The organism is Aeromonas sp. A35_P, assembly GCF_002259925.1.
GTDB classification, from domain to species: domain Bacteria; phylum Pseudomonadota; class Gammaproteobacteria; order Enterobacterales; family Aeromonadaceae; genus Aeromonas; species Aeromonas dhakensis.
In genome coordinates this window covers 1-56,945 of record NZ_NEVB01000242.1, presented here as the reverse complement: position 1 = coordinate 56,945, position 56,945 = coordinate 1, and the positions used below count along the sequence as shown (strand labels likewise).

The 56,945-nt window shown below is 62.1% G+C and carries 49 protein-coding genes, 1 tRNA gene and 1 pseudogene (1 of these 51 running past the window's edge); 23 read left to right on the top strand and 28 right to left on the bottom strand.

Going from position 1 to position 56,945, the window contains the following annotated elements:
• The 6 genes from yegD to CAK78_RS19855 form a co-directional block, all read right to left on the bottom strand.
• Positions 1–1,071, bottom strand: partial view of a molecular chaperone gene (yegD, locus tag CAK78_RS19880; protein WP_094698426.1) — the 5' portion only. 291 nt of this gene lie to the left of the window's left edge; the window shows 1,071 of its 1,362 coding nt (coding positions 1–1,071); the start codon lies at positions 1,069–1,071; the stop codon falls past the left edge of the window.
• Between the two features lie 106 nt (positions 1,072–1,177).
• Positions 1,178–2,167, bottom strand: a complete 990-nt coding sequence (locus CAK78_RS19875) for a 2-hydroxyacid dehydrogenase (RefSeq protein ID WP_010635765.1) — start codon at positions 2,165–2,167, stop codon at positions 1,178–1,180.
• Between the two features lie 77 nt (positions 2,168–2,244).
• A complete protein-coding gene (locus CAK78_RS19870; protein WP_094698425.1) occupies positions 2,245–2,724 on the bottom strand; it encodes a CreA family protein in 480 nt (159 codons plus the stop codon).
• A gap of 21 nt (positions 2,725–2,745) precedes the next feature.
• Positions 2,746–3,192, bottom strand: a complete 447-nt coding sequence (locus CAK78_RS19865; protein ID WP_094698423.1) for an Mpo1 family 2-hydroxy fatty acid dioxygenase — start codon at positions 3,190–3,192, stop codon at positions 2,746–2,748.
• Positions 3,193–3,245: 53 nt separating this feature from the next.
• Positions 3,246–4,103, bottom strand: coding sequence for a hypothetical protein (locus CAK78_RS19860; RefSeq protein ID WP_094698422.1), 858 nt, complete (start codon positions 4,101–4,103; stop codon positions 3,246–3,248).
• A gap of 172 nt (positions 4,104–4,275) precedes the next feature.
• A complete protein-coding gene (locus CAK78_RS19855; protein WP_010635769.1) occupies positions 4,276–4,662 on the bottom strand; it encodes a TraR/DksA family transcriptional regulator in 387 nt (128 codons plus the stop codon).
• 468 nt (positions 4,663–5,130) lie between these two features.
• On the opposite strand from CAK78_RS19855, the gene CAK78_RS19850 reads away from it, so the two are divergent.
• The 9 genes from CAK78_RS19850 (at position 5,131) to CAK78_RS19810 (ending at position 14,350) form a co-directional block, all read left to right on the top strand.
• Complete coding sequence (locus tag CAK78_RS19850) at positions 5,131–6,462, top strand: glutamine synthetase family protein (RefSeq protein WP_005306624.1); 1,332 nt, start codon at positions 5,131–5,133, stop codon at positions 6,460–6,462.
• Positions 6,463–6,637: 175 nt separating this feature from the next.
• Positions 6,638–7,999: an aspartate aminotransferase family protein gene (locus CAK78_RS19845; protein ID WP_094698421.1), complete on the top strand. Its 1,362-nt coding sequence runs from the start codon at positions 6,638–6,640 to the stop codon at positions 7,997–7,999.
• Between the two features lie 54 nt (positions 8,000–8,053).
• Entirely contained in the window at positions 8,054–9,151 is a 1,098-nt protein-coding gene (locus CAK78_RS19840; RefSeq protein ID WP_094698420.1) for a polyamine ABC transporter substrate-binding protein, read from the top strand.
• 81 nt (positions 9,152–9,232) lie between these two features.
• On the top strand, positions 9,233–10,324 hold the full coding sequence (locus tag CAK78_RS19835) for a polyamine ABC transporter substrate-binding protein (RefSeq protein WP_094698419.1): 1,092 nt from the start codon (positions 9,233–9,235) through the stop codon (positions 10,322–10,324).
• A 93-nt stretch (positions 10,325–10,417) separates the two neighbouring features.
• Positions 10,418–11,572, top strand: coding sequence for a polyamine ABC transporter ATP-binding protein (gene potA / locus CAK78_RS19830; protein WP_005306611.1), 1,155 nt, complete (start codon positions 10,418–10,420; stop codon positions 11,570–11,572).
• Positions 11,569–12,474 (top strand): ABC transporter permease subunit, encoded by a 906-nt coding sequence (locus CAK78_RS19825; protein WP_176452867.1) that lies wholly within the window; start codon positions 11,569–11,571, stop codon positions 12,472–12,474. Before potA ends, CAK78_RS19825 begins: the two co-directional genes overlap by 4 nt.
• The gene (locus CAK78_RS19820) at positions 12,471–13,316 is read left to right on the top strand and encodes an ABC transporter permease subunit (RefSeq protein ID WP_010635772.1); all 846 of its coding nucleotides are present in this window, start codon (positions 12,471–12,473) and stop codon (positions 13,314–13,316) included. Before CAK78_RS19825 ends, CAK78_RS19820 begins: the two co-directional genes overlap by 4 nt.
• A gap of 49 nt (positions 13,317–13,365) precedes the next feature.
• A complete protein-coding gene (locus CAK78_RS19815; RefSeq protein ID WP_094698417.1) occupies positions 13,366–14,118 on the top strand; it encodes an MOSC domain-containing protein in 753 nt (250 codons plus the stop codon).
• Positions 14,119–14,273: 155 nt separating this feature from the next.
• Positions 14,274–14,350, top strand: a tRNA-Pro gene (locus tag CAK78_RS19810).
• A 345-nt stretch (positions 14,351–14,695) separates the two neighbouring features.
• Here the strand turns inward: CAK78_RS19810 and CAK78_RS19805 are convergent.
• Entirely contained in the window at positions 14,696–15,223 is a 528-nt protein-coding gene (locus CAK78_RS19805; protein ID WP_005306599.1) for an AbiTii domain-containing protein, read from the bottom strand.
• 124 nt (positions 15,224–15,347) lie between these two features.
• A complete protein-coding gene (locus CAK78_RS19800; RefSeq protein ID WP_029306122.1) occupies positions 15,348–15,812 on the bottom strand; it encodes a thioesterase family protein in 465 nt (154 codons plus the stop codon).
• A 133-nt stretch (positions 15,813–15,945) separates the two neighbouring features.
• On the opposite strand from CAK78_RS19800, the gene recQ reads away from it, so the two are divergent.
• Positions 15,946–17,781 (top strand): ATP-dependent DNA helicase RecQ, encoded by a 1,836-nt coding sequence (gene recQ, locus CAK78_RS19795; protein WP_017784196.1) that lies wholly within the window; start codon positions 15,946–15,948, stop codon positions 17,779–17,781.
• 65 nt (positions 17,782–17,846) lie between these two features.
• On the opposite strand, the gene CAK78_RS19790 is transcribed toward recQ, so the two are convergent.
• Positions 17,847–18,146, bottom strand: coding sequence for a c-type cytochrome (locus CAK78_RS19790; RefSeq protein WP_094698416.1), 300 nt, complete (start codon positions 18,144–18,146; stop codon positions 17,847–17,849).
• A gap of 103 nt (positions 18,147–18,249) precedes the next feature.
• On the opposite strand from CAK78_RS19790, the gene CAK78_RS19785 reads away from it, so the two are divergent.
• From CAK78_RS19785 to CAK78_RS19775, 3 genes and pseudogenes are all read left to right on the top strand, one after another.
• A complete protein-coding gene (locus tag CAK78_RS19785) occupies positions 18,250–19,677 on the top strand; it encodes a protein adenylyltransferase SelO (RefSeq protein ID WP_094698415.1) in 1,428 nt (475 codons plus the stop codon).
• Between the two features lie 10 nt (positions 19,678–19,687).
• Positions 19,688–19,976 (top strand): annotated as a pseudogene (locus CAK78_RS19780) (DUF3630 family protein).
• A 126-nt stretch (positions 19,977–20,102) separates the two neighbouring features.
• Complete coding sequence (locus tag CAK78_RS19775) at positions 20,103–20,777, top strand: 7-cyano-7-deazaguanine/7-aminomethyl-7-deazaguanine transporter (protein WP_010635778.1); 675 nt, start codon at positions 20,103–20,105, stop codon at positions 20,775–20,777.
• A gap of 269 nt (positions 20,778–21,046) precedes the next feature.
• On the opposite strand, the gene rraA is transcribed toward CAK78_RS19775, so the two are convergent.
• Positions 21,047–21,532 carry a ribonuclease E activity regulator RraA gene (gene rraA, locus CAK78_RS19770; protein WP_005306574.1) on the bottom strand — a complete coding sequence of 162 codons (486 nt, stop codon included), beginning with the start codon at positions 21,530–21,532 and terminating at the stop codon, positions 21,047–21,049.
• 145 nt (positions 21,533–21,677) lie between these two features.
• On the opposite strand from rraA, the gene CAK78_RS19765 reads away from it, so the two are divergent.
• On the top strand, positions 21,678–23,531 hold the full coding sequence (locus CAK78_RS19765) for a methyl-accepting chemotaxis protein (protein ID WP_094698414.1): 1,854 nt from the start codon (positions 21,678–21,680) through the stop codon (positions 23,529–23,531).
• A 57-nt stretch (positions 23,532–23,588) separates the two neighbouring features.
• On the opposite strand, the gene mgtE is transcribed toward CAK78_RS19765, so the two are convergent.
• From mgtE to argS, 9 genes are all read right to left on the bottom strand, one after another.
• Positions 23,589–25,013: a magnesium transporter gene (mgtE, locus tag CAK78_RS19760; protein WP_176452866.1), complete on the bottom strand. Its 1,425-nt coding sequence runs from the start codon at positions 25,011–25,013 to the stop codon at positions 23,589–23,591.
• A 132-nt stretch (positions 25,014–25,145) separates the two neighbouring features.
• A complete protein-coding gene (gene cysG / locus CAK78_RS19755; protein WP_094698412.1) occupies positions 25,146–26,552 on the bottom strand; it encodes a siroheme synthase CysG in 1,407 nt (468 codons plus the stop codon).
• 12 nt (positions 26,553–26,564) lie between these two features.
• Positions 26,565–27,377, bottom strand: a complete 813-nt coding sequence (nirC, locus tag CAK78_RS19750; protein WP_094698410.1) for a nitrite transporter NirC — start codon at positions 27,375–27,377, stop codon at positions 26,565–26,567.
• A gap of 134 nt (positions 27,378–27,511) precedes the next feature.
• Positions 27,512–27,829, bottom strand: coding sequence for a nitrite reductase small subunit NirD (nirD, locus tag CAK78_RS19745; RefSeq protein ID WP_094698408.1), 318 nt, complete (start codon positions 27,827–27,829; stop codon positions 27,512–27,514).
• 201 nt (positions 27,830–28,030) lie between these two features.
• Positions 28,031–30,577: a nitrite reductase large subunit NirB gene (gene nirB, locus CAK78_RS19740; protein WP_176452865.1), complete on the bottom strand. Its 2,547-nt coding sequence runs from the start codon at positions 30,575–30,577 to the stop codon at positions 28,031–28,033.
• 506 nt (positions 30,578–31,083) lie between these two features.
• A complete protein-coding gene (hslU, locus tag CAK78_RS19735) occupies positions 31,084–32,412 on the bottom strand; it encodes an HslU--HslV peptidase ATPase subunit (RefSeq protein ID WP_094698406.1) in 1,329 nt (442 codons plus the stop codon).
• A 92-nt stretch (positions 32,413–32,504) separates the two neighbouring features.
• Positions 32,505–33,038, bottom strand: coding sequence for an ATP-dependent protease subunit HslV (gene hslV, locus CAK78_RS19730; protein ID WP_005306539.1), 534 nt, complete (start codon positions 33,036–33,038; stop codon positions 32,505–32,507).
• A gap of 186 nt (positions 33,039–33,224) precedes the next feature.
• Positions 33,225–34,064: an SPOR domain-containing protein gene (locus CAK78_RS19720; protein ID WP_094698404.1), complete on the bottom strand. Its 840-nt coding sequence runs from the start codon at positions 34,062–34,064 to the stop codon at positions 33,225–33,227.
• Between the two features lie 3 nt (positions 34,065–34,067).
• On the bottom strand, positions 34,068–35,813 hold the full coding sequence (gene argS, locus CAK78_RS19715; protein WP_043170599.1) for an arginine--tRNA ligase: 1,746 nt from the start codon (positions 35,811–35,813) through the stop codon (positions 34,068–34,070).
• A gap of 313 nt (positions 35,814–36,126) precedes the next feature.
• Between argS and CAK78_RS19710 the strand changes: the two genes are divergently transcribed.
• From CAK78_RS19710 to CAK78_RS19700, 3 genes are all read left to right on the top strand, one after another.
• A complete protein-coding gene (locus tag CAK78_RS19710) occupies positions 36,127–36,693 on the top strand; it encodes an LON peptidase substrate-binding domain-containing protein (RefSeq protein ID WP_176452864.1) in 567 nt (188 codons plus the stop codon).
• A gap of 133 nt (positions 36,694–36,826) precedes the next feature.
• Positions 36,827–37,396: a sigma-70 family RNA polymerase sigma factor gene (locus CAK78_RS19705; protein WP_176452863.1), complete on the top strand. Its 570-nt coding sequence runs from the start codon at positions 36,827–36,829 to the stop codon at positions 37,394–37,396.
• The gene (locus CAK78_RS19700; protein WP_094698401.1) at positions 37,389–38,054 is read left to right on the top strand and encodes a ChrR family anti-sigma-E factor; all 666 of its coding nucleotides are present in this window, start codon (positions 37,389–37,391) and stop codon (positions 38,052–38,054) included. Before CAK78_RS19705 ends, CAK78_RS19700 begins: the two co-directional genes overlap by 8 nt.
• A 60-nt stretch (positions 38,055–38,114) precedes the next feature.
• On the opposite strand, the gene bacA is transcribed toward CAK78_RS19700, so the two are convergent.
• The 6 genes from bacA to galE form a co-directional block, all read right to left on the bottom strand.
• Complete coding sequence (bacA, locus tag CAK78_RS19695) at positions 38,115–38,930, bottom strand: undecaprenyl-diphosphate phosphatase (protein WP_094698399.1); 816 nt, start codon at positions 38,928–38,930, stop codon at positions 38,115–38,117.
• 192 nt (positions 38,931–39,122) lie between these two features.
• Positions 39,123–40,133, bottom strand: a complete 1,011-nt coding sequence (locus CAK78_RS19690) for an aldo/keto reductase (protein ID WP_094698397.1) — start codon at positions 40,131–40,133, stop codon at positions 39,123–39,125.
• Between the two features lie 98 nt (positions 40,134–40,231).
• The gene (gene galM / locus CAK78_RS19685; RefSeq protein WP_176452862.1) at positions 40,232–41,224 is read right to left on the bottom strand and encodes a galactose-1-epimerase; all 993 of its coding nucleotides are present in this window, start codon (positions 41,222–41,224) and stop codon (positions 40,232–40,234) included.
• 64 nt (positions 41,225–41,288) lie between these two features.
• Positions 41,289–42,437 carry a galactokinase gene (galK, locus tag CAK78_RS19680; protein WP_094698394.1) on the bottom strand — a complete coding sequence of 383 codons (1,149 nt, stop codon included), beginning with the start codon at positions 42,435–42,437 and terminating at the stop codon, positions 41,289–41,291.
• Positions 42,434–43,480: a UDP-glucose--hexose-1-phosphate uridylyltransferase gene (locus CAK78_RS19675; protein ID WP_094698434.1), complete on the bottom strand. Its 1,047-nt coding sequence runs from the start codon at positions 43,478–43,480 to the stop codon at positions 42,434–42,436. Before CAK78_RS19675 ends, galK begins: the two co-directional genes overlap by 4 nt.
• Before the next feature lie 108 nt (positions 43,481–43,588).
• Positions 43,589–44,602, bottom strand: coding sequence for a UDP-glucose 4-epimerase GalE (galE, locus tag CAK78_RS19670; RefSeq protein WP_094698393.1), 1,014 nt, complete (start codon positions 44,600–44,602; stop codon positions 43,589–43,591).
• A gap of 205 nt (positions 44,603–44,807) precedes the next feature.
• On the opposite strand from galE, the gene CAK78_RS19665 reads away from it, so the two are divergent.
• The 6 genes from CAK78_RS19665 to CAK78_RS19640 all read left to right on the top strand — a co-directional run bounded on the left by CAK78_RS19665 (position 44,808) and on the right by CAK78_RS19640 (position 54,714).
• Positions 44,808–45,812 (top strand): substrate-binding domain-containing protein, encoded by a 1,005-nt coding sequence (locus CAK78_RS19665; RefSeq protein ID WP_094698391.1) that lies wholly within the window; start codon positions 44,808–44,810, stop codon positions 45,810–45,812.
• A 218-nt stretch (positions 45,813–46,030) separates the two neighbouring features.
• Positions 46,031–49,108 carry a beta-galactosidase gene (locus CAK78_RS19660; protein WP_094698390.1) on the top strand — a complete coding sequence of 1,026 codons (3,078 nt, stop codon included), beginning with the start codon at positions 46,031–46,033 and terminating at the stop codon, positions 49,106–49,108.
• 234 nt (positions 49,109–49,342) lie between these two features.
• A complete protein-coding gene (mglB, locus tag CAK78_RS19655; protein ID WP_094698389.1) occupies positions 49,343–50,329 on the top strand; it encodes a galactose/glucose ABC transporter substrate-binding protein MglB in 987 nt (328 codons plus the stop codon).
• A gap of 52 nt (positions 50,330–50,381) precedes the next feature.
• The gene (gene mglA / locus CAK78_RS19650) at positions 50,382–51,902 is read left to right on the top strand and encodes a galactose/methyl galactoside ABC transporter ATP-binding protein MglA (protein ID WP_094698433.1); all 1,521 of its coding nucleotides are present in this window, start codon (positions 50,382–50,384) and stop codon (positions 51,900–51,902) included.
• 16 nt (positions 51,903–51,918) lie between these two features.
• A complete protein-coding gene (mglC, locus tag CAK78_RS19645) occupies positions 51,919–52,929 on the top strand; it encodes a galactose/methyl galactoside ABC transporter permease MglC (protein WP_094698387.1) in 1,011 nt (336 codons plus the stop codon).
• A 51-nt stretch (positions 52,930–52,980) separates the two neighbouring features.
• Positions 52,981–54,714 (top strand): methyl-accepting chemotaxis protein, encoded by a 1,734-nt coding sequence (locus CAK78_RS19640; protein WP_094698386.1) that lies wholly within the window; start codon positions 52,981–52,983, stop codon positions 54,712–54,714.
• A 602-nt stretch (positions 54,715–55,316) separates the two neighbouring features.
• Here the strand turns inward: CAK78_RS19640 and CAK78_RS19635 are convergent.
• From CAK78_RS19635 to CAK78_RS19625, 3 genes are all read right to left on the bottom strand, one after another.
• On the bottom strand, positions 55,317–55,685 hold the full coding sequence (locus tag CAK78_RS19635; RefSeq protein ID WP_094698385.1) for a CopG family transcriptional regulator: 369 nt from the start codon (positions 55,683–55,685) through the stop codon (positions 55,317–55,319).
• Position 55,686: 1 nt separating this feature from the next.
• Positions 55,687–56,334, bottom strand: a complete 648-nt coding sequence (locus CAK78_RS19630; protein WP_005306480.1) for an AAA family ATPase — start codon at positions 56,332–56,334, stop codon at positions 55,687–55,689.
• A gap of 98 nt (positions 56,335–56,432) precedes the next feature.
• Positions 56,433–56,609 (bottom strand): hypothetical protein, encoded by a 177-nt coding sequence (locus CAK78_RS19625; RefSeq protein ID WP_005306477.1) that lies wholly within the window; start codon positions 56,607–56,609, stop codon positions 56,433–56,435.
• Between the last annotated feature and the right edge of the window lie 336 nt (positions 56,610–56,945).

Sequence of the window (56,945 nt, the reverse complement as noted above, 5' to 3'; positions counted from 1 at the left end):
CTGGGCCGACTCCTCCTGGGAGAGGGCGATCTTGCCCTGCTCGGCGCGCCACACCAGCTGGTGGCTCAGCTTGTGGGCGCGCAGACTGGCGAGGCGCCCCAGCTTGCTGCCGGGTAGGCTGTCGAGCTGCAGATCCTGCAGCTGGCGGCCCGTCTCCAGGCTGTAGAAACGGCTCTGGGCGCTGACGTCGTTGATGGCGGCAGCATCCCAGAACAGCGGGTGGGGCAGCGGCTTGCCGGTCTTGAGGGTCTCGTGCATGCCGAGCAGCGGCATCATGCCCTCCACCGTCAGCCGGATGTCGAAGTCGTTGCCGCCGATGCGCTGACCACTGTGGCCGAGCAGATCGCCGCTGCGATCGAGCTGGGCACGATGGCTCGGGCCCATCCGCAGCACCGAACAGTCGGTGGTACCGCCGCCGATGTCCACCACCAGCACCACTGCATCCTCGTTGAGGCGGGCCTCGAATTCGAAGCCAGCCGCCACCGGTTCATAGAGAAACTCCACCTGCTCGAACCCGGCGAGGCGCGCCGCCTCGCTAAGGATGGCGATGGCCTGACGGTTGCTCTCTTCCCCCGCCAACCCCTGGAAGTTGACCGGGCGGCCAACCACGGCCCGGCGAATAGGCGCGCCGAGCTGCTGCTCCGCCTCGCGCCGCACGTGCAGCATCATGGCACAGACGATGTCTTCGAACAGGGCGATCTGCGGTGCCTTGAGGCCGTAGGCGCCGAGGAAGGATTTGGGCGACTTGATGTAGTAGCCGTCGTCCGGCTCTTCCAGATAGCGCTCCAGCGCCGCGGCGCCGAAGCTGAGCTCGTCGATCAGCCCCTCTTCGCGCATCTGGCGGCGTACCGCCTGGGCCCGGGTCACCACGGGGCCGCGCAGCTTGAGGTACTCGCTCTGCTGGGCGGGCGCCAGCCCTTCGGCCAGCAGGCCGGCGATGGCATCCCGGTGGGGAGCGTGCAGGGTGGAGGGAAGATAGTGGGCACCGCTCAGGTTCAGCAGCCGGGGGCTGCCTTGTTCCATCACGGCGACGGCACAGTTGGAGGTACCGTAATCAAATCCGATAAACATGGGCAGCCAGACTCCTGAGCAAAAAAGGGCTGGTAGCCTACCCGAAGGCGCCGGGTCTCACAACCCGGCGCACGGCAATGAACCGCTGAGGGGCAGGGGAGGCCCCTTATTCCACTTCGTTGTCAGAGCGGCCCTGACTGTCGATGGCGCGGATGTTGCTGAGGGTGGTGTCGGCGATGGCGTGCAGCGCCTCCCGGGTCAGGAAGGCCTGGTGACCGGTGAACAGCACGTTGTGGCAGGCCGATAGGCGGCGGAACACGTCATCGGTGATCACCTCGTTGGACTTGTCGGCGAAGAAGAGATCCTCCTCCTCCTCGTAGACGTCCAGCCCCAGCGCGCCGATACGGGCGGTCTTGAGCGCCTCGATGGCGGCGTTGGAGTCGAGCAGGCCGCCCCGGCTGGTGTTGATGATCATCACCCCGTCCTTCATCTTGGCGAACGCCTCCTTGTTCAGCAGGTGGTAGTTCTCCTTGAACAGCGGGCAGTGCAGGCTGATGACGTCGGACTGGCGGAACAGGGTATCGAGATCCACGTACTCGGCGCCGAGATCGATGGCCGCCTGGTTCGGATAGGGATCGCTCACCAGCAGGCGCATGCCGAAGCCCTTGAGGATGCGCAGGGTGGCGATGCCGATCTTGCCGGTGCCTATGATGCCGGCGGTGCGGCCGTGCATGTTGAAGCCGACCAGCCCCTCCAGCGAGAAGTTGGCGTCACGGGTGCGCTGATAGGCTTTGTGGATGCGGCGGTTGAGGGTCATCATCAGGCCCACCGCATGCTCGGCGACCGCTTCCGGGGAGTAGGCGGGCACTCGCACCACCTTCAGCCCCAGCTCCTTGGCGGCGGCCAGATCCACGTTGTTGTAGCCGGCACAGCGCAGGGCGATCACCTTGGTGCCGTTGGCCGCCAGCTCGGTCAACACCTCGCGGTCGGCATCGTCGTTGACGAACAGGCACACCACGGGGAAGCCGTGGGCCAGCCGGGCAGTCTTGGCCTCCAGCCGCACGTCGAAGAACTCAAGTTCATAACCGTACTGGCTGTTGGCCTGATTGAAGTGCTCTTTGTCGTAGCTCTTGGTACTGAAAACGGCGACTCTCATGGTGCGCTCTCCGCAGATTATGATGTGGTTAAATTACAACAAATATGGGTCGTCATCACGGGATAAATGGTGGGGATTCAGCCCCACGGCATGATAGGCACGGCGCTGACCGCACTCTTGTAAGAACCATCCACCAGCTTGGTGCTGTAAGTCAGATAGACCAGCGCATTGCGCTTCTGATCGTAAAAGCGCACCACCTTCTGCTCCTTGAATACCAGCGAGGTGCTGACATCGAACACCTCTTCCCCCGCCTTCAGCCTGGCGGGCAGGGTAATGGGGCCGATCTGGTGGCACGAGAGGGAGGCGTGGGAGGGGTCTTCCGCCAGCCCGAGCCCGCCCTTGACGCCGCCGGTCTTGGGGCGCGCCAGATAGCAGGCGACGCCGTCGATGCGCGGGTCGTCGAACGCCTCCACCAGGATCTTGTGGTTGGGGCCAAACAGCTTGAAGGCGGTGCTCACCTCGCCGACGGGGTCGGCCTTGTCGGCCAGCGCCGGGCCGGCAATCAATGCGCCCAGCAGCAGCGGCAGGGCGCGAGCAAGGGTGTGACGGTATCTCATGGTCTCTCCTGTTGGCTTCCCTCAGTAGGGAATGCCCAAACGACGATAGAGGCTGGCCAGCACCCAGGCGGGGCCGATCAGCAGAAATTGCAGGTCGGCAAGGAAGGAGGGGCGCTTGCCCTCGATCTTGTGGCCGACGAACTGGGCTATCCAGAGCAGCACGAACCCGGCCAGCGCCGGCCACAGCAGCGGGCCCTGCCAGGCGTGGCAGGCGGCCAGCCCCAGCGCGGTCAGCACCGCCATCCCCACGAACAGCACAAACGACAGCCGCAGGTAGAAGGCCAGCACCGGAATGGCGACCAGCGCAGCCCAGTTGAGAGACGGTGGCAGCGGCCCGGCCGGCAGGCACCAGAGCAGGGCCAGGGCGCAGAGATAGATGCCGGGTACCGCCAGCTTGTGGATTGCCACATTGACCGGGTGTTGGTGGCTCTGGCCGTACAGTTCAAACCACTCCTCGATTCCCTTCATGGCACCTCCCTGGCGCGCTGTGTGTGCCACCTCGGTGTGAGGTGGCCGATTCGTCACCCCTGTGGGGGATACTCCCAATATTGGGCCGGAATGCTCTTGAGCAAGGGGGTCATGTCGGGATTGGGTAGGGCGATGGTGACCCGCTGGTCGAGCTTGGCACTGGCCAGCGCCTCGCGGATCTTGGGGTTCTCCCGGAAGAACTTCATGAAGCTGCCGTCGGCATAGGCCCGCTCAAGCCCGGTCTGAATCGCCTCGGCCAGTTTCGGCGCCTCGGGACTGACGAAAAAGAACTCGGCGAAGGGGTAGCGGATCAGCAGATGCTGATCGATGACCAGGTTGGGGTATTGCGCCACCAGCTCGCTGCGCTCGGCGAAGATCTCCACCAGGTTGCGCGGGAAGACGTCCAGTTTGTCGCCGTCGTTGATGAGGCGAAACAGGTTGCTGTAGCGCCCCGAGTAGGTGGGGATACCGGCATTTTCAAGGATCTTGTTGTCGGCCCAGCCCACCCCTTGCGCCGCCTTCAGCCGCTTGAGATCGGCCAGCGAGTTGATCTGGTCGAATTTTTCCTGGGCATCGGCGTGGATGAAGGAGAGCCGCAGCCCTTCCAGACCGCGAAACAACGGGATCGGCACGGCGATGAGGGAGGACTCGAGGGCGCTGGAAGTCCCCATCCAGAACACATTGATGGTTTTGCCCTTGCTGAGCTGCTGCTGCAGGCTGTACTGGTTGAGGTTGAGTTCGACCTGCTGGATGCGGAACGGCTGGTCGGCATGGGTGAGGGCCAGTTCCAGCAGCTTGAGCTGATACTCTTTGTCGAGGTCGTTGATCGGTCGGCTGGGCACCTTGACCGTGAGGGTCTGTGCTTGTGCCAGCAACGGCAGACACAAGCACAGTTTGAGGAACCATTTCACTCTCTGCTCTCCTGTAGATTCCGGGGCTTGCCCGGAGTCTAACAGAACTTGTCACTCTGTCGCTGCGTAGCCGTGATCCGCCAGAGTGAGCAGCCTGGTGTCCTCATTTATCACCTGAATGCTCATCCTGCCGGCAACGCTCACCGCACGACAGTGAGCAGGCAGCGAGGCATCAGGCAACACGACGATACACGTGGGTATCGTTGAACTCCTTGGTGCTCTGGCATTCGACGCAGAAGCGGGACTCGGGACGAGCCTGCAGCCGCTTGAGGGAGATCTCGTCACCGCAGGATTCGCAGTAACCGAAATCCCCTTCGCTGATGCGCTTGAGCGCACCACGCAGTTTGCGCAGATGCAGCTTGTCATGCTCGATGCGGTTCAGCTCCAGACGGCGGGCTTCCTCGATGCTGGCACGGTCAATTTCATCAGCCATCTCGTTGGTATCGGTGGCGATGGCCTGGCTGGCCTGGGAGTTGAGGCGATCTTCGAGTTCGAGGATCTGGCGCTCGATCTGTCCCTTGTAAAAGGCCAGTTGGTCTTCAGTCATGAAATCACACATACGATTTACTACCAGTCAGTTTACTAACCCAATTATCCCTGTTTATGGGGGCTGTCTGCCTGCAGACCAAGCCCTGTGTCCTGTATTTGCACCAAATCCATGCAGGAGAGTGCAAATCAGGGCGGGCCTTGTACCAAAAAAATGCAGGCATGCAAAGCAAAGAGGACAAGGATTGTGCGCCCTTGCAAAAAAATGGCCCGATTCCGACAGGGTCTGACTGAGAACATAAGGGGGTAACACGCCTCGTTGGCACCGGCTTTGCAGTGAGTCGTTACCATGACAGGGTGTTTAGTATTTGTCCCCGCCATGGTCATTATATGCGCCGTTATTTATAGTTTTTTAAACACCAGCGCTTGACATTGCCCCTGATGGCGGGCTTTTATGGTGGTGTCGATTACAATTTGATAACAAGGGTGTTCCATATATTAGACACCCTTGCCAATGGCAACCGTAGAGTCGGGGTTTAACATGGACAGTATCAAGGGCTGGATGGAGAGCAATCGCATCACGGAAGTGGAGTGCCTGTTTCCGGATTTCACCGGCAATGCCCGAGGCAAGATCATTCCAGCTAACAAATTTCTGCGCGAAGGGGGTATGCGCCTGCCCGAGGTCATCTTCACCCAGACGGTGACCGGCGAGTATCCGGATGACGACAGCATGATCGACCCGCTGGAGCGGGACATGCAGCTCTATCCCGATCCCAACACCATTCGTTTCGTCCCCTGGGCGCTGGAGCCCACCGCCCAGGTGATCCACGACTGTTTCGACATCAATGGCAAGCTGATCGACATAGCGCCGCGCTCCGTGCTGCGTCGGGTCCTGTCATTTTACGAGAAGCAGGGCTGGAAGCCGGTGGTGGCCCCCGAGCTGGAGTTCTACCTGGTCAAGCGCAACGAAGACCCCGACTATCCGCTGGTGCCGCCCACCGGCCGCAACGGTCGCCCGGAGACGGCCCGCCAGTCGTTCAGCATCGACGCGGTGAACGAATTCGACCCCATCTTCGAGGACATGTACGACTACTGCGAGGCGCAGGAGCTGGAGGTGGATACCCTGATCCACGAGTCCGGCGCCGCCCAGATGGAGATCAACTTCCTGCACGGGGATGCCATCGATCTGGCCGACCAGGTGTTCCTGTTCAAGCGCACCATGCGCGAGGCGGCCCACCGTCACGGGATTTACGCCACCTTCATGGCCAAGCCGATGAGCGACGAGCCCGGCTCCGCCATGCACATTCACCAGAGCCTGGAAGATGAGAACGGTCGCAACCTGTTCGGAGCCGAGAACGGCGGCAACTCCGAGCTGTTCATGCACTTCATCGCCGGCCTGCAGAAATACACCCCGGCGGTGACCGCGCTGCTGGCCCCCAACGTCAACTCCTACCGCCGCCTCACCTTCGGCGAGAGCGCGCCGCGCAACGTCCAGTGGGGGGTGGAGAACCGCACCTGCGGGCTGCGGGTACCCTTCTCCGAGGCCAGCGCCCGCCGGGTGGAGAACCGCTTCGCCGGCGCCGACGCCAACCCCTATCTGGCGCTGGCCGCCACCCTGGCCTGCGGCTACCTCGGCATGATGGAGAAGCTGGAGCCGCTGCCGGAGATGAAGTCGAGCGCCTACGAGCTGCCCTACAGCCTGCCCCGCTCGCTGGAGGAGGCGCTGAGCCACCTGGAGCAGTGCGATCCCATCAAGGAGATGCTGGGTGAGCGCTTTACCCGCGCCTTCGTGGCGGTGAAGCGCAAGGAGTATGAAACCTATTTCGGGGTGATCAGCCGCTGGGAACGGGAGTTCCTGCTGCTGAACGTGTGACCCGGGTGCGCGCCTGACGCGCATCGGCTTGCCGGGAGCGTCCGAGGGCGTTTCCGCTCATATCGACAATGCCGGGGCCAAGGTCAGGCTCTCCCACGCATGAGTGGGGGAGTCCCTCTCCCTCATCCGTTGACGAACAAACATCGCTTACATCGAAGGAACCGAGGAGCAAGCAATGCAGCACACCACCCGTGAGTGGCAGCAACTGGAAGCCAGCCATCATCTGCATCCGTTTACCGATTTTCAGGCGCTGAACAAGAAAGGCAGTCGCATCATCACCCGTGCCGAGGGGGTCTATCTGGAAGACTCCGAAGGCAAGCGTATTCTGGACGGCATGGCCGGCCTGTGGTGCGTCAACCTGGGTTACGGTCGCCAGGAGCTGGTGGACGCCGCCACCCGCCAGATGCAGCAACTGCCCTACTACAACCTCTTCTTCCAGACCAGCCACCCACCTGCCGCCGAGCTGGCGACCCTGCTGGCCGAGGTGACGCCCTCCCACCTCAACCACGTCTTCTTCACCGGCTCGGGTTCCGAGTGCAACGATACCGTGCTGCGCATGGTGCGCCACTACTGGGCCAGCAAGGGGCAGCCGGACAAGCAGGTGATCATCAGCCGCCACAATGCCTACCACAGCTCCACCGTGGCCGGGGCGAGCCTGGGCGGCATGAAGGGGATGCACGCCCAGGGCGGGCTGCCGATCCCCGGCATAGTGCACATCGATCAGCCCTATCACTTCGGGGAAGGGCAGGGGATGAGCGCCCACGAATTCGGCCTGGCCCGTGCTCGCCAGCTGGAGGAGAAGATTCTGGAGTTGGGGGTGGACAAGGTGGCCGCCTTCATCGGCGAGCCGATCCAGGGCGCCGGTGGCGTCATCATTCCGCCCGACAGCTACTGGCCCGAGATCCAGCGCATCTGCGACAAGTACGGCATCCTGCTCATCGCCGACGAGGTGATCTGCGGCTTTGGCCGCACCGGTCACTGGTTTGCCAGCGAGGGTTTTGGCATCAAACCGGACCTCATGTGTCTGGCCAAGGGGATCACCTCCGGCTATCTGCCGATGGGGGCCGTGATGGTGGGGGACAGGGTCGCCAAGGTGCTGGTGGAAGAGGGGGGCGAATTCAACCACGGCTTCACCTACTCCGGCCATCCGGTGGCCTGCGCCGTGGCCATTGCCAACATTACGCTTATGCAAAACGAAAGCATAGTTAAGCGAGTTCATGATAGTATCGGCCCCTATTTGCAGCGCCGCTGGGCTGAGCTGGCGGACCATCCGCTGGTGGGGGAAACCCGCGGCAAAGGCCTGGTGGCCGCGCTGGAAATAGTGCAGGACAAGCAGACCAACAGCCGCTTTCCGGCTGAGCTGCAGGCCGGTATGACCTGTCGGGAGTTCTGCTTTAACAATGGCTTGGTGATGAGGGCGGTCGGCGATACCATGATCATATCGCCCCCCTTGGTGATCACCGAGGAACAGGTGGATGAATTGGTCAATCTGGCCAGGCTCAGTCTGGATCTGACGGCGGCAAAGCTGCGGGGATAGGCGGGCGCCGGGCAGGTTGGCTTACGCATACAATTTGCTTAGGAGACAAGGACGATGTCTTTCAAAACGGGAATGATTGCAGCCTCGGTGGCGCTGGTCATGATGAGCGGCGCGGCGATGGCCGAAGACAAGGTGTTGCACGTCTACAACTGGAGCGACTACATCGCGCCTAACACCCTGGAAGACTTCCAGAAAGAGACGGGCATCAAGGTGGTCTACGACGTGTTCGACAGCAACGAGGTGCTGGAAGCCAAGTTGCTGGCGGGCAGTTCGGGCTATGACATCGTGGTGCCGTCCAACCCCTTCCTGGCCAAGCAGATCAAGGCGGGCGTGTTCCAGAAACTGGACAAGTCCAAGCTCTCCAACTGGCAAAACCTGGATACCTCGTTGCTCAAGGCGCTCGAACCGAGCGACCCGGGCAACCAGTACTCCATTCCTTACCTGTGGGGCACCATCGGTTATGCCTACAACCCGGAGAAGGTGAAAGCCGTGCTGGGTGACAAGGCGCCGGTGGACTCCTGGGACCTGGTGTTCAAACCGGAAAACATGGCCAAGTTGAAGGAGTGCGGTGTCTCCTTCCTCGACTCGCCGACCGAGATGCTGCCGGCCGCCCTGCAATACCTGGGCTTCAAGCCGGACAGCCAGAAGCCGGACGAGCTGAAGAAGGCGGAGGAGCTGTTCCTCTCCATCCGTCCCTACACCGCCTACTTCCACTCCTCCAAGTACATTTCGGATCTGGCCAACGGCAACCTGTGCGTGGCGGTCGGTTACTCCGGTGACTTGCAGCAGTCCAAGTCCCGAGCGATCGAGGCCAAGAACGGCGTCAACCTGACCTACGTGATCCCGAAAGAGGGGGCAGGCAGCTTCTTCGACATGCTGGCCATTCCGGCCGATGCCAAGAACGTTGAAGAAGCCCATGTATTCCTGAACTATCTGATGAAGCCCGAGGTGATCGCCCAGATCTCCGACGCCGTCAGCTACCCAAGTGGTAACAAGGCCTCCGTACCTCTGGTGTCCGAGAGGATCCGCAACGATCCGGGCATCTACCCGAGCGACGAGACCCTCAAGAAGATCTACACCTTCCCGGATCTACCGGCCAAGGTGCAGCGTCTGATGACTCGCAGCTGGACCAAGATCAAATCCGGTAAGTAATGCCATATCGGCCCTCCGGTTCGCCGGAGGGCAACTCGCCGGAGTGTGAGGGGTTCAGGTTCTCTAACCCAAAATTCGAGGATGGATTCTGTGTATAGCAAACTGTTGACCGCAACCCTGTTGCTGGGAGCCTCTTCCTTGCTCCAGGCCGCTCCGACCGTACACATCTATAACTGGTCCGACTATATCGGTGCAGATACGCTGCCTTCTTTCCAGAAGGTGACCGGGATTCTGCCTGTCTATGATGTGTTTGACTCCAATGAAACCTTGGAAGGGAAGCTGCTCACCGGCAATACCGGTTATGACGTGGTGGTACCCTCCAACAACTTCCTCGGCAAGCAGATCAAGGCGGGCGCCTTCCAAAAGCTGGACCGCAGCCTGTTGCCAAACTGGAACAATCTGGATCCCATGTTGCTCAAGCAGCTGGAGATCAACGATCCCGGCAACCAGTATGCTGTGCCCTACCTGTGGGGGACAAACGGCATCGGCTACAACGTCGAGAAGGTCAAGGCAGCGCTGGGAGTAGACCATATTGACTCCTGGGCCACTATCTTCGAGCCAGAAAATATCCAGAAGCTCGCCAAATGCGGCGTCGCCCTGCTCGATTCAGGGGATGAGATGCTGCCTTTGGCGGCCCTCTACCTGGGGCTCGATCCCAACAGCAAGGATCCCGATACCTTCAAGAAGGCCGAGGCCCGTTTGATGGAGATCCGTCCCTATGTCACCTATTTTCACTCCTCCAAGTACATCGGTGATCTGGCCAACGGCAATATCTGCGTGGCGGTCGGCTATTCGGGCGATGTAATGCAGGCCGCCGCCCGTGCTGAAGAGGCGGGCAAGGGGATCCAGATTGCCTACTCAGTCCCGAAGGAGGGCAGCAACCTCTGGTTTGACATGATGGCCGTTCCGGTGGACTCCAAGCATGTCAAGGAGGCTCACGCCTATATCAACTATCTGCTCGATCCCCAGGTGATCGCCGGGGTCAGCAAATACGTGGGGTACGCCAATCCCAATACCAAGGCGGTCTCCTATATGGATGAGAAGATGCTCACTGATCAGGGCATCTACCCCAGCAAAGAGGTGCTTGGCCGGCTCTATATTGCCGCCGAGCGCACACCCAAGATCCAGCGACAGTTCACCCGTAGCTGGACCCGGGTCAAGACCGGGAAATAAGAACAGCAGGGCAGGGCCGGAAGGCCCAGCCCTTCGTCTCAGTAGCCAGGACACGGCCGTGAGGGGCAGTGTGCATTGTTTGGGAGTTTGGTGATGGCAATAGCCTCCAGTGCCTACAAGAAAGCCCTTGAGGGCAGCCAGCAGCGTAAAGAAGTGCTGGTCAAGATAGACAGGGTAAGCAAGCAGTTCGATGAAACGCTGGCGGTCGACAACGTGTCTCTCAACATCCACAAGGGCGAGATCTTCGCCCTGCTGGGGGGATCCGGCTCCGGCAAGTCGACCCTGCTGCGGATGCTGGCGGGATTCGAGCGTCCTACCGAGGGACGGCTGTTTCTCGATGGCGTCGACATCACCGACATGCCGCCCTATGAACGCCCCATCAACATGATGTTCCAGTCCTACGCCCTGTTCCCCCACATGACGGTGGCCCAGAACATCGCGTTCGGGCTCAAGCAGGACAACCTGCCCAAGGCGGAGATCGACGCCAGAGTAGAGGAGATGCTCAAGCTGGTGCAGATGACCCAGTACGCCCGTCGCAAGCCCCATCAGCTTTCCGGTGGCCAGCGTCAGCGGGTGGCGCTGGCGCGCTCGCTGGCCAAGCGGCCCAAGCTGCTGTTGCTGGATGAACCCATGGGGGCGCTCGACAAGAAGCTGCGTTCCCAGATGCAGCTGGAGCTGGTCGAGATCATCGAACGGGTCGGGGTTACCTGCGTCATGGTGACCCACGATCAGGAAGAGGCCATGACCATGGCCGAGCGGATCGCCATCATGCACCTCGGCTGCATCGAGCAGATTGGCAGCCCGATGGATATCTACGAAACCCCGGCCAGCCGGCTGGTGTGCGAGTTCATTGGCAACGTCAACCTGTTTGACGGCCTGCTGGTGGAGGATGAGCAGGACCACGCCACCATCGCCTGCGCCGATCTGGAGCAGCCCATCTACGTGGGCCACGGCATCAGCTCCCGCGCCGAGAACAAGAAGGTGACCTATGCCCTGCGGCCGGAAAAACTGCTGATGAGCCTGCAAAAGCCGGTGGAGATCGAGCACCCGGACTTCAACTGGACCAAGGGCGAGGTCTACGACATCGCCTATCTGGGCGGTCACTCGGTTTATTACATCCAGTTGCCCTCGGGCAAAATCGTTCAGGCTTTCATCGCCAACGCCGAACGCCACGGCAAGCGGCCGACCTGGGATGACCAGGTGTTCCTCTATTGGGAAGATGACAGCGGCGTGGTGCTGCAATCATGATGGCATTGAAACAACTGAAGTCGTTGGGAGGACGGCAGCTGGTGATCGGCATCCCGTTCTTCTGGTTGTTCCTGTTCTTCCTGCTGCCCTTCATCATCGTCGTGAAGATCAGCTTCGCCGAAGCGGATGTGGCGATCCCGCCCTACACCGACGTGGTGAGCTGGGCAGATGATCAGCTCACCATACTGCTCAACATGGGCAACTACCTGTTGTTGCGGGAAGATGAGCTCTACATCGCGGCCTACCTCGGCTCCCTCAAGATGGCCCTGGTCAGCACCATTCTCTGCCTGCTGATCGGCTATCCCATGGCCTACTCCATCGCGCGGGCCAACAAGGAGACCCAGACCGTACTGCTGCTGCTCATCATGATGCCGACCTGGACCGCGATCCTGATCCGGGTCTACGCCTGGATGGGCATTCTCAGCAACAACGGCCTGCTCAACAGCCTGTTGATGGGCATCGGCCTCATCGACGAGCCACTGCAGATCCTCAACACCAACCTGGCGGTCTACATCGGCATCGTTTACTCCTACCTGCCGTTCATGGTGCTGCCGCTCTACGCCAACCTGGTCAAGCATGACCAGAGCCTGCTGGAGGCGGCCTCCGACCTCGGCGCCCGCAACCTGACCCGGTTCTGGCGGATCACGGTACCGCTCTCCAAGAACGGCATCATCGCCGGCTGCATGCTGGTGTTCATTCCGGTGGTGGGCGAGTTCGTCATTCCGGAGCTGCTGGGCGGCCCCGAGACCCTGATGATAGGTAAGGTGCTGTGGCAGGAGTTCTTCAACAACCGCGACTGGCCGGTGGCCTCCGCGCTGGCGGTGGTGATGTTGGCTGTGCTGATCATCCCCATTATCCTGTTCAACCGTAACCAGGCCAAAGAGCTGGAGGGCAAGGCATGATGAGACGTTTCGGTTTTGCCAAGCTGATGCTGTGGCTGGGGCTGCTGTTCATCTACCTGCCCATGATCATCATGGTGATCTACTCCTTCAACGCCTCCAAGCTGGTGACGGTATGGGGAGGCTGGTCGCTCAAGTGGTACTTCGGCCTGCTCGACAACAAGCAGTTGATCAGCTCCGTGCTGCGTTCGCTGGAGATCGCCTTCTACACCGCCATTTCGGCGGTGGCGCTGGGGACGGTGGCGGCCTTCGTGCTGACCCGGATCCCGCACTTCCGCGGTCGGACCCTGTTCGGCGGCATGGTGACGGCGCCGCTGGTGATGCCCGAGGTGATCACCGGTCTCTCCTTGCTGCTGCTGTTCGTGGCCATGGCCCAGCTGGTGGGCTGGCCTGCCGAGCGGGGCATGGTGACCATCTGGATAGCGCACACCACCTTCTGTACCGCCTATGTGGCGATCGTGGTGTCGGCGCGGCTGCGGGAGCTGGATCTCTCCATCGAGGAGGCGGCCATGGATCTGGGGGCCAAGCCCTGGAAGGTGTTCTTCCTGATCACCATCCCAATGATCGCCCCCTCGCTGGCGGCGGGCGGCATGATGTCGTTTGCCCTGTCGCTGGACGACCTGGTGCTGGCGAGCTTCGTCTCCGGCCCTGGCTCGACCACGCTGCCGATGGAGGTCTTCTCAGCGGTGCGGCTCGGGGTGAAACCCGAGATCAACGCGGTGGCCAGCCTGATCCTGCTGTCGGTGTCGCTGTTCACCTTCGGCAGCTGGTATCTGATGGCCAAGGCGGAGAAACGCCGCCGTGCCGAGATCGCCATGACCACCCAGATGCAGGCAGTCGCCTGACCCCTCACATGATAAGATCCGCATTCTCTCGTCAATCCGGAGGATGAGAATGCGGATCTCCATCTTTAGCGGCCAGGGTGCCGAACTGGTTCCCGGCCTTGTCAGTGCCATCCACAAACACGCCACCACCATACCGCTCTGGTGCGGTGCCAATGGTCTGGCTGGCGACGAACAGTGCGACCAGCGCCACCATGGCGGCCCGGATCGGGCGCTGCACTACTATCCCGCCGATCACTACCCCTGGTGGCACAACTGGCAGATGGCGCTGGGCTTGCCGGCCCCGCGTACCCCATGGCAGCCCGCCGCCTTCGGCGAGAACCTCTCCGGGGTCGGGTTGACCGAGGCGCAGACCTGCATCGGCGAGAACCTCTCCGGGGTCGGGTTGACCGAGGCGCAGACCTGCATCGGCGATGTCTATCGACTCGGCGAGGCGCTGATCCAGATAAGCCAGCCCAGATCACCCTGTTTCAAGCTCAACCAGCGTTTCGGTTATGGCCAGATGTCGCAGGTGATGCAGCTCAGTGGCCGCTGCGGCTGGTTGCTGCGGGTGCTGGAGGAGGGGATGGTGATGCCGCAGGAGCGACTGGAGCTGGTGGACAGACCCTACCCTGAGCTCACGGTGAAGCGTACCGCCGATATCCTGTTCAATCAGCTACGCAACGAGGCGGACCTGCTGTTGCTGCTGGAAAATCCGGCCCTCTCGCCCAACTGGCGCAAGCATGCGGCCGACTGGCTGGAGCACGGCACGATTGCGGATTGGCAACGCCGGTTGTTGGGGCCTGAGTCGCTTCGCCTGCCCTGAGGCAGAGTTAGCAAAATGTCACCGTCCGGCTGCATTTCGGTAAAACGGCGGGGAGAGTGCTGAATAGTTGAGCGAACAGCACTTTTTTTCCTTTTTAATGCAAAAAAGGCTTGTGTCGGGTCGGGGCTTTCGGTAAATTCCCGTCCCGCAGACATCGGTGTGTAGCGCAGCTTGGTAGCGCACTTCGTTCGGGACGAAGGGGTCGGAGGTTCGAATCCTCTCACACCGACCACCTTAGAAAAGGCCGCTCAATAGAGCGGCCTTTTCGCATTTGGCGTTCGCCTCAGCAGAGGCTGGCTCTAACTCTGGCAGTCGTTCGATGGTATGCGATACTTTCCTGTCTCGCTGTCTCGCTGTCTCGCTGTCTCGCTGTCTCGCTGTCTCGCTGTCTCGCTGTCTCGCTGTCTCGCTGTCTCATTTGTTGGGTTGTTCCGCGTCAGACAACCAGACAATAAAAGGGCCACCGCTCGGTGGCCCAGGGTGGAGTCTGATCCTGACTCCGGCACTCTAGATTGTGGCAATCTCTCGTTGGGTTTGGGTTCTGTCTATGGTGCCCTCCTTGCGCGCCAGGCGCCTGTTAGATATGCCAGTGCTGATGCCGCAATGCCTTGAAGCTGTGTTGAGGTTGCAAGGCCGCGTGCTTGGGGTACTCACTAATGAAATGTTCTATTCCCTCCATCAGTTGTTCGCGTAATGAAGACACGGGCTCATGCCAGGCTTGCAGGCACAGATGGCCAGGGATCAGCTGCTCCTGATAATCTTCCAGCAGCTGTTCCGGCCAGGGCTCAATACCGGAATTGCGTTGCAGCAAATAGTGGGCGGCGGGTTCACGGGCATAGATGAACTGAATCTGGGCCAGATCGCGTTGGCTTAGCGTTTGACTGTTGATATGACAGGTCAGGTATTTTCCCGTCTTCAGATCCAAGAAGTGACCGCGTTGCCGACAGGCTATGATGCGATACCAGGGCAGGGGCGAACAGAGAGAGTATCCCTCAAGCTCCTGTTCCAGCCAGTGGCGACACTCGGGTGTCTGCACCTCGTCGAGCATGGACTCGAGCTGCCTCAACAAGGCTCTGGATGGTTTGGTGGCCAGTTTCGCACTCATCGCCTGCAATCCTCCCTCTGCACACAATCCCGACTTTCAGTATGAACCTCGTGACGGCAGAGGGGGTAAGGTTTCTAATGATTAAAATCAGATTAGCAGCACTGTTTTTATGCAATAGGCTGGCTCAGCCCACCAGGTAGGTGCCGGTACCGAAGGCGATATGAGTCCCCTCTTCGTTGTGCAGTTCCATGCGGGCGACGGCGACCTTGCTGCCGGCCCGGATGATGTGGGCAGTGGCGATGAACTCGTTGCCGCGACCGGGACGAAGATAGTCCACCCGCAGATCGATGGTGCCGAGGCGGGAGAAGCGCTCCTTGAGGTAGCTGGGGGAGAAGTCTTCCAGCTCGTCGATGCAGGAGGCTGCGACTATCATGCCGCCGGCCACGTCGAGCAGGCTGGCGGTGACGCCACCGTGCAGGATGTTGTGGAAGGGATTGCCGATGAGCTTCTCCTCCATCTTGATGCGCAGCTCCACCTTGTCGAAGTCGTAGTGGGTGACCTGCATGCCGATCAGCTTGTTGAAGGGCATCCTCTCGGCGAACAGGTTGGCAATGCCACTGAGCGCCATCTTCTTGAGCATCTGTTTCATTCCTTGAGTCCAATCCCTGTCGGCATAGCCGAGTAAAAACTCCAGCCAGTCTGCAACACTTCCTTAACAGTCGCAATGGCAGGTTTATTGTGGGCGGCGGCTGCTTTAGAATGGCGACCCCAAAGGAGAGCCCATGACCGTCATTGCCGAAACCCTGCCTGACCCTCAGCCAGAGAACCCCCTTGCCCTGTTGCAGGCGGTGTTCGGCTATCAGCAGTTTCGGCCGGGTCAGCTCGAAATCATCGAGCAGATAGTGGCGGGGCGCGATGCGCTGGTGCTCAAACCCACCGGCGGCGGCAAGTCGCTCTGCTACCAGATCCCGGCGCTGCTGCGTCCCGGGCTCGGGGTAGTGGTCTCTCCCCTCATCTCGCTGATGAAGGATCAGGTGGACAGCCTGCGCGCCAACGGCGTGGCGGCGGTCTATATCAACTCGGCCCTGAGCCGGGAGGAGATGATCCAGAACTTTGCCGCCATGCGGCGCGGCGAGATAAAAATCGTCTACGTCTCTCCCGAACGCTTGCTGCAGCATGAATTCATGGACCGGCTGGCGGAGCTGCCGCTCGGCCTGTTCGCCATCGACGAGGCGCACTGCGTCTCCCAGTGGGGGCACGATTTTCGGCCGGAGTATGCGGCACTGGGCCGGCTCAAGCAGTGGTTCCCCCAGGTGCCCGTGGTAGCGCTCACCGCTACCGCCGACGAGGCGACCCGCAGCGACATGCTGCACCGGCTGGAATTGCAGGATCCCTTTATCCACACTGCCAGCTTCGACCGGCCCAATATCCGCTACAGCCTGGTGGAGAAGTTCAAGGCGGCCGAACAGCTGCTGCGCTACGTGCAGAGCCAGAAGGGCAACTGCGGCATCGTCTACTGCTCCAGCCGCAACCGGGTGGAGGAGGTGGCCGAGCGGCTCTCCCGCCACGGCTGCAAGGCGGCCCCCTATCATGCCGGCCTGCCCCTCGAGCTGCGCCAGCAGACCCAGGAGGCCTTCCTCAAAGATGACATCGAGATAGTGGTGGCGACGGTGGCGTTCGGCATGGGCATCGACAAGCCCAACGTGCGCTTCGTGGTGCACTACGACATCCCGAAGAACATCGAATCCTACTATCAGGAGACCGGTCGGGCTGGGCGCGACGGCACCCCGGCCGAGGCGCTGCTGCTCTACGATCCCGCCGACATCGGGCGGGTGCGCCGGCTGCTCGACAACATCGAAAACCCCCAGCAGCTGCAGGTGGAGCAGTACAAGCTCAACGTGATGGCGGCCTTCGCCGAGGCGCAGACCTGCCGCCGTCAGGTGCTGCTCAACTACTTCGGCGAGTACAACGACAAGCCGTGCGGCAACTGCGATATCTGTCTGGATCCGCCCCAAAGCTATGACGGCACCGAAGATGCCCAGAAGGCGCTCTCCTGCGTCTGGCGGGTGGGGCAGAACTTCGGGGTAGGTTATGTGGTGGAGGTGCTGCGAGGTTCGCTCAATCAGCGCATCAAGGATCATGGCCACGACAAGCTGTCGACCTACGGCATCGGCAAGGATCAGAGCCACGAGTACTGGATGAGCGTGATCCGCCAGCTGATCCACAAGGGGTTGCTGACCCAGAACATCACCCGCAACCTGGTGCTGCAGCTGACCGAGGCGGCCCGCCCCGTGCTGCGCGGCGAGGTAAAGCTGGAATTGGCGGTGCCCCGCCTGCAGCCCATCTCCAGTCGCAAGGAGAAGCGCAACGGCCTGCTCGACAACGCCAATTACGACAAGCGGCTGTTCAAGGAGCTGCGGGCGCTGCGCAAGCAGATCGCCGAGGATGAAGAGGTGCCGCCCTACGTGGTGTTCAACGATGCGACCCTGGTGGAGATGGCGCAGCTCATGCCGATGACGGAAGATGAGATGCTGGCGATCAACGGCGTCGGTCACCGCAAGCTGGAACGCTTCGGCGAAGCCTTTATGGATCTGATCATCGACTACTGCCGCCGGTAAAAGGTTGGCGAAGTTGCACCGGGCGGGAGCGTCGCCAACGGGCGCCCGTCTACCGGGCGCGCCGGTTATTTCAGGCTGGCGTAATAGGCTGCCAGGTTCTCCATGTCCGCCTCACTGAGCGGCGCCATGAAGGGCACCATCAAAGGCTCCTTGCGGCTGCCATCCTTGAAAGCCTTCAGCTGTTTCACCAGATAGGCGGCGTTTTGTCCCGCCAGATGGGGATAGTTGGGGACAAGGGCCCTGCCTTCGGCACCATGACAGGCGGCGCATACGGCGGCCTTGGCCTTGCCAGCCTCGACATCGGCCGCCTGGGCCGGCCCCCACAACAACAGCAACAGGGGCAGGGCGCCCAACCATCTTTGCATCTTCTTCTCCTTGAAATGAAATAGCGCATCGCCCGTTAGCCACTGCTGGCCGACGGCGGTATAAAGAGTGACACGAGCATACGCAGGGACGAACCGCGCCACCATGAAGCTGATCAACACTTTTGCCACCGAACTGCCCTGGGCCTGTGAGCCCGTCGCCCCCCAACCACTGCATGCCCCCGGCCTGCTGCACCTCAACCGTGCGCTGCTCGGCGAGCTGGGGCTGGGGGCGGTGAGCGAGGCCGACTGGCTGGCCTGCTGTGGTCATGGCCAGCCTTTGCCCGGCATGCAGCCGGTGGCCCAGGTCTATGCGGGCCATCAGTTCGGCGGCTACAGCCCGCGTCTCGGTGATGGCCGTGCCCTGTTGCTGGGGGAGCAGCTGGCGCCGGATGGCCAACGCTGGGACCTGCACCTGAAAGGGGCGGGCAAGACCCCCTTCTCCCGCTTCGGCGATGGCCGTGCCGTGCTCCGCTCCAGCATTCGCGAGTATCTGGCCTCCGAGGCGATGCATGCCCTCGGCATCCCCACCACCCGGGCGCTGGTGTTGGTAGGCAGCCAAGAGCCGGTTTACCGCGAACAGGTGGAGACGGGCGCGACCGTGCTGCGCACTGCCCCGAGTCATCTGCGCTTCGGCCACGTCGAGTATTTCGCCTGGAGCGGGCTGGGGGAGCGGATCCCGATCCTTATCGACTATCTGCTCCGCCACCATTTCCCCGAGCTGGCCGATGGTGCCGAGCTGTTTGCCGAAGTGGTGCACCGCACCGCGCGGCTCATCGCCAAGTGGCAGGCGGCAGGCTTCTGCCACGGGGTGATGAACACCGACAACATGTCGCTGCTCGGGCTGACCCTGGATTACGGTCCCTACGGCTTCATCGATGCCTATGTGCCGGACTTTGTCTGCAACCACTCGGATCCGGGCGGTCGCTATGCGCTGGATCAGCAGCCAGCTGTCGGTTACTGGAATTTGCAAAAGCTGGCGCAGGCGCTGGCCGGCCACGTCGATGGGGACGCGCTGGCTGCGGCCCTGGCCCAGTACGAACACCAGTTGATGCTGCACTACTCCGAGCTGATGCGCGCCAAACTGGGGCTGGCGGTGTGGGAAGAGGAGGACCCGGCACTGTTTCGCGAGCTGTTCAGGCTGCTGGCGGCGCACAAGGTGGATTACCACCTGTTCCTGCGTCGTCTCGGTGAGGTGACGCGAGAGGGAGCGTGGCCCGCCAGCCTGCTGGTCCTGCTGCCGGATCCTGCCGCCTGGCAAGGGTGGCTCGAGGCCTATCGGGCACGCCTCGTTCGGGAGGGGAGCGAGGATGCAGTGCGCAAGGGGCAGATGGATGCAGTCAATCCCAAGTATGTGCTGCGCAACGCGCTGGCCCAGCAGGTGATCGAGGCTGCCGAGCGAGGAGACATGGTGCCGTTCGAGCGGCTGTTTGCGGCCCTGCAGCACCCCTATGATGAGCAACCCGAATACGAGGCTCTCGCTACTCCGCAGCCGGCATGGTATTGCGGTGGCGAGCTCTCTTGCAGCAGTTGAGGAGCCGCAGATGAACTGGCGTATCGCGCAGATAGACAGGGAGGCCGGGGTGGTGATGCTGGTGCACCCTGCGCTCGACTGGGACAGCTTTCCGGCCCTGGCCAACGCCCTGTTGCAGGAGTGGGAGCTGGTGGCGATCGAGCGGGAATGTGGCGCCGATCGTCACAGCTGGCTGCTGGAGTTTGAGGGGGAGCCGCATTCGGCTCGAGTACGAACACTACAGCGGCTGCTGGCTGGCGGCGGAGCAGCCGGCCGATGCCGAGGTGTTGCTCTGGCTGGCCCGCCAGCATCAGGGCTGAGCAGGCGCCTCAACCCACAGCATAAAGATTGAACTATCAATTTGGGGGCGTATAATCTCGCCCCTCAATTATCGCCAATGGTGGCGGTATGGGTTCCCTAACCCCATTAACCAAAAAGGTCACAATATGAATCTGACCCCTGCTCAGCACCAGACGGCGCTGGTGCGCCTCTCGTTGTTCCACATCCTGATCATTGCCAGCAGCAACTACCTGGTGCAGCTGCCGATCACAATCTTCGGCTTCCATACCACCTGGGGTGCCTTCAGCTTCCCGTTCATCTTTCTGGCCACCGATCTGACGGTGCGGATCTTCGGTGCCGGTCTGGCGCGCAAGATCATCCAGACCGTGATGTTGCCGGCGCTGGCCATCTCCTATGCGCTGTCGGTGCTGTTCTTCGAGGGCAGCTTCCAGGGCGTTGGCAATCTGGCCGAGTTCAACCTGTTCGTGGCACGTATCGCCCTGGCCAGCTTTATGGCCTATCTGGTGGGCCAGTTCATGGATGTGGTGGTGTTCAACCGGCTGCGGCTGCTGAAAGCATGGTGGGTGGCACCGGCGGCCTCCACCCTGTTCGGCAATCTGGTGGATACCATCACCTTCTTCACCATCGCCTTCTGGCGCAGCACGGACCCCTTCATGGCCGAGCACTGGGTCGAGATCGCAACCGTGGACTATGTGTTCAAGCTGCTGATAAGCCTGGGATTGTTTGTGCCGCTCTACGGCGTGCTGCTGCGTTATCTCAGCCGCAAGCTGGTGGGCGAGGCCGGTTTGAGCGGCCTGCAAACGGCCACACGGCAAGCCTGACGACATTGACCACCCCTCGGGGTGGTCAATTTTTTTGCATTTATGGCAAATAAGGGTTGTTTAGTTAAATGAGAATGATTATTGTTACCTTGTTTTCCGGGAAAGACTTCATTCGTTCCAACGTGATGGACTTCTTGTGAAGGCACGACATTGCTCACATTGCTTCCAGTTAAGGGGCCAGTTTTTACTGGCCCTCTTTTTTGTCCGCGTCCGGCAGCACGCGGGCATAAAAAATGGGAGCCTTGGCTCCCATTTTCACTCTGCTCTGCTTACTCGATGTCGAGCGCATCGGGGGAGAGGATCACCCCTGTGGTATCGGCGTAGAGGTGGTCGTCCGGCAAGAAGGTGACGCCGCCGAAGTTGACCGGCAGATCGGTCTCGCCTACGTCCTTGCTGTCGGCCCCCACCGGGATGGCCGCCAGTGCCTGAATGCCGATATCCAGATCTTCCAGAATGTCGACCTCGCGCACGCAGCCGTAGCAGACGATCCCTTCCCACTCGTTCTCCGCCGCCGTGGTGGCGATCTCGCTGTCGATCAGGGCGCGGCGCATGGAACCGCCGCCATCGATCAGCAGTACCCGACCAACGCCGTTCTCTTTGACGAGTTCACGGATCAGGCCGTTCGATTCGAAGCATTTGACTGTGGTGATGACGCCGCCGAAGGAGGCGCGGCCGCCGAAGGAGCAGAGCATGGGTTCGAGCACATCCACCATGTCCTGATAGATGTCGCACAGTTCTGAAGTGTTGTATTCCATTGTGTCAAATCCACCGCTGGAAACAGGTGGGATCCAGTATAAGGAGTGGGACCGGCATTTCAATGAATATTCCTTGAACAACAACGGGGATAACGTTTTCTGCATAAGCTCAATGCATGCCCACCATGTTTGTAAGAGGTTCACCGTGCTCATCCGTCATAAATTGATCCTGAATACCGCGCTGGTCGCCGTGGCCATGCTGGTATTGAGCAGCCTGTTTTTCTACTCCAACCAGGTGAGTCGCCATCTGACCGAGGCCCAGCGCAATGTGGACAGCCTGGAGATCGCCATGCTCAACCTGCGACGAGCGGAGAAGGACTTCCTGATCCGCAAGGAGCTTGCCTTCGTTACCCGTTTCAATGAAGTGCTGGCTGACTTTCATCGGCTCAACCAGACCCTGAGCCAGGATGACAACCTGAGTGCCGTGCAGGGTGAGCTGACCCGGCTGGATCAGCAGATGGAGGCCTATGGCAAGGCTTTCAACGAGCTGGTGGCCCAGCAGCAGAAGATCGGGCTGGGGCCGGAGGATGGGCTCTACGGTCGTCTGCGGACGGCGGTGCACGAGGTGGAGGAGGGGCTCAAGCAGCTGGATGAGCAGGGATTGCTCATCACCATGCTGCAGCTGCGGCGGGCGGAGAAAGACTTCATGCTGCGCTCCGACATTCAGTATCTGGAGCGTTTCCAGACCCTGCACAAGGATTTCCAGCAGCGGCTCGCAACCTTGCCGGAGGCTGAACGCGACAAGCTGGAGCAGGCCAGCGAGCAGTACAAGCAGGACTTCATCGCCCTGGTGCAGGGAATGCAGGTGCTGGGGTTGAACGAGGAGGAGGGGCTGCGCAGCCAGATGCGGGAGCTGGTGCACCAGACCGAGCAGGGGTTCGCCGCGGTCGACCAGCACATCGCCGACGAGCTGGTACGGCAGATCTCGCGGCTCAATACCCTGATGCTGGTCTGTGGTGGCGTCATCATAGTGCTGATGGGGATCATGAGCATGCTGCTGGGCCGCAGCATCGATCGCCCCATCTCGCGGGTGAACGACACCGTCAACCGCATCCGGCAGGATAACGACCTGCGCCTCAAGATCGAGCTGCAGGGGGCGGATGAGATGGCGCAGCTGGCGAGCAACCTGGACGTCATGCTGGGAGGTTTTCGCCACCTTATTGGCGACGTGAAGCAGAGCGTGCACACCCTGACCGAGGCGGCGGATCACCTCTCAGGCAACGTGCGCCGCACCAGCGAGGGGGCGGCTCGCCAGCTGCAGGAGACCGACATGGTGGCGACCGCCTCCACTGAAATGGGCTCCACCATAGAGGAGATAGCCCGCAACACCGAGCAGGCCGCCAACAATGCCCAGACCACCAACAACAAGGCGATGGAGGGGCGCAGTGCGGTGGAGAACACCGTCAGCCAGATCCGCTCCCTGGCCGACAACCTGGAGAGCTCCTCCCGCGAAGTGGCTCAGCTGCAGCAGGAGAGTGAAACCATCGGCTCTGTGCTGGACGTGATCCGCGGCATCGCCGAGCAGACCAACCTGCTGGCGCTGAACGCGGCCATCGAGGCGGCGCGGGCGGGGGATCAGGGCCGCGGCTTTGCGGTGGTGGCGGACGAGGTGCGCAGTCTCGCCATCCGCACCCAGAAGTCGACCCAGGAGATCGCCGGAATCATCAGCTCGCTGCAGAAGCAGACCGGCAACATAGTGGGCATGATGGCGACCTGCCGCGAGCAGGGCAACAGCAGCTCGGAACAGGCCAGCATGGCGGGCGAACTGCTGGAGCAGATCACCCAGGACGTCACCCACATCATGGACATGAGCACCCAGATTGCCGCCGCCATCGAGCAGCAGAGCCTGGTGGCCAACGAGGTGAACCGCAACGTCAACAACATCCGCGACATCGCCCAGGAGTCGAGTCTGATGGCGGAGGAGAACGCCAAATCGAGTCACGGCCTGACCGAGCAGGCCAAGCTGCTCAACCAGGCAGTGGCCAAATACCGGGTGTAGCGGCCGCATCGAATGAACAAGGGAGCCATGAAGGCTCCCTTTTTGTTGCAGACCGGATCAAAGCAGGAACAGGGTGGCCAGCCCCAGGAAGATGAAGAAGCCGCCGGTATCGGTGATGGCGGTGATCATCACGCTGGCACCCACCGCCGGGTCGCGGCCCAGCCGGCTCATGGTCATGGGGATGATGACCCCCATCAGTGCCGCCACCAGCAGGTTGAGCATCATGGCCAGCGTCATCACGGCGCCCAGCGCCGCATCCTGATAGAGGATGTAGGTGGCGACCCCCATGGTGCCGCCCCACACCAGGCCGTTGATCAGGGCCACCCCCAGCTCGCGCCACAGCAGGAAGGAGACGTTGCCGGTCTGGATGTGCTGCAGCGCCAGCGCCCGCACTATCATGGTGATGGTCTGGTTGCCGGTGTTGCCGCCGATGCCGGCGACGATGGGCATCAGGGCCGCCAGCGCCACCAGCTGGGAGATGGTGTGCTCGAACAGGCCGATCACCCGCGATGCCACGAAGGCGGTGCAGAGGTTGATGGCGAGCCAGGCCCAGCGGGTCTTGACCGCCTTGGAGACGGGCGCGAACACGTCCTCCTCCTCGCTGATCCCCCCCATTCGGCGCAGGTCGGTATCGCTCTCCTCATAGACCAGATCCACCACCTCGGCGACGGTGAGGCGGCCCATCAGCTTGCCCCTGGCATCCACCACGGCGGCGGAGACCAGGTCGTCCCGCTCGAAGGTACGGGCGGCGGCCTCATCGTTGTCCTCCGGATCGAAGGTGACCGGATCCTTCTCCATCACATCGCTCACCCGGGTCTCGGGTCTGTGCAGCAACACGGTCGTGAGCGGCAGCTCTCCCTGCAGCCGGTTGCGCCGGTCGATGACGAACAACTTGTCGATGTTCTCCGGGATCTGGCCGCGCAGGCGCAGGTAGCGCTGGACGGTGGCCAGAGTCACATCCGGACGCACAGTCACCAGGTCGAAGTCCATCATGGCGCCGACCGTGTGCTTGCCGTAGCGGATCACCTCCCGCACCCGATCCCTGTCCATGGGAGCCATGGAGGTGAGCAGCCGCCCCATCAGGTTGCGGGGCAGGTACTGACCCAGATAGATCTGGTCGTCGATGTCGAGGGTGCTCAGGGCATGCAGCAGCTCCTTGTCGCTCATGCCGCTGATGAGGCTGTCCCACACCGTCTCCGAGGCCTCCACCAGGATCTGGCCGTGTTTGTCCGCGTCCACCTGCTGCCACAGTACGTGACGCTCGTCCGGCGGCAGGGATTCCAGCGCATCGGCGATATCGGCGGCGGGCAGGCTGTTGACCAGTCGGGTGAGCTCGCTGGTCTGGTTCCGCAGTTCGGCGTCCTGCTCCCCTTGCGGGTCGAGCAGGCTGTCGGTGAGGGCGTCGTCGGCGAGCAGCAGGGTGAGGATGCGGGCTCTGTCCTGTTCACGCTGCTTGGCGTTGTTCTTGGCGGGGAGAGACATGAAACTGAATTCCTGAATTCGGTGGTCCGGCTGACACACCCCATAGGATACCAGACTCAAAACAAGAGGTTATGACAGTAAATGCAGGAAAAGAGACGCCACCCAAGGGTGGCGTTGGAATGGATGTAGCGATCAGGCCGAGGCCAGGGCCGCCTCTGCGGCACATCCTTGACCGAACCAGGCGAGGGAGTCAGCCAGGGTTACCACAGATCCCACCATGATGAGGGCCGGGCTTTCGACCCCCACTGCCAGTTCGGGCAACTGATCGAGGGTGCCGCGAATGACTCGCTGGCTCGGCCGGGTGCCGCGCTCGATGAGCGCCACCGGGGTGTCGCCCCCCTTGCCGTGGGCCAGCAGCTGCGCGCGGATGGTGGCACAGCTCGATAGCCCCATGTAGAACACCAGGGTCTGCCTGTCTTTGGCCAGCAGCGGCCAGTCGAGATCCTGGGCGCCCCCCTTGCCGTGGGCGGTGACGAAGCGCACGCTCTGGGCATGATCCCGGTGGGTGAGGGGAATGCCGGCGTAGGCGGCGCAGCCGCTGGCCGCCGTGATCCCCGGCACCACCTGAAAGCCAATGCCAGTACCAACGAGCGTCTCCAGCTCCTCGCCGCCACGGCCGAAGATGAAGGGGTCACCTCCCTTCAGCCGCACCACCCGCTGCCCCTTCTTCGCCTCCTCCAGCAAGAGCTGGTTGATCCCCTCCTGCGGCACGCAGTGGTTGCCCGCTTGCTTGCCGACGAAGATGCGCTTGGCGTCGCGGCGCACCAGCGCCATCACCTCGTCCGAGACCAGCCGGTCATAGACCACCACGTCCGCCTGCTGCATCTGGCGCAGGGCGTGCAGGGTGAGCAGGCCCGGATCGCCGGGGCCGGCACCGACCAGCACCACCTCGCCACCGGTCTGGCCTTCATCGGCAAACAGGTTGTCGGCCAGTTGGTTGGCAGAGGCACTATCCCCCCGCGCCAGCGCCTGCCCGAGGCGTTCGGCCCCGAGCAGCCGCTCCCAGAAGCGGCGCCGCTCCCCCATGGTGGCGAAGCGCGCCTTGACCCGATCCCGCAGGCTGCCGGCGAAGGCCGCCACGGCCCCCGGGTGCTGGGGCAGCATGGCTTCGAGTTTCTCCCGCAGCAGCCGGGCCAGTACCGGGGCCTTGCCGCCGGAGGAGATGGCCACCATCAGCGGCGAGCGGTCGATGATCGACGGCATGATGAAGCTGGAGCGCTTCGGGTCGTCCACCACGTTGGCGAAGATCCGTGCCTGATTGGCGCTCTGGTAGACCAGGGCGTTCACCTCGCGCCGATCGGTGGCGGCCACCACCAGCCACTTGCCCGTCAGCTGTGCTGGCGCAAACTCGGCGTCCAGCCACTCGATGCTGCCGTTGGCAGCCAGTTCCGCCAGCTCGGGGTCGAGCTCGGGCGCGACCACTGTGAGGAGGGCACCGGCATCCAGCAGCAGGCGCGCCTTGCGCTCCGCCACCTCGCCGCCGCCGACCAGCAGCACGGGTTTGTTGTCGAGTCGGCAAAAGATGGGCAAGTAGTCCATGGGGCCTCCTGATCAGGCGGTTTGGGTCCGGCTGGCGGTGTTGGTGGCGTCGCTCACCGCGATCGGGCGCTCAGCCTTGGGGGTGGCATACCAGTAGCCGAGGCCCATAAAGAGGGCGCCGGAGACGGTGTTGCCCAGGGTCACCCACAGCAGGTTGTGGCCGATGCCGCCCAGGGTGTAGGCCTCGGAGTGGGCACCGAACCAGGAGAGGGCGAACAGGGTCATGTTGGCGATGGAGTGCTCGTAGCCGGAGGCGATAAAGGCCAGCAGGCACCACCAGATGGCGATGAAGCGGGCGGCCCCTTCGGTGCGCAGCGCCATCCAGATGGCGAGGCAGACCAGCCAGTTGCAGAGGATCCCCTTCATAAACAGGGTCAGCGCCGGTGCCTGGGTCTTGGCCAGCGCCACCTTGTGGGCCAGGCTGCCCGCATCCGGCAGCAGGCTGCCGCCGTAGGAGTAGATGAGCGCCACCACGATGGAGCCAATCAGGTTGCCGGCCCAGGTCTGCGGCAGGATGCGCAGTAGGTCACCCATGGTGATCTTGCCGGTCTTCACCCCGAAGGTGAGGAACATGGTGTGGCCGGTGAACAGCTCGGAGCCGGCGATGATGACCAGGGTCAGGGCGATGCCGAAGGTGGCCCCCATCACCAGTGGCCGGATGGTGGGATCCACCAGGTTTCCCAGGGTGAAGATCAGGATGATGCCCAGGCCCACATAGGCCCCCGCCATGGCGGAGCTGAGCCAGAAGCCGAGCTTGTCGCTGCGCTCGAAGCGGTTGATGCGGGCCGCGTTGGCGGCGCACTTGTTGATGGTTTCGGTATGCATCTTTGTTTCCTTCAAGAGGGCCGCTCGCGGGCAGCCCTGATATGCATGGTGTTAGCCGATGCCCCAGATCTGCGGATCACGTACTTTGACGGGGACGTAGTCCTGTAACGACATGGATCTGGGGTTTGTCGGCATCAGACGGCGACCCAGACCTGCTGATCGCGCACTTCAACGGGATAGCTTTGCACCGACATGGCGGCGTTCTCGAAGCAGTGGCCGTCGCTCAGGCGAAAGCGCTGCTTCTTGAGGGGGCTGGCGACCCAGAGCTCGCCGTCGTGTTCGCAGAGGATGCCCCGCGACAGCACGTTGGCGGCGAAGAAGGGATCCCGGTTGTCGATGGCGAACACCTCGGCGGCTGCGCTCGGGCGGAACAGGGCGATCTGGCGACCTTCAATGAGTGCGCAGACGCCGGTTCCCGGCAGGATGTCGTTGAGTTGGCAGGCAAGTTTCATCGCTTAATCTCCACCTCGAGTTGGATAGACTGGCTATCGAGCAGGGTGCAAACGTCCATGCAGCCCGGCAGGATGTCATTGAGTTGGCAGGCAAGTTTCATCGCTTAATCTCCACCTCGAGTTGGATAGACTGGCTATCGAGCAGGGCGCAAACGTCCATGCAGCCCGGCAGGGTGCCGTTGAGTTGGCAGGCAAGTTTCATCATTTGGTTTCCACCTCGATCTGGTAGACAGGGATGCGCTCGGCCGGAGTGGCGGGTCTGTGCTGCGCGCGTTCGGCGACGAACTGAACGTCCGGGTCGCGCTTGTCGCTGTTGATGAAGTGGCTGAAGCGCTGCAACGCCTGCTCTTCGTTGAGGGTGCGCGACCATTCGCACTCGTAGCTGTCGATGAGGGCCTGGATATCGCGCTCCAGGGTCTCGTTTAACCCGAGCTTGTCGTCGACGATCACCTCGCGCAGGTAGTCGACGCCCCCTTCCAGGTTGCCGAGCCAGACCGAGGTGCGCTGCAGTTTGTCGGCGCTGGTGACGTAGAACATCATAAAGCGGTCGATCAGCTTGATCAGGGTCTCTCTATCAAGGTCCGAGGCCAGCAGATCGGCGTGGCGCGGCTTCATGCCGCCGTTGCCGCCCACATAGAGGTTCCAGCCCGCGTCGGTGGCGATGATGCCAACGTCCTTGCCCTGGGCTTCTGCACATTCGCGGGTACAGCCGGAGACGCCGAACTTCATCTTGTGGGGGGTGCGAATGCCCTTGTAGCGGTTTTCGAGGAAGACCCCGAGGCCGACGCTGTCCTGCACGCCGAAGCGGCACCAGGTGCTGCCGACGCAGGTCTTGGCCATGCGCAGCGCCTTGGCATAGGCCTGACCGGTCTCGAAGCCGGCCGCCAGCAGTTTGCGCCAGATGGCCGGCAGATCATCCTTCTGGGCCCCGAACAGGCCGATGCGCTGGGCGCCGGTGATCTTGGTGTAGAGCTTGTAGTCGCGGGCCACTTCGGCCACCGCCAGCAGCCCCTCCGGGGTTACCTCGCCGCCGGCCATGCGCGGGATGACGGAGTAGGTGCCGTCCTTTTGCATGTTGCCGAGGAAGATGTCGTTGGTGTCCTGCAGCGGGGTGTTGAGCGGGCTCAGCACGTACTCGTTCCAGCAGGAGGCAAGGATGGAGCCGACCGTCGGTTTGCACACCTCGCAGCCATGGCCCTGACCGTGTTTGGCCAGCAGCTCGTCGAAGCTCTTGATCCCCTCTACCTTGACCAGGTGGAACAGCTCCTGGCGGGAGTGGGGGAAGTGAGCGCAGAGGTGGTTGTTGACCTCGATGCCCTGCTTCACCAGCTCGGCGTTGAGCACCTGGCTGATGAGTGGCACGCAGCCGCCGCAGCCGGTACCGGCCTTGGTGTGCTGCTTGATGGCGGCCAGGGTGGTGTGACCCTCGGCGACGGCCTGGGCGATGTCGCCCTTGGAGACGTCGAAGCAGGAGCAGATCTGGGCGCTTTCGGGCAGGGCATCCACCCCCAGGGTCGGCTTGGCGCCGGCGTAGGCGGGCAGGATCAGAGTGTCCGGGTGGCTTGGCAGGGGCAGGGCGTTGAGCATCATCTGCAGCAGGTTGCCGTAATCCTCCACGTCACCTACCAGCACGGCGCCGAGCAATCGGCTGTTGTCTTCGCTCACCACTATCTTCTTGTAGACGCCGGCCTGGTCGTCCTGGAACACATAGCTGTGGCTGCCCGGGGTGCGGCCATGAGCATCGCCGATGGAGCCGACGGAGACGCCGAGCAGCTTGAGCTTGGCGCTCATGTCCGCCCCTTCGAAGCGACTGTCGCCGCCAAGCAGATGGTCGACGGTGATCTGGGCCATCTTGTAGCCCGGCGCCACCAGCCCGAAGAAGCGACCCTGCCAGGCGGCGCACTCGCCGATTGCATAGATGTCGGGGTCGGAGGTGAGGCAGTGATCGTCGATGACGATACCGCCGCGCTCGGCGATGGCCAGATCGCCGTAGCGACCGAGGGTATCCTGCGGGCGGATGCCGGTAGAGAAGACCACCACGTCCACTTCCAGCTGGCTGCCGTCGGCAAAGGCGAGGCGGTGTTTCGCCTGCTCACCGCCATGCATCAGGATCTCGCTGGTGCTCTTGCTGGTGTGCACCTGCACGCCCATGGATTCAATCTTGCGGCGCAGCAGCTGGCCGCCCTGACCGTCGAGCTGCTCGGCCATCAGCACAGGAGCAAACTCCACCACATGGGTCTCGAGGCCCAGCGCCTTGAGGGCGCCGGCGGCTTCCAGGCCAAGCAGGCCGCCCCCGATCACCACGCCGCTCTTGCCGCTCTTGGCCGCGTTGCGGATGGCTTTCAGATCCTCGATGGTGCGGTAGACGAAGCACTCGTGGTGCTGACTGCCCGCAATGGGCGGCACCCAGGGATAGGAGCCGGTGGCCAGCACCAGCTTGTCGTAACCGACCACAGTGCCCTTGTTGGAGTGCACTTCGCGGTTGGCCCTGTCGATTTTTTTCACCGCTTCGCCGAGCAGCAGGCGGATGCCGTGCTTGTCGTAGAAGCCGGGTTTGACAAGAGAGAGATCTTCGCTGGTGTGATGGGAGAAGTAGGAGGAGAGATGGACGCGATCGTAGGCGGGACGGGGTTCTGCACCGAAGACGGTGATCTCGTAGCGGCCCGGGTCGGCCCGCTCGATCAGCTCTTCGATGAAGCGGTGCCCCACCATGCCGTTGCCCACAACGACCAGTCTGACTTTGCTCATGATTGCCTCTAGTTTGGAGTAATAAAACATCATTCTGAGGCTAGGCTACCCAGTCGGCAGGGGCGGGCGATTGATGCAAATCAAGTGTCTATTTATATATCCCCTCAGGGGTAATTCCTGACAATTCAAAGCTATACATAAATAGGTATACCAGTGGTGCAATTGGTTATGGCGTGGGGATCGGGGCCAGCGTCGCAGGGGCTGCCTGGCTGACCCTGCAAAGAAATGTCCATACCGTCAAAAAGCGTGAAAGATTCCTTCATTGATAGCCAACACAGGCGAGGGACCTGGGGAAGGGGTGAGTGGGGTCTGCATGCTGACTCTGTCAGGGGTGGTCACACTCTGGCTGGCGGGAAGAGGTGAACGCGACGTACCGGGCAATGCGACCCGGGAAGGCTGCGAGCTGGGAGGACGCAGAAAACGAAGGCGCCTCCACAGGGGAGGCGTCTTGCTACGGGGTTGAGCAGGATAGTAAACCGCTCGGATCCTCGTCTTCGATCAAGCTGTTACAGGATAAAGCGGCTCAAATCCTCGTCTTCAATCAGCTTGCCGAGGTGGGCGTTGACGTAGTCAGTGTCGATGACGAAGGTCTCGCCGGACTTCTCGGAGGCATCAAAAGAGATATCTTCCATCAGGCGCTCCATCACGGTGTGCAGGCGGCGGGCGCCGATGTTCTCGGTGCGCTCGTTGACCTGCCAGGCCGCTTCGGCCAGACGGCGGATGCCATCCTGGGTGAACTCGATGTTGACCCCTTCGGTAGCCATCAGCGCCTGGTACTGATCGGTCAGCGAGGCGTTCGGCTCGGTCAGGATCCGCTCGAAGTCATCGGTGGTCAGCGCGGTCAGCTCGACCCGGATCGGCAGGCGACCCTGCAGCTCGGGGATGAGGTCAGACGGTTTGGCGATCTGGAAGGCGCCGGAGGCGACGAACAGGATGTGATCGGTCTTGACCATGCCGTGCTTGGTGTTGACGGTGCAGCCCTCGACCAGCGGCAGCAGGTCGCGCTGCACCCCTTCACGGGAAACGTCCGGGCCCGAGCTCTCGCCACGCTTGCAGATCTTGTCGATCTCGTCGAGGAAGACGATGCCGTTGTTCTCGACCGCGGCGATGGCTTTCTGCTTCAGCTCTTCCGGATTGACCAGACGGGCCGCTTCCTCTTCGATCAGCGCCTTCATGGCCTCTTTGACCTTGATCTTGCGCTTCTTCTTCTGGTTCTGGCCCAGGTTCTGGAACAGCCCCTGCAGCTGGTTGGCCATCTCTTCCATGCCCGGCGGGGTCATGATTTCGACGCCCATCGGGGAGGCGGAGAGCTCCAGCTCGATCTCCTTGTCATCCAGCTGACCTTCCCGCAGTTTCTTGCGGAAGATCTGGCGGGTGTTGGAGTTGTCAGCTTTCTCTTCCTCGCCCCAGCTGTTGCGCGGGTTGGGCAGCAGGGCGTCGAGGATGCGCTCTTCGGCGGCTTCCTCGGCGCGGTATTTCATCTTCTCCATCTCGGTTTCGCGCACCAGCTTGATGGCGGCATCGGTCAGATCGCGGATGATGCTGTCCACTTCCTTGCCCACATAGCCCACTTCGGTGAACTTGGTCGCTTCCACCTTGATGAAGGGGGCGTTGGCCAGCTTGGCCAGACGACGGGCGATCTCGGTCTTGCCGACACCGGTCGGGCCGATCATCAGGATGTTTTTCGGGGTCACTTCATGGCGCATCTCTTCATCGAGCTGCATCCGGCGCCAGCGGTTGCGCAGGGCGACGGCGACCGCGCGCTTGGCGTCGGCCTGGCCGATGATGTGTCTGTCCAGCTCGTGGACGATTTCTCTCGGGGTCATCTCGGACATGATGGCGTTCCTGTATCCGGGGCGGGCAGGGCCCACCCCTTGGAAAATGGGGTTTGGCTGGCGGCCTTATTTGGCGGCCCTATTTCGCCGACTTATTTAGCTGAATAATCCAGCACTTCGATGGTGTGGTTGCCGTTGGTGAAGACACAGATGTCGCCCGCAATCTTGAGGGACTTCTCGACGATGCTTTTGGCGTCGAGCTCGGTGTTCTCCAGCAGGGCGATGGCGGCGGACTGGGCGAAGTTGCCGCCGCTGCCGATGGCGATGAGATCGTGCTCCGGCTGCACCACGTCACCGTTGCCGGTGATGATGAAGGATTTGTGCTCGTCGGCGACGGCCAGCAGGGCTTCGAGGCGGCGCAGGGCGCGATCGGTGCGCCAGTCCTTGGCCAGCGCCACGGCGGCGCGCTCCAGGTTGCCCTGATGGGCCTGCAGTTTGGCTTCGAAGCGCTCGAGCAGGGTGAAGGCGTCGGCGGTGCCGCCGGCAAAACCTGCCAGCACCTTGCCGTTGTAGAGGCGATGAACCTTGCGGGCGTTGCCCTTCATGACGGTGTTGCCAAGAGAAACCTGGCCATCGCCACCGATGACGACCTGACCGTTGCGGCGAACTGAAACTATGGTAGTCACTTTACTTACCTCGCTTGAGCCGAATGACGGCCTGACTGTGCATGGCAAGAGAGATGGGGATGGCAATCCGGTTTTTCAAGCCTGCGCGCTGGCGCGGCCAACTGGGTTGGCTGGGAGTGGTGGCGACTGGCACCAAAAGAAACAGGGCCGGGTGTTGCCACCCGGCCCTGTTTATGGACGCTGCGATCACCCCTTCTTGGGGATGCAGCCGCTGATGCCGGAGCCCTGCAGCTTGCGGTTGGCCGCATCGGCCGCCGCCTTGCCGCTGAAGGGACCCACCATCACCTTGTAGACGGCACCACCGGCCCCGTTGACCACCTGCAGACTGGAAGATAGCCCGGCGGTGAAGGCGATGCGCGCCTTGAGGGATTCTGCGGAATCCTGCGAACGCAGGGCGGCACACTGCATCATGTAGCGCTCGTTGTCGGCCGCTGTGGTCTGGGTTGCCGCCTTGGCCTTGGCGGCGTCGGCCCGTTCCCGTTCCAGTTCGGCGCGCAGCTCCCGCTCCATCCGCTCCCGTTCGGCCTTGCGATCGATCACCTGCTCCTGGGCACTGGCCACCGGCGCACCGGTCGCCGGCTTGGCCGGTTGTACCGGTTGCGGCTTGTAGGGTTGCACCTGGCCGATGGGGGTTCCGGGCTGGGGAATATTGGTCGGCACCGGCTGTGGCAGTTTTTCCGGTTGCAGGGTCACGGTTTCTGCCGGCGGTGGCGGCAGCACGCCCGGCTGGGGCGGTGGCTCGACGATGTCGACCTGTTTGTTCTCCAGCCGTTCGATGTAGCTCCACTTCTCCTGCGGCAGGCCGTTGCTCTGGGCTTTGGGCTTGTTCGCCTTCACCTGTTCCTCAATGGTGGGGGCATCGTGGCCCTTGCCATTGATCATGTAGAGGAAGCCGCCGAACCCCGCCAGCAGTACCCCGGCCAGCAGGGCCGGGATAACAGGAAAGCGGCGAGGTGCCGCTTTCCTGGTGTTGCGACCACCCGCCCGACGTCGCGGGCGGCTGCCGACATAATCCCGGGTCGCCATCTATTACATGCGCTCCAGGGTGTGGATGCCCAGTACGCCGAGGCCCAGCTTGAGTACCTTGGCGGTGGCGGCGCACAGCAGCAGACGGCTCTGACGAGTCGCCTCGTCCACGCCATCCTTGTTGATCGGGCAGGCTTCGTAGAAGGTCATAAAGTTGCCGGACAGCTCGTACAGATAGGTACAGAGCAGGTGCGGCATGCCCTTGTCCGCCACGCCGTTGACCGCGTCGGAGAACTGGATCAGCTTCTGGGCCAGGGTCTCTTCCGCTTCCTCGCTCAGGACCACCTTGCCGCCCAGGGTATCGGCATCGACGCCGGCCTTGCGGAAGATGGACTGGATACGGGTGTAGGCGTACTGCAGGTAGGGCGCCGTGTTGCCTTCGAAGGAGAGCATCAGATCCCAGTCGAAGATGTAATCGGTGGTGCGGTTCTTGGAGAGATCCGCATACTTGACCGCACCCATGGCGATGGCGTGCACCACCTGGGCCTTCTCCTCGGCGGAGAGATCGCTGTTGCGGCTCTCCAGCAGGGCGGCGGCGCGCTCTTCCGCCTCATTCAGCAGGTCGACCAGCTTGACGGTACCGCCGGAGCGGGTCTTGTAGGGGCGGCCATCCTTGCCCAGCATCATGCCGAAGGCGTGGTGCTCGAGGGGCACGGATTCCGGCACATAGCCCGCCTTGCGGGTGATGGTCCAGGCCTGCATCAGATGCTGGTGCTGACGGGAGTCGATGAAGTACATCACGCGGTCGGCGCCCAGGGTCTCGTAACGGTACTTGGCACAGGCGATGTCGGTGGTGGTGTAGAGGAAACCGCCATCGCTCTTCTGGATGATGACGCCCATGGGCTCGCCATCCTTGTTCTTGAACTCGTCCAGGAAGACGACGGTGGCGCCTTCACTCTCGACCGCCAGGCCGCGCGCTTTCAGATCGGCGACGATTTCCGGCAGCATGTCGTTGTACATGGACTCGCCCATGATGTCCTTGTTGGTCAGGGAGACATTCAGGCGGTCGTAGTTGCGCTGGTTCTGCTCCATGGTCATGTCGACCAGCTTCTTCCACATGGTGCGGCAGTACTCATCACCACCCTGCAGCTTGACCACGTAGTTGCGCGCGCGCTCGGCGAAGGCTTCGTCTTCGTCGTAGTGACGCTTGGCCTGGGTGTAGAAGGCTTCCAGATCGCGCAGCTCCATGTCGGAGGCGTGCTCGTTGGCCATCTTCTCCAGATAGGCGATCAGCATGCCGAACTGGGTACCCCAGTCGCCGATATGGTTGGCACGAACCACCTTGTGGCCGAGGAACTCCAGGGCGCGGGCAGCCACGTCACCGAGGACGGTGGAGCGGATGTGATGCACCGCCATCTCTTTGGCCACGTTGGGAGCGGAGTAGTCCACCACCACGGTCTGCGGGGTTGGCAGCTTCACGTTGGCGTTGGCGGAGGTCACCATGGCCTCTACCTGACCGGCCAGCCAGCTCGGGTCGAAGAAGAAGTTGATGAAGCCGGGACCGGCGATCTCGACTTTGGCAATCAGGTCGGAGGCGGGCAGGTGCTCGATGATGGCAGCGGCCAGCTCACGGGGATTCTTGCGGGCCGGTTTGGCCAGCAGCATGGCCAGGTTGGTGGCCAGGTCACCGTGAGCCTTCTCCTTGCATCGGTCTACTTGCACGCGGGCTTCCAGGTCCGCCGGCAGGATGCCCGCTGACTTGAGATTGGCTACCGTTTGTTCAAGTAGATGATGAATATGCTCTTTCATAACTGACCACCAAGGTTGCGCGTCGAAAAATGACTGATATATAAGGGCGTGAATTTTACCCGCATCGGCCCGAGAAAACTATAGGGATGACCCGCCGCTCGCGGTCGGGCGGATATTTCACTGCATTTGGCACCAGATCCCAGAATATTGGACGGAAATTACGGTGCTTATCCATTTCTACTGCATATTGAAGCGGCTTGTCCAGGCTATTTTCCCCTGATTGTTAAGGGGTTTTTTATTCCAACTCGTTCTGAATGATCTGCCCCGCCGCCCCGGTCGTATCAACAGGTATCTTTTACCGAGGAATCTGTCGATGAAACTGGCGCTGTTTCCCCTCTCGGCCCACCTGCTGCCCGGTGGCATCATGCCGCTGCGCATCTTCGAGCCCAGATATCAGCGCATGATCGCCGAGGCGGGAGAGCAGGGTTTTGCTATCTGCATGCTGGATCCCCGCCAGCCCGATGCGCTGCGCAACATGTACCCCATCGCCACCAGGGTACGGATCGTCGACTTCGATCGGCTGCCGGACGGTCTGCTCGGCATCACGGTGCTCGGCATGGAGCGGGTCAGGATCACCGATCTGTGGCAGGAGTCGGACGGCTTGCGGGTCGGGGAGGTGGACGTGCTGCCCCCCTGGCGCACCGGCCGGCTCAATGCCGATCAGCACTCGCTGGCCAGGGCGCTGCAGGAGGTGTTCAACGACTACCCGGAATATGCGGCCCTCTATCGCAACCCCGACTGGGACGATGCCAGCTGGGTGGCCCAGCGCTGGCTGGAAGTGCTGCCCATCCCCGTTGAACAGAAGCAGTGGCTGGTGGCGGCGGAAGACAACCAGCCGGCACTCTCTCTGCTGAGCGGATTGCTGGTCGCCAGCCACTGAGCCGTTTTTGATGGCCGCGCCGGTGATCCTTTTGCCGCGCCGCACGTATTGGCACTCACCACCCTCTTCAAGGCATGGCGCAATGGCATATACTGGCCAATCACAATCGACTCCGTACAGGATATCGCCCCCCATGGATGACCCAGCCGGCGATCTCAAGTCCCTGCTCGTCAGGGTTGCCGAACATGGCGACAAGGTCGCCTTTGCCGCTCTGTTCCAGCACTTCGCACCGCGTATTCGCAGCTACGGGCTGCGCCACCTCGGCAGCGAGGCCAACGCCATGGAGCTGGTGCAGGAGACCATGCTGCTGGTGTGGCAGAAGGCCCGTCTCTACCATCCCGACAAGGGAGCTGCCACCACCTGGATCTACACCGTCATGCGCAACCAGGGCTTCGACATGCTGCGCCGGCGCCGCGCCAGCAAAGAGGAGCTCTGTGCCGAAGAGCTGTGGCCCATGCTGGAGTACAGGGCGGAAGAGGAGCACCTGAGCGGCGGCGAAGACGCCGTGCTGAGCCGCCAGATGGCCCACTACGTCGGCACCCTGCCGGAACCGCAGCAGCAGGTGGTGCGCGGCATCTACCTGCAGGAGCTCTCCCAGCAGGAGCTGGCGGACCGGCTCGGCGTACCGCTCGGCACCATCAAATCCCGCCTCAGACTGGCGTTACAGAAATTGAAGGAACAAGTGGAGCAAGGCCATGATTAAAGCCCATCCCGTTCAGGCCATGTTGCGCGCCTTTGCCGCCGACGAACTGCCCCTGCCGCTGGCCGTCGGCGTCTCCGCTCACTGCGAGCTTTGCCCCGACTGTGCGGCCCGACTGCGGGCCTGCGAAGAGGAGCTGGCCCGGCAATACCTGACCCCGGCCGAAGAGTGCGAGCCACTGCCGGCAGAGTTCGATGCCATGCTGGCCGGCATCCTGCAACAGCCGGTGGCCACTGCGGCCGTATTGAGTCAGTCGGCGGTGGCCCGGCCCGAGTTGCAGGTGGCGGGCCAGTCGTACCGGTTGCCACGGGTACTGGCCCGTCACCACGCCCCCAGCTGGCGCCACATCGGCGCGATCCGGCAGGTGAGCCTGCCGCTTGACGAGCAGGGGGCCCGTGCCAGCCTGCTGCACATAGAGGCGGGAGGCCGCATCCCTGAGCACACTCACAAGGGTTATGAGCTGACCCTGCTGCTGGCCGGTACCATCGAAGATGGCGACACCCGCTATCAGGCGGGGGACTTCATCTGGCGCGATGCCAGCCACGCCCACAGTCCGCACACGCCGGACGGCTGCCTCTGCTACACGGTGCAGGACGCGCCGGTACAGTTCACCAAGGGGTTGTCGCGGCTGCTCAACGGCATCAGCCATCGCCTCTACTGAGCCGACAAAGCAATAAAAAAGGGACCCTCGGGTCCCTTTTTGCATGATGCGCTGACCGGATCAGGCCACGAACACCAGGTAGACGGCGAAGGCCACCACGAAGCGGTAGATGGCGAACGGGATGAAGTCGAGGCGACGGATCAGCGCCAGGAAGGTCTTGATGGCGATCATGGCCACCACGAAGGCGGTGACGAAACCCACCGCGAACATGGGGAAGTCGGCCATGGAGAGGAAGTCGCGACTCTTGTAGAGGTCCAGTCCGCTGGCTGCCACCATCATGGGCACCGCCAGGATGAAGGAGAACTCGGCGGCCGCCTGACGGCTGATCCCCATCAGCATGCCGCCGCTGATGGTGGCACCGGAGCGGGAGAAGCCGGGCCAGAGCGCCAGGCACTGGAACAGGCCGATGCCGAACGCCTGCTTGTAGCTGATGTCGTCCAGGGTTTCGGAGCGTACCGCCGGGCGAAACCTCTCGGCGATGATCAGCAGGATGCCGCCGGCCACCAGAGCGTACATCACGGTCTGCGGGCCAAACAGATGGGCCTTGATCCAGCTGTGGATGGCGAGGCCGATGATCACGGCGGGCAGCATGCCGAGGATGATGTGCACCAGCGAGAGGGTGGCGTGTCCCTGCGCCGGCTTCTGGCCGAAGTGGATGCCAATGAGCCCAAATAGGCGGCGCCAGAACACGGCGACCACCGCCAGGATGGAACCCATCTGGATCACCACTTCGAAGGTGGCAGCCTTGGGGCCGTCGAAGCCAAGCAGGTGGCCGACGATGATCATGTGGCCGGTGGAGGAGACGGGGAGGAACTCGGTCAGGCCCTCCACTATGCCCAGCACGAAGGCGACAAACAGGGCGTAAGACTCTGTCATGTTTCAGATCTCTTGATTATTGGTCCGGTTGAAGTCGGCCCCGAGCCGAGCCGGGGGCGACCAATGATGGAGGAAAATCGAGCGGGCAACCAGTGAATATTGTGTTGGCGCCAGGCCCCGCTGGCGGGATCGACAGCGAGGTTGTTGGTTTTCATTCGGGCCTACATGGCGTTCGACGCTCAGCGGCTCCGATCAGGCGGGGCCCTGCCCGGCCAGGACCCCCTCGATCTGCTGCAGCAGCGCTGCATCCAGCGGGGGTTGGGCCTGTGCTTCCACCGCGCTGATAATCTGCTGCGGGCTGCTGGCACCGATCAGGGCGCAGCTCACCACAGGGTCGCGCAGCACCCACTGCAGCGCCAGTTGCGACAGTGGTTGGCCCCGCTGCTGCGCCAGCGCATGCAGGGCGCGGATGGTGGCCAGTTTGTCGGCGGTGATCTGCTCGGGTTTGAGGAAGGGACTGGTGCTGGCGGCGCGCGAATCCGCCGGAATGCCGGCCAGGTAGCGATCGCTCAGCAGTCCGCCCGCCAGCGGGGAGAAGGCGACCACCCCCATGCCGTGCTCGCGGCAGACCGGCAGGGTTTCAGCCTCGATGTCGCGCTGAAAGAGGGAGTATTTGAGCTGATTGACCAGACAGGGGGTGCCCAGCTCCGCCAGCCGGGCGGCGGCCTGCGCGGCGAGCGGGGCCGGGTAGTTGGAGAGGCCGACGTAGAGCGCCTTGCCCTGACGCACCATCAGGGCCAGCGCCTGGCAGGTCTCCTCCAGCGGGGTGCGCGGGTCCGGTCTGTGGTGATAGAAGATGTCCACATAGTCGAGTCCGAGCCGGCACAGGCTCTGATGCAGGCTGGCAAACAGGTATTTGGCGCTGCCGCCGTCACCGTAGGGGCCATCCCACATGATGTATCCCGCCTTGCTGGCGATGATGAGCTCGTCCCGATAGGGGGCCAGGCTCCCCTTGAGCAGCTTGCCGAAGGTGATCTCGGCCGACCCCGGCGGCGGCCCGTAGTTGTTGGCCAGATCGAAGTGGGTGATACCCAGGTCGAACGCCTGGTGCACCATGGCTTTCGCGGTGGCGGGATCGCACTCGGCGCCGAAGTTGTGCCAGAGGCCGAGAGCTATGCCGGGCAGGCGCAGGCCGTGGCGACCGGCGGGTCGATAGGGCTGGCGCTGGTAACGGTCGGGGGCGGCGAGGTAGTGATCATCCATAACGACTCCTTGCGTGGACTTGTGTGCGAGCTGATGTGACGGGTGACCCCGGTCCCTCTTCGCCCGCCATGTCTGCGTGGGAGAAGAGGGCGCCGGGGTCAGCTGGCGGCGATAAAGCGGTAACGGGTCTGATGGCGGTAGGTCTGCCCCGGCAACAGCCAGGGATCCCCCAGCTCGGCTCGGTTGGGGCTGTCCGGCAGTTGCTGGGCTTCCAGACAGAAGCCGGCGTGATCCTGATGGAGTCGGCCGTCGCGTGCTGGCGTATTGGCCAGCCAGTTGCCGCTGTAGAACTGCAGCGAAGGCTGGTTGGTGTAGACCTCCATCGCCAGCTGGCGATCCCCCGAAACCACCCGCGCCGCCCACTCGGCGCTCGGCCCGTTGAGTACAAAGGCGTGGTCATACCCCTTGGCCTGTTGCTGCTGGGGGTGGCTCAGCCAATCTTGTCCGATAAGGCACTCGTGGCGCAGATCGAACGGCCCCTCCACCGGTGCGATCGCGAGCGGCAGGCCGCTTTGGTCGGTGGGCAGGAAACGGTCGGCGTTGAGGCGGATGAGGTGGTTGCGCACATCGCCGCCGTTCGGGTTGTCGTCGAGATTGAAGTAGGTGTGGCTGGTGAGGCTGACCGGGGTCGGTGCATCCGTGCTGGCGACGAAATCCACCACCAGATCGTACTGTTCCAGCCGATACTCCAGCGTGACCCGCAGGTTGCCGGGAAAGCCCTGATCCCCGCTACGGGAGAGCAGGGCCAGCCTGACCCGGTCCGCCTCCCGCTCCTTGATCTGCCAGTGCTGGCGATGAACCCCCGCCCGTCCGCCGTGCAGGCAGTGGGGGGGCTGGTTGGCATCCAGCGGCCAGCGCTGGTCGTCGCGCAGCAGCTCGGCGTTGCCGATGCGGTTGGCAAAGCGTCCCGCTACCGCTCCCAGCCACACCTGCTGAGCGGGGTAGGCCTCATCGGTGCAGCCCAGCAGCACTTCACGGCGCTTACCCGCCACTGGCAGGGTGAGGGAGGTGAGGGTGCCGCCGAAGTCGAGGCCGCGCAGTCGCAGCCCCTCCTCGTTGTCCAGCTCGAACGGGATCATGGCATCGCTCATAGTTTGCCTGCACCGGCGTTGCCGAGCCGGCAGAGATGGCCGTCGGCCTGCATCATAAATGGGCTCATAGTTTTCCTGCCCCCGCGCTGGCACGGCAGACGTAGCTGTCGGCCTTGAGGCCGAAGCGGGCCGGGTACTCGGCATCGACCGCGGCGATCACCTCGGCCACCTTCTCTGGGCGCAGCAGGGCGACCACGCAGCCGCCGAAGCCGCCGCCGGTCATCCGCACGCCGCCCTCGGTGCCGATCCTGGCCTTGATGATCTCCACCAGGCCGTCGATGGCGGGCACTGTGATTTCGAAGTCATCGCGCATGGCGGCGTGGGAGTCGGCCATCAGCTCGCCGAGGCGCATCAGATCCCCCTGCGCCAGCGCATCGGCGGCGGCCAGGGTGCGGCTGTTGTCGCCCACCACGTGACGGGCACGGCGGTAGCAGACCTCATCCAGCCCGGCCTTGCCCGCTTCCAGCGCCGCCAGATCGAGATCGCGCAGCGCCTTGACCCCGTAGTGACGAGCGGCCGCTTCGCACTGCTGGCGACGGGTGTTGTATTCGCTGTCCACCAGGCCGCGACGGACGTTGGAGTTGACGATCAGCACCGCCAGGTCGGTGGGCATGGGGATGAGGCGGGTCTCCAGCGAACGGCAGTCGAGCAGCAGGGCGTGATCCTGTTTGCCGCTGGCGGAGATCATCTGGTCCATGATGCCGCAGTTGCAGCCGACGAACTGGTTCTCCGCCTGCTGGCCGTTGAGGGCAATCTCGGCCTGGCTGATGGTGAGCCCCAGCGCCTCCTTGAAGGCCTGGCCGATGGCCACCTCCAGCGAGGCGGAAGAGGAGAGGCCGGCTCCCTGCGGCACGTTGCCGGAGACCACCAGATTGAGGCCGCGCAGGGGATAGCCCCGCTCCTGCAGGTACTTCACCACCCCGCGGATGTAGTCGCTCCAGCGCTGGTCGGCATGATGATTGATGAGCTGGCCGAGATCGAACAGGTCGCGCTGGTTGCCGTAGTCGGCGGCGACCACGTGCACCAGGCTGTCATCGCGCAGGCCGATGGCGACGCAGGTCTCGTAGTCGATGGCGCAGGGCAGCACGAAGCCGTCGTTGTAGTCGGTGTGCTCGCCGATGAGGTTGACGCGGCCGGGGGCCCGCACCAGCAGGTCGGGTTGTTGCTCAAACTGCTCGGCAAACACGGCGCTGACGCGCTGGCTCGGGGTCATGGGGTCACCTCATTGGCTTTGTAATGAACGGGGGAAAGGGTACGCAGGCGCTCCGCGGCTTGCTCCGGAGTCAGGTCGCGCTGGGTCTCGGCCAGCATCTCGAAGCCCACCATGAATTTGCGCACCGTGGCGGAGCGCAGCAGGGGCGGATAGAAGTGGGCATGCAGTTGCCACGCCTCTGGGCAGTCGGAGCGGGGCGGTGCAAAGTGCCAGCCCATGGAGTAGGGGAAGCTGCACTCGAACAGGTTGTCGTAGCGGCTGGTGAGCTCCTTGAGCGCGATGGCCAGATCCTGCTGCAGCTCGGGGGTGAGGTCGAGCAGAGAGGGGACATGGCGTTTGGGCAGCAGCAGGGTTTCGAACGGCCAGGCTGCCCAGAAGGGCACTACCGCCAGCCAGTGTTCGGTCTCCACCACGATGCGGGAGCGATCCTGCAGCTCCCGCTCCACGTAGTCGACCAGCAGCGGGCGGCCGTGCTCCGCCAGCCAGGCGCGCTGGTGCTGCTCTTCGCGGGCAATCTCGTTGGGCAGGAAGTCGCTGCCCCACAGCTGACCGTGGGGATGCGGGTTGGAGCAGCCCATGACGGCGCCCTTGTTTTCAAACACCTGCACCCACTCCCACTGGGCCGACAGCTCGGCCACCTGCTCCATCCAGGTGGTGATCACCTGCTCGATGGCGGGCAGGGGCAGCTCGGGCAGGGTCTTGCCGTGATCCGGCGAGAAGCAGATGACCCGGCTGGTGCCGCGGGCGGCTTCCAGCTTGAGCAGGGGATCCTGCTCGCCACTGGCGGCCGGGGTGTCCTGCATCAGGGCGGCGAAGTCGTTGGTGAAGACGAAGGTATCCCGATAGTCGGGATTCTGGTCACCGGTGACGCGCTTGTTGCCGGCACAGAGAAAGCAGTCGGGGTCATGGGCCTGGCTCGGCGCCTGGCTTACCTTCTCGACCTGGCCCTGCCAGGGGCGCTTGGCCCTGTGGGGGGAGACCAGCACGTATTGGCCGGTCAGCGGGTTGAAACGACGGTGGGGGTGATCAACCGGGTTGAACATCATCACTCCTCAAGCTCAATAAAAGGAATTGCGGGCAGTTGATGAGGACGGGTGCGCCGCTCATCTGTGGCCTTTCTCCCGCGATGGGAGAAGGGAGCAAAACGGACATCACGCCTCATACCCCTGCGGGTTGGCGGATTGCCAGCGCCAGCTGTCGGCGCACATGGCGGCCAGATCCCGTCGGGCACGCCAGCCCAGCTCGCGCTCGGCCCTGGCGGGATCGGCCCAGCATTCGGCGATGTCGCCCGGGCGTCTTGGTTCGATGCGATAGGGCAAGGGACGGCCGCTGGCCACCTCGAACGCCGCCACCATCTGCAGCACGCTCTGGCCCTGGCCCGTACCCAGGTTGTAGATGTGCACGCCACCCTTGCTGGCGCAGTGCTGCAGCGCCTTGACGTGACCTTCGGCAAGATCCATCACGTGGATGTAGTCGCGCACGCCAGTGCCGTCGACGGTTGGGTAATCGTTACCAAAGACCGAGAGGCAGTCGCGCCGGCCGATAGCGACCTGGGTCAAAAACGGCATCAGGTTGTTGGGGATCCCCTGGGGATCTTCCCCCATGGTGCCCGACTCGTGGGCACCGACCGGGTTGAAGTAGCGCAGCAGGGTCATGCTCCAGTGCGGTTCGGCCCGCTGCAGATCCTCGAGGATCTCTTCGATGATCAGCTTGGATCGGCCGTAGGGATTGGTGGCACTGCGTGGGAAATCTTCCCGGATGGGCGTGCTGGCCGGGTCGCCGTAGACGGTGGCTGACGAGCTGAACACCAGGTTGTGGACGCCGGCCCGCTTCATCGCCTGCAGCAATACCAGGGTGCCGCTCAGATTGTTCTCGTAGTAGTCGAGGGGGAGGCGGGTGGACTCGCCGACCGCCTTGAGGGCAGCGAAGTGGAGCACGGCATCGATCCTTTGTTCGCTGAAGATGCGATCCAGCAGGAGCGGGTCACGGATGTCCCCCCGATAGAAGCGGGGCTCGCGTCCGCTGATGGCGGCGATGCGGGCCAGTACGCCCGCCTTGCTGTTGCAGAGGTTGTCCACCACCACGGGCTCCATGCCGGCCGCCTGCAGTGCCAGGCAGGTGTGGCTGCCGATGTAACCGCAGCCGCCGGTGACCAGTACTTTCATCCTCATATCCACGCTCAAAAAAAGCCTGTGAAGGAGTCTAGCCGAGGGGCTGGCGGGCAAACTGTGAACTGGCTAACAAATACGTGTAAACGATTACACTTGTTTTGGTGGTCATCATTTCAGCAATATGGTTTTTCCCCCTGTTATCAGTGACATTGAGCGGTATAATGGCCTCGTCCCGAACCGTGAAATAAGTGAAAACAACATGAGTACCATCAAGGATGTCGCCCGTTTGGCCAACGTATCGGTGGCAACGGTTTCACGGGTGATGAACAACTCACCCAAGGCCAGCGCAGCCTCCCGCGAGGTGGTGTTGAAAGCCATGGCCGAACTGGGCTACACCCCCAATGCCAACGCACGGGCGCTGGTCAGTCAGACCAGCGATACCATGGGAGTGCTGGTGGGTGACGTGGCGGATCCCTTCTTCGGCGCCCTGGTCAAGGGGGTCGCCGCGGTGGCGGTGGAACAGGGGCTGCACCTGCTGATGGGTAATGGTTTTCACACGGCACGGCAGGAGCGCGAATCCATCGAGCTGCTGATCGGCAAGCGCTGCGAGGCACTGGTGGTACACAGCAAGGCGCTGAGCGACGAGGAGCTGATCGACTATGCGCTGCGGGTGCCCGGCATGGTGCTGATCAACCGCGACATCCCGGCACTCAAGGGGCGCTGCATCGCCCTCAACAACCGGCAGGGGGCCGCCACGGCGACCCGGCATCTGCTGGAGCTGGGCCACCGTCACATCGCCTTCCTGAGCTCCGATCACGCCATCGAGGATGCCATCCTGCGGCTGCAGGGCTATCAGGATGCGCTGGCCGAGGCGGGCGTGCGTGCCGACCCCGAGCTGGTGGAGAGCGGCATGCCCAACGAGGAGGGCGGCGAGCGGGCCATGCTCAACCTGCTGGCCAAGGGGTTGCCCATCACGGCCGTGGTGGCCTACAACGATGCCATGGCGGCGGGGGCCATCTCGGTGCTGGCGGACAACGGCCTCAAGGTGCCGGAGGAGGTCTCGGTAGTGGGCTTCGATGACATCATCTACGCCAGATACCTGAGACCCAAGCTCTCCACCATGCGCTATCCCATCGAACTGATGGCTGCCCAGGCGGCCAAGCTGGCCCTGCAGCTGGCGGCGGGCGAAAGCGAGGTGGTGCAGAGCCGCATTTACACCCCGACCCTGATCAACCGCCACTCGGTGGCGCCCGTTCGAAGCTGATCTCTTTCATTTACCTCTGTTTACCGCTCCGGATCGTCGTTTTTGAGGCGCTCGATCCGGAGCCTTGGTCTTTTACCTGCATTTAGCGCATTTTTACCCTGTTTTACTTAACAAATTCAGTGTAATCGTTTACATCTGTGTGAGCGAGATCGCCGATCACTGGGCAAATCTCCCCTACACTGCATACGTTTTCGGCGTTCATGCAGGGAGAGAGACGAATGCTCAGGGAGATAGTGGCCCGTCAGGACTGGCAGACCCAGGCGATTACCGCGGTGAATCGGCTGCCCGCCCATACCCCCTTGTTCAGCTGGCGCAGCGAAGCCGCGGCGCGGGATGATCTCGCCTCGCCTTCGTGCACCCTGCTGGATGGGGAGTGGCGCTTCTCCTTCTTCACTGCGCCCGAGCAGGTGCCGGAGCAGTGGCTGGCGCAGGATCTGCCAGATGCCTGTCCCATCCAGGTGCCGGGCAACTGGCAGCTGGCTGCCGCCTATCCGGCTGCTCGGCCTGTGACCGACGTACCCATCTACACCAACATCAAGTATCCCTTTCCATGCGATCCACCGCGGGTGCCCGCAGAGAATCCCACCGGCTGCTACTCCCGCGAGTTCAGCGTGCCGACCGACTGGCTCGCCAGCGGCCAGACCCGGATCATCTTCGACGGGGTGGACAGCGCTTTTCACCTCTTCTGCAACGGCCGCTGGGTCGGTTACTCCCAGGACAGCCGGCTGCCTGCCGAATTTGACCTGACCTCTTTCCTCTGCAGCGGTGACAACCGGTTGGCAGTGTTGGTGCTGCGCTGGTCCGACGGCTCCTATCTGGAAGATCAGGACATGTGGCGGATGAGCGGCATCTTCCGCTCCGTCAGCCTGCTGCACAAACCGGCCTGCCATCTGGTGGACATTCGGGTCACCCCAGAGCTGGACGCCTGCTACCGGGATGGTCGCCTCAAGATTGCACTGCAGGCAGCCAATGCGGCTGGCCTCTCGGTAGAAGCCAATCTCTATGACGGCGGCGAGCGGGTGGCGACCCTGTGCCAGCCGATCGGAACGCAAGCCATTGACGAGAAAGGGGCGTATGACGATCGCGCCGAGTGCTGGCTCGAGGTGGCGGCCCCGCGCAAGTGGAGCGCCGAGGCCCCCCACCTCTATCGCCTCACCCTGACCCTGCTGGACGAGCAGGGGGAACCCATCGAGAGCGAAGCCTGTGACGTGGGCTTTCGGGCGGTGGAGATCCGTGGCGGCCTGCTGCGGGTCAACGGCCAGCCGCTGCTGATCCGTGGCGCCAACCGCCACGAGCACCACCTCGCAACGGGGCACGTTGTGACCCCTGAGGCCATCGAGCAGGATCTGCTGTTGATGAAGCGGCATAACTTCAACGCGGTGCGCTGCTCCCACTACCCCAATCACCCCGAGCTTTATCGGCTGTGCGACCGGCTCGGTCTCTATGTGGTGGACGAGGCGAACCTGGAGACCCACGGCATGACCCCGATGGGGCGGCTGGCGCGGGATCCCGCCTGGAGCAACGCCTTCCTGGAGCGGGTGAGCCGTATGGTAGCCCGCGACTTCAACCACCCCAGCATCATCATCTGGTCCCTTGGCAACGAGTCGGGGTACGGCCCGGCCCACGATGCCATGTATGGCTGGGTCAAGGGGGCGGATCCGAGCCGCCCGGTGCAATACGAAGGGGGCGGTGCCGATACGCCGGCCACCGACATCATCTGCCCCATGTATGCCCGTACCCATCAGGATCAACCCTTCCCGGCGGTGCCCAAGTGGGCGCTGGCCAAGTGGATCGGCCTGCCGGGAGAGACCCGCCCGCTGATCCTGTGTGAATACGCCCACGCCATGGGCAACAGCCTGGGGGGCTATGCCCACTACTGGCAGGCGTTTCGCGACCATCCCCGCCTGCAGGGTGGCTTCGTCTGGGATTGGGTCGATCAGGGATTGGACAAGCTGACCGATGACGGCCGCCACTTCTGGGCCTATGGCGGTGATTTCGGCGATACCCCGAATGATCGCCAGTTCTGCTGCAACGGTCTGGTTTTCCCCGACCGTACCCCCCATCCCGCCCTGTTTGAGGCAAAACGTGCCCAGCAACCGTTTGTGCTGACCTTGCAACACCGCCAGCCGCTGACGGTCGAGATCCGCAGCGAATACCTGTTTCGCGAGACGGACAACGAGCAGTTGCAGTGGAGATTGTGCGAAGACGGCGTGGTGGTGAGCCAGGGTGAATGCCCACTCACCCTGGCGCCGCAGGGGAGTGTGACGCTGACCCTGCTGGAGCAGTTGCCGGCCTTTGCGCCGGGGGCGCTCGCCTGGCTGGATCTCGCCATCGTTCAGCCTGCCGCCACGGCCTGGTCAGCGGCCGGTCACGAGGTGGCGCGCCAGCAATGCATGTTGCCCGCGCCATTGGCGCTGCCTGCCGCCCGCACGCCGGCCACCTTCATCGAGCTGGCGGATGGCTGGCAGATCCGAGGGGCCGCCAGCGAGTGGCGGCTGGACAAGGCCAGCGGCCGCATCCACAGCTGGTGCAAGCTGGGCCGCGAGCAACTGAAAGAGGCCATCGCTGATCACTTCTACCGGGCACCGCTCGACAACGACATCGGTACCAGCGAGGCGGACCACGCCGATCCCAACGCCTGGATCGCTCGCTGGCAGCAGGCCGGGCTCAATGAGTTGCAGCATCGCTGCCTCGAGCTGGTAGTGAGCCCTGACCAAGGGACTGTGACGGTGCGTCACGGCTACTTCGTCGGCGAGGCGCTCAAGCTGCTGACCCGCTGGCGTCACGCCTTCGATCAGGATGGTGCCATGCACCTTGCCATCGAGGTGCTGGTGGCGACCGAGATGCCCTCCCTGCCGCGCATCGGCGCCCGGCTCTGGCTGACCGACGAGGTGCTGGCGGCAGGGGAGGAGGTAAGCTGGCTGGGGCGCGGTCCGCACGAGAACTATCCGGATCGCCTGCTGGCTGCCGACCTAGGTCGCTGGCAGTCGTCGCTCGATGCGCTGCACACCGCGTATGTGTTCCCGACCGACAACGGGCTGCGCTGTGACACCCGCTTGCTGCTGCTGGGTAGTGTCGAGGTCGAGGGACTGTTCCATTTCAGCTTGAGCCATTTCAGTCAGCAGCAGCTGGCGCAGGCCCGTCATCAGACCGATCTGGTGGCCGCAGGCGGACTCCATCTCTGTCTTGATGGTTTTCATATGGGGATTGGAGGGGATGACTCCTGGAGCCAGAGCGTACGACCGGAATATTGGCTGCAACCAGGCAGCTACTATTGGAACTGTGTTCTACGCTGAACCTGAGCGATTGCTTAACAAGAAAGAGTCCCGTTCAGATCTGCAGTGTCGCCAATTAAATATAACCATATGATTTTTAATTGATTTGTTGCTATGTAACAGAGTGTAAACGTTTTCATTTTGTTGTCATGATCACAGATCGATATACAACAAACTGATTACATTAGGCTGGCGCCAGTTCACTTGGTGTACAGCATTCCCTACAAAAACAGATAGAGAGATCGGAGCATAACAATGAAAAAGATCACGACCATTGCCGCCGTACTGATGAGCCTGATGGCAGGAGCCACCGCCCATGCCGAAACCCGCATCGGGGTGACCGTCTACAAATACGACGACAACTTCATGGCGGTAGTGCGCAAGGCAATCGAGAAGGAAGCGGCTGCCAACCCGGGGGTGGAGCTGCTGATGAACGACTCCCAGAATGACCAGTCCAAGCAGAACGACCAGATCGACGTGCTGCTGGCCAAAGGCGTGAAGGCGCTGGCCATCAACCTGGTTGACCCGGCGGCGGCCCCGGTCGTGATCGAGAAAGCCCGTGGCGAGGACGTGCCCGTGGTGTTCTACAACAAGGAGCCCAATGCCGCCGATCTGGCCAGTTATGACAAGGCCTACTATGTGGGTACCGATTCCAAAGAGTCTGGCATCATCCAGGGCCAGCTGATCGCCAAGCACTGGAAAGCCAACCCGGCCTGGGATCTGAACAAGGATGGCGTCATCCAGTACGTGCTGCTGAAGGGCGAGCCGGGTCACCCGGATGCGGAAGCCCGTACCACTTACGTCATCAAGACCCTGAACGACGGCGGCATCAAGACCGAGCAGCTGCACATGGATACCGGTATGTGGGATACCGCCATGGCCAAGGACAAGATGGATGCCTGGATCTCCGGCCCGAACGCCAACAAGATCGAAGTGGTCATCGCCAACAACGATGGCATGGCGATGGGCGCCGTGGAGTCCCTGAAGGCCCAAGGCAAGACCGCCATCCCGGTGTTCGGTGTCGATGCGCTGCCGGAAGCGCTGGCGCTGGTGAAGAGCGGTGCCATGGCCGGTACCGTGCTGAACGATGCCGCCAACCAGGCCAAGGCCACTTTCGAGCTGACCAAGAACCTGGCTGAAGGCAAACCGGCCGGTGAAGGCACCAGCTGGAACATAGTCAACAAGGTCGTCCGTGTTCCCTATGTCGGCGTAGACGCAGACAACCTGTCCAAATTCGAATAATTCCCTCCTCTAGGGCAAGGGAGGTCTCTTGCCCTTCTTTCAACCAGATGTGATGGCTGATATGACAACACAGCAACAATCAGAATGGCTGTTGGAGATGATTGACGTCAGTAAGAGCTTTCCTGGCGTCAAGGCACTCGATAATGTCAATTTACGGGTCCGTCCTCATTCTGTGCATGCGTTGATGGGCGAGAACGGGGCAGGGAAATCGACGCTGCTCAAGTGCTTGTTCGGCATTTACGAGAAGGATGAGGGCAAGATCTTCTTCAAGGGGCAGGAGGTCAACTTCACCTCCTCCAAGGAGGCGCTGGAGAACGGTGTCTCCATGGTGCATCAGGAGCTGAACCTGGTATTGCAGCGCTCCGTGATGGACAACATGTGGCTCGGCCGCTATCCCACCAAGGGGTTGTTCGTCGACCATGGCAAGATGTATCAGGACACCAAGCATATCTTCGACGAGCTGGACATCGACATAGACCCGCGGGTCAAGGTCGGTACCCTCTCCGTCTCCCAGATGCAGATGATCGAGATCGCCAAGGCGTTCTCCTACGATGCCAAGATCGTCATCATGGACGAGCCCACCTCCTCGCTGACCGAGAAAGAGGTGAGCCATCTCTTCAAGATCATCAACAAGCTCAAGGAGAAGGGGTGCGGCATCGTCTACATCTCCCACAAGATGGAAGAGATCTTCCAGCTCTGTGACGAGATCACCATATTGCGGGATGGCCAATGGGTGGCGACCCAGCCGCTCAAGGGAATGACCATGGATCAGATCATCGGCATGATGGTCGGTCGCGAGCTCACCCAGCGTTTCCCGGAGAAGACCAACCAGCCGAAAGAGGTGATCCTCGAGGTCGAACACCTGACGGCGAAAAATCAGCCCTCCATCCAGGACATCACCTTCAACCTGCACAAGGGGGAGATCCTCGGGGTGGCCGGGTTGGTGGGGGCCAAGCGGACCGACATCGTCGAGACCCTGTTCGGCATTCGCGACCGCAGCGAGGGTTCCATCAAGCTGCACGGCAAAGAGGTGGCCAACCACAACGCCCACGAGGCGATTCGCAACGGCTTTGCGCTGGTGACCGAGGAGCGCCGCTCCACCGGCATCTATTCGCGCCTCGATATCGCCTTCAACTCCCTGATCGCCAACATGGACAACTACAAGGGCTCCATGGGGCTGCTCAGCGACAACAAGATGAAGAGCGACACCCAGTGGGTCATCGACTCCATGCGGGTCAAGACGCCGACCCAGCAGACCCAGATCGGTTCCCTCTCCGGGGGCAACCAGCAGAAGGTGATCATCGGCCGCTGGCTGCTGACCCAGCCGGAGATCCTGATGCTGGACGAACCGACCCGCGGCATCGACGTGGGAGCCAAGTTCGAGATCTATCAGCTCATCCTGGAGCTGGCGAAGAAGGACAAGGGCATCATCATCATCTCGTCGGAAATGCCCGAACTGCTCGGCATCACGGATCGCATCATGGTGATGAGCAATGGCCGGGTCGCCGGGATCGTCAATACCAAAGAAACTGACCAGAGCGAGATACTGCGCCTGGCATCTCTGTACCTCTAGAGACAGGAAGACATTTATGGAGTCGGCTAACAATTTCAATCTGATGCGGGCGCTCAAGGAGAACGGCATCTACGTGGTGCTGCTGGTGCTGCTCATGATCATCGTGATCAAGGAACCCTCCTTCCTGAGTCTCACCAACTTCAGCAACATCCTGACCCAGTCTTCGGTGCGGGTCATCATCGCGCTCGGGGTGGCAGGCATCATCATCACCCAGGGTACGGATCTGTCGGCCGGTCGTCAGGTCGGTCTGGCGGCGCTCATCGCGGCGACCATGCTGCAGGCGCTGACCAACGTCAACAAGGTGTTCCCAAGCCTGGGCGAAGTGCCCATTCCGGCGGTGATCCTGCTGGTGTGTGTAGTGGGTGCCCTGATAGGTCTGGTCAACGGCCTCATCGTGGCCTATCTGAACGTAACCCCCTTCATTACCACCCTGGGGACCATGATCATCGTCTACGGCATCAACTCCCTCTATTTTGATTCGGTGGGCGCTTCGCCGGTGGCCGGCTTCGACCCCCGTTTCTCGAGCTTTGCGCAGGGGTTCATTAAGTTGGGCGGGTTCAAGCTATCCTATCTGACCTTCTATGCCGCCATCGCCAGCGTCTTTGTCTGGGTGCTGTGGAACAAGACCCGTTTTGGCAAGAACATCTTCGCCATCGGCGGCAACCCGGAAGCAGCCAAGGTCTCCGGCGTCAACGTGGCGGTCAATCTGGTGATGATCTATGCGCTGGCTGGGGTCTTCTACGCCTTCGGCGGCATGCTGGAAGCGGGCCGGATCGGCAGCGCCACCAACAACCTAGGCTTCATGTACGAGCTCGATGCCATCGCTGCCTGCGTGGTGGGAGGGGTGTCGTTTGCGGGTGGCGTGGGTACGGTCGCAGGGGTGATCACCGGCGTGCTCATCTTCACCCTGATCAACTATGGTTTGACCTATATCGGCGTCAGCCCTTACTGGCAGTTCATCATCAAGGGCGGCATCATCATTCTGGCGGTGGCACTGGACTCCATGAAGTACGCCAAGAAGAAATAACGATTGGCAGGGAGGGCTGGCAGTGTCAGCCCTCTCTTCTGGAGGGATCCCATGCCATTCAAGGTCAAGATTTACGTTCTGTTGCTGCTGGCTATCCTGGTCACCATCGGCACCGCCTGGTTCAGCGTCAATCACTTCATCAGCGCCTACATCCGCACTCAGGCGACCCAGAACATCAACGAACAGATCTCCCTGGTCAAAGAGAAGCTGGCCGGCGACATCAATCAGAAAATCCTGCTGGCAGCCAACCTCAACTTCGGGGTGACCAACGTCAAGAAGACGCTGGAGGAGACCGGCTTTCACAACATCGTCAAGGTGATCGGCGACATGGCGTTCGACGTGAGCGGCGTCATCAACGACAGCAGTAAGGTCGATGCCCTGCGCAAACTGATCCCCGCCGCCAACAACCAGATCACCGTCAGCCCGCTGCAGCAGGTGGACGGCAAGCCCGTCATCTCGATTCTGGTGCCTCGCGGTGCCGACTCTGCCTACCTTTATTACCTCGACATGAGCGAGTTCAAGAACCTGCTGGCCAGCGTCAGTGGCGAAGGGCGCTACTTCTCGCTGGCTGACGGCCAGGGCAATGAGCTCTACAGCAGCAAGCCGCAGGGAGAGAGCGAAGCGCGCCCCAATTCGCTGGATATTCGCGGCAGCAGCTGGACCCTGACTGGCTACATAGATCTCGACTACATCCGCACCATGACCCGGGCACTCAACGGCCAGATCATCATGGCGCTGCTCGGGGTGGCCGTGGTGGTGATGGTGCTCGCCGTGCTGGCACTCAACGTGGCCTATCGCCCGATTCTCTCGCTGCGGGACCTGGTGCAGGAGCTCTCTCGCGGCAGCGGTGACCTTACCCGCCGACTGGCGGTGACCAGCAAGGATGACCTCGGGCAGATCTCGGCCGGCATCAACCGCTTCATCGAGCGGCTGCAGGAGATGATGAACGAGGTACGCCAGGCCAGCGGCCAGCTCAACAGCGGTATCGAGGGGCTGGCCAGCCAGACCGGTGCTGCCCAGTCTCTGCTGGCGGATCATGTGCGAGAGACCGAGCAGGTGGTGACCGCCATCAACGAGATGAGCCGCACCGCGGTCTCTGTCTCGGAGAGCGCTGCCAGCACGGCCCAGCTCACCGGCCAGAGCCAGCAACTGGCGAGTCAGTCCCGTCAGGTGGTCGATCAGGCCATGGCCAGCGTGATGGCGCTGGTGGATGAGGTGGAAGCCACCGCCCGCTCCATCGAGGCCATGCAGCAGGATGTGCAGCAGATTGGTTCGGTGCTCGGGGTCATCGGTAGCATAGCCGAGCAGACCAACCTGCTGGCCCTCAATGCCGCCATCGAGGCGGCCCGCGCTGGCGAGCAGGGGCGCGGTTTCGCGGTGGTGGCCGACGAGGTGCGTTCACTCGCCGCCCGTACCCAGCAGAGTACGGCGGAGATCCAGACCATGCTGGCCAGCCTGCAGCAGGGGACCCGGACCGTAGTGAATGCCATGAGCAATACCAAGCAGAGTTGTCAGGGCGCCGCCGAGAACACCACTCGGGTCAACGAGTCACTGGATCTGATGGCGGGCGAGGTGGTGGAGATCAACGATCTCATCAGCCATATCGCCACGGCTGCGGAGCAGCAGAGCGCGGTAGCCGAGGAGATCAATCGCAACATGAGCGCCATTGCCGAGGTGATCCGCCAGCTGACCCACAACGGGGAGGCGACGGTGGCCAGTGCCGGCTCGATGCAGCAGACCTACGACAGGTTGCGGGAGATAGTGGGGCACTTCCGGCTGGAATGAGTGGGGAGAAAAGGCTGGCCGGGGTAAAAATGGCCAAAAAAGATGGGGGCGACTTGCGTCGCCCCCGATAGTCTTATCGCTCATATCCTTGAACGAAGTTGCTCCCTGCAATCCCTGACTATACCTCTTCCTTTAGGTTTCCCCTTCCCAATCCTTTGGGGTGTCCTTTAGCCATCATGGCCTGACGAGTCATCCGTTCCCGTCGCACTTTCTCCGTCCTGGGAGGTGTCCTTTACCACATCCTGTGGTGAGTCCATTTGCCCAACCCTGGCAGCCAGTCTTCCTGACCGACTTCATTGCGTCCGTGCAGGAGTAACTATAAGGATTTCAGGGAGCGGGACAACGGTAGAGTGAAAAACGTTTTTACGCATCTCGTTACGAAGGAAACTTGTTTCAATATTTATCCTTTAATTTCATTGGTATAGGTATTTTTTGTTCATGTTTTACGATCTTATCTTCCGACTATCGCGGGATCTTTTTTGGCGCTTTGCCTACATCGTCTATGGCGAATGTCTTACACCTTGTTCAACTGGGATTCAGAAAGGGGGAGACGAGCAGATAAGAGCCTGCTGGCAACGAAGCATGGCAGGAGGGAGACAGCGTCAGTTGTGTGCCTGCAGCCGCTCATAGATGGTCTGGCGTTCTTCCTGGCTCAGGGAGGAGAAGTAGTGGGTAAACAACCGCAGCAGCAGGGACTTGTTCATGCCGTCCTGCTGGGTCAGGTTGCCAAGCTCATCAATGGCTGTGGTACTGAGCGAGAAGGTGGCTTTCTTGAAGCTGGGCTTGAGATGTTCACCGCTCTCGATGAAGGCGAGTGCGGTCAGAGCCTCGTCCCGATGCAGGGTCCGCTCCAGGCTGACGACCTTGGGCTTGCCCTTGGCATAGAAATCCGCGTCCTCGATGAACTCGTCTATGGTGAACTTCTTCTGGTGATGCAGATTGTGTTTCTTCTTCAGGTCGGCAAGTCCCATCTCATACCCCCAGCTCCAGAAACTCCTTGGCGATGGCACGTATCTCTTCGGCAGACTTGCCATCCGGCTCTATCTCCATCACCGACAATCCCTTCTCCTCGCTGTCGTCGTAGACGTTACGGCCATAGGTGATGGAATTGAGCACATCGACACCGAAGGAAGAGCAGACTTCCTTGGCTTCCAGTATCCGCTTCGCCTGGTTGGGCAGGGCAGGGCATTGGGTCAGTACCACGGCAGCCCGCAAGGTCGGGTTGACCATCTTGCAAGTGGTGATGAGGTCTTCCATGTGCGGCAGAGTCTTGAGATCGCGGCGCTTGGGACGCAGCGGGATCAGGGCATGGGTGGCGACGGCCATGGTGGAACGCAGTGCCCGGTTGTCCTGGCCGCCACAGTCGACGATCAGGTAGTCATAGCGGTTCTTCAGGCTGAGCAGATCGTTGCGGATGTTGCCGTAGAGCTGGACGCAGTTTATCTGGGGCAGATCCGGATTGTCGTTGCGCTCCTGGATCCAGTCCGAGGTGGTGCGCTGCGGATCGCAGTCCACCAACAGTACTTCGCCGTGAAACTGGGTTCTGAGGTAGACCGCCAGATTCTGGGCGAGACAACTCTTGCCGCTCCCTCCTTTTTCACCACCGACCAGCAGGATCATGACCGTCTCCTATCCCTATGAAAAACAGCTGCATTGAGTATAGGAGGGGGTTGGGCCATGACAAGCCAGGAGGAGAAGACCTCCTCCCGGGGTTTCGCTCAGTAGTGCTGGCTGCCGCCATGCCACTGACACACGTAGGCGGGTACCAGCATCTGGGGGGCCTGATCGACATGGCACACCACCAATGGCATGGCAGGGGCACCCTCCGCATGGACCAGTGCCGGGGTCATGGGCAGCAGCAGGGCAGAAAGCAGCAGCAGCGACTTCATCTTCATGGCTATCTCCTTGGTGACATAACAGGTGTGATCTTGATCACTTTCTGAGTTAAGCCGAGCCGGCTTGTGACGCAAGTTGCTGAAATAAATTCAACTAATGAAAAAAGTTTGAAAAAGCCCCGGCGCCGGCCAGTTGAAAATTGGCCGGCCAAGATGCGCAATTCGTGCATATCCATATAAGAGGTGAAGAGGCAACACTGCCTGTAGTCTGGCCCGGCAAGCGGAATAGAGGCGATGCCATGATCTGGAACAACAAACAGATTATTCAGCGCGAAGCCTGGCCGTGACTTTTTATTTGCTGCGAGCGCCTCGCAAAGGGCGCGGAAAATTCAAATA

Excerpts from the sequence above, each read along its gene's own strand:
- CAK78_RS19710 (WP_176452864.1), top strand. The coding sequence starts at position 36,127 with ATGAAACTGGCGCTGTTTCCCCTCTCGGCCCACCTGCTGCCCGGTGGC.
- mglB (WP_094698389.1), top strand. The coding sequence starts at position 49,343 with ATGAAAAAGATCACGACCATTGCCGCCGTACTGATGAGCCTGATGGCA.
- CAK78_RS19815 (WP_094698417.1), top strand. The coding sequence starts at position 13,366 with ATGCGGATCTCCATCTTTAGCGGCCAGGGTGCCGAACTGGTTCCCGGC.
- bacA (WP_094698399.1), bottom strand. The coding sequence starts at position 38,930 with ATGACAGAGTCTTACGCCCTGTTTGTCGCCTTCGTGCTGGGCATAGTG.
- CAK78_RS19850 (WP_005306624.1), top strand. The coding sequence starts at position 5,131 with ATGGACAGTATCAAGGGCTGGATGGAGAGCAATCGCATCACGGAAGTG.
- CAK78_RS19825 (WP_176452867.1), top strand. The coding sequence starts at position 11,569 with ATGATGGCATTGAAACAACTGAAGTCGTTGGGAGGACGGCAGCTGGTG.
- cysG (WP_094698412.1), bottom strand. The coding sequence starts at position 26,552 with ATGGACTACTTGCCCATCTTTTGCCGACTCGACAACAAACCCGTGCTG.
- CAK78_RS19625 (WP_005306477.1), bottom strand. The coding sequence starts at position 56,609 with ATGAAGATGAAGTCGCTGCTGCTGCTTTCTGCCCTGCTGCTGCCCATG.
- nirD (WP_094698408.1), bottom strand. The coding sequence starts at position 27,829 with ATGAAACTTGCCTGCCAACTCAACGACATCCTGCCGGGAACCGGCGTC.
- CAK78_RS19855 (WP_010635769.1), bottom strand. The coding sequence starts at position 4,662 with ATGTGTGATTTCATGACTGAAGACCAACTGGCCTTTTACAAGGGACAG.
- CAK78_RS19690 (WP_094698397.1), bottom strand. The coding sequence starts at position 40,133 with ATGGATGATCACTACCTCGCCGCCCCCGACCGTTACCAGCGCCAGCCC.
- CAK78_RS19800 (WP_029306122.1), bottom strand. The coding sequence starts at position 15,812 with ATGAAACAGATGCTCAAGAAGATGGCGCTCAGTGGCATTGCCAACCTG.
- mglC (WP_094698387.1), top strand. The coding sequence starts at position 51,919 with ATGGAGTCGGCTAACAATTTCAATCTGATGCGGGCGCTCAAGGAGAAC.
- CAK78_RS19775 (WP_010635778.1), top strand. The coding sequence starts at position 20,103 with ATGAATCTGACCCCTGCTCAGCACCAGACGGCGCTGGTGCGCCTCTCG.
- rraA (WP_005306574.1), bottom strand. The coding sequence starts at position 21,532 with ATGGAATACAACACTTCAGAACTGTGCGACATCTATCAGGACATGGTG.
- CAK78_RS19640 (WP_094698386.1), top strand. The coding sequence starts at position 52,981 with ATGCCATTCAAGGTCAAGATTTACGTTCTGTTGCTGCTGGCTATCCTG.
- CAK78_RS19705 (WP_176452863.1), top strand. The coding sequence starts at position 36,827 with ATGGATGACCCAGCCGGCGATCTCAAGTCCCTGCTCGTCAGGGTTGCC.
- galE (WP_094698393.1), bottom strand. The coding sequence starts at position 44,602 with ATGAAAGTACTGGTCACCGGCGGCTGCGGTTACATCGGCAGCCACACC.
- CAK78_RS19700 (WP_094698401.1), top strand. The coding sequence starts at position 37,389 with ATGATTAAAGCCCATCCCGTTCAGGCCATGTTGCGCGCCTTTGCCGCC.
- CAK78_RS19870 (WP_094698425.1), bottom strand. The coding sequence starts at position 2,724 with ATGAGATACCGTCACACCCTTGCTCGCGCCCTGCCGCTGCTGCTGGGC.
- CAK78_RS19835 (WP_094698419.1), top strand. The coding sequence starts at position 9,233 with ATGGATTCTGTGTATAGCAAACTGTTGACCGCAACCCTGTTGCTGGGA.
- CAK78_RS19660 (WP_094698390.1), top strand. The coding sequence starts at position 46,031 with ATGCTCAGGGAGATAGTGGCCCGTCAGGACTGGCAGACCCAGGCGATT.
- CAK78_RS19790 (WP_094698416.1), bottom strand. The coding sequence starts at position 18,146 with ATGCAAAGATGGTTGGGCGCCCTGCCCCTGTTGCTGTTGTTGTGGGGG.
- hslU (WP_094698406.1), bottom strand. The coding sequence starts at position 32,412 with ATGTCCGAGATGACCCCGAGAGAAATCGTCCACGAGCTGGACAGACAC.
- nirC (WP_094698410.1), bottom strand. The coding sequence starts at position 27,377 with ATGCATACCGAAACCATCAACAAGTGCGCCGCCAACGCGGCCCGCATC.
- mgtE (WP_176452866.1), bottom strand. The coding sequence starts at position 25,013 with ATGTCTCTCCCCGCCAAGAACAACGCCAAGCAGCGTGAACAGGACAGA.
- CAK78_RS19785 (WP_094698415.1), top strand. The coding sequence starts at position 18,250 with ATGAAGCTGATCAACACTTTTGCCACCGAACTGCCCTGGGCCTGTGAG.
- recQ (WP_017784196.1), top strand. The coding sequence starts at position 15,946 with ATGACCGTCATTGCCGAAACCCTGCCTGACCCTCAGCCAGAGAACCCC.
- CAK78_RS19665 (WP_094698391.1), top strand. The coding sequence starts at position 44,808 with ATGAGTACCATCAAGGATGTCGCCCGTTTGGCCAACGTATCGGTGGCA.
- CAK78_RS19875 (WP_010635765.1), bottom strand. The coding sequence starts at position 2,167 with ATGAGAGTCGCCGTTTTCAGTACCAAGAGCTACGACAAAGAGCACTTC.
- CAK78_RS19805 (WP_005306599.1), bottom strand. The coding sequence starts at position 15,223 with ATGAGTGCGAAACTGGCCACCAAACCATCCAGAGCCTTGTTGAGGCAG.
- galM (WP_176452862.1), bottom strand. The coding sequence starts at position 41,224 with ATGAGCGATGCCATGATCCCGTTCGAGCTGGACAACGAGGAGGGGCTG.
- CAK78_RS19675 (WP_094698434.1), bottom strand. The coding sequence starts at position 43,480 with ATGTTCAACCCGGTTGATCACCCCCACCGTCGTTTCAACCCGCTGACC.
- CAK78_RS19865 (WP_094698423.1), bottom strand. The coding sequence starts at position 3,192 with ATGAAGGGAATCGAGGAGTGGTTTGAACTGTACGGCCAGAGCCACCAA.
- CAK78_RS19630 (WP_005306480.1), bottom strand. The coding sequence starts at position 56,334 with ATGATCCTGCTGGTCGGTGGTGAAAAAGGAGGGAGCGGCAAGAGTTGT.
- nirB (WP_176452865.1), bottom strand. The coding sequence starts at position 30,577 with ATGAGCAAAGTCAGACTGGTCGTTGTGGGCAACGGCATGGTGGGGCAC.
- CAK78_RS19845 (WP_094698421.1), top strand. The coding sequence starts at position 6,638 with ATGCAGCACACCACCCGTGAGTGGCAGCAACTGGAAGCCAGCCATCAT.
- CAK78_RS19635 (WP_094698385.1), bottom strand. The coding sequence starts at position 55,685 with ATGGGACTTGCCGACCTGAAGAAGAAACACAATCTGCATCACCAGAAG.
- galK (WP_094698394.1), bottom strand. The coding sequence starts at position 42,437 with ATGACCCCGAGCCAGCGCGTCAGCGCCGTGTTTGCCGAGCAGTTTGAG.
- potA (WP_005306611.1), top strand. The coding sequence starts at position 10,418 with ATGGCAATAGCCTCCAGTGCCTACAAGAAAGCCCTTGAGGGCAGCCAG.
- CAK78_RS19820 (WP_010635772.1), top strand. The coding sequence starts at position 12,471 with ATGATGAGACGTTTCGGTTTTGCCAAGCTGATGCTGTGGCTGGGGCTG.
- CAK78_RS19720 (WP_094698404.1), bottom strand. The coding sequence starts at position 34,064 with ATGGCGACCCGGGATTATGTCGGCAGCCGCCCGCGACGTCGGGCGGGT.
- argS (WP_043170599.1), bottom strand. The coding sequence starts at position 35,813 with ATGAAAGAGCATATTCATCATCTACTTGAACAAACGGTAGCCAATCTC.
- mglA (WP_094698433.1), top strand. The coding sequence starts at position 50,382 with ATGGCTGATATGACAACACAGCAACAATCAGAATGGCTGTTGGAGATG.
- CAK78_RS19840 (WP_094698420.1), top strand. The coding sequence starts at position 8,054 with ATGTCTTTCAAAACGGGAATGATTGCAGCCTCGGTGGCGCTGGTCATG.